This is a genomic window from Fusicatenibacter saccharivorans (genome assembly GCF_015557635.1).
GTDB classification, from domain to species: domain Bacteria; phylum Bacillota; class Clostridia; order Lachnospirales; family Lachnospiraceae; genus Fusicatenibacter; species Fusicatenibacter saccharivorans.
In genome coordinates this window covers 1-57,671 of the sequence record NZ_JADNOP010000010.1, presented here as the reverse complement: position 1 = coordinate 57,671, position 57,671 = coordinate 1, and the positions used below count along the sequence as shown (strand labels likewise).

Annotated in this window: 50 protein-coding genes, 1 tRNA gene, 1 rRNA gene and 2 pseudogenes; 35 read left to right on the top strand and 19 right to left on the bottom strand. The window is 46.2% G+C overall.

Features of this window, described 5'->3' with window-relative positions; genetic code table 11:
• Positions 1-166 precede the first annotated feature (166 nt).
• The 23 genes and pseudogenes from I2G42_RS09790 (at position 167) to udk (ending at position 22,260) form a co-directional block, all read left to right on the top strand.
• Positions 167-1,420, top strand: a complete 1,254-nt coding sequence (locus tag I2G42_RS09790) for an ATP-binding protein (RefSeq protein WP_055225908.1) — start codon at positions 167-169, stop codon at positions 1,418-1,420.
• Between the two features lie 98 nt (positions 1,421-1,518).
• Positions 1,519-1,809 (top strand): hypothetical protein, encoded by a 291-nt coding sequence (locus I2G42_RS09785; RefSeq protein WP_202031404.1) that lies wholly within the window; start codon positions 1,519-1,521, stop codon positions 1,807-1,809.
• Positions 1,791-1,904, top strand: a pseudogene (locus tag I2G42_RS17095) (GTP pyrophosphokinase); the annotation flags it as partial. The gene I2G42_RS09785 and the pseudogene I2G42_RS17095, both read left to right, overlap by 19 nt.
• 35 nt (positions 1,905-1,939) lie before the next feature.
• Positions 1,940-3,499, top strand: a complete 1,560-nt coding sequence (cls, locus tag I2G42_RS09780; protein ID WP_055225912.1) for a cardiolipin synthase — start codon at positions 1,940-1,942, stop codon at positions 3,497-3,499.
• A 197-nt stretch (positions 3,500-3,696) separates the two neighbouring features.
• Positions 3,697-5,130, top strand: a complete 1,434-nt coding sequence (locus I2G42_RS09775) for a phospholipase D family protein (protein ID WP_055225914.1) — start codon at positions 3,697-3,699, stop codon at positions 5,128-5,130.
• Positions 5,109-5,819 carry a response regulator transcription factor gene (locus I2G42_RS09770; protein WP_044024695.1) on the top strand — a complete coding sequence of 237 codons (711 nt, stop codon included), beginning with the start codon at positions 5,109-5,111 and terminating at the stop codon, positions 5,817-5,819. The genes I2G42_RS09775 and I2G42_RS09770 overlap by 22 nt, the downstream gene beginning before the upstream one ends.
• Positions 5,819-6,862, top strand: coding sequence for a sensor histidine kinase (locus tag I2G42_RS09765; protein ID WP_055225915.1), 1,044 nt, complete (start codon positions 5,819-5,821; stop codon positions 6,860-6,862). The genes I2G42_RS09770 and I2G42_RS09765 overlap by 1 nt, the downstream gene beginning before the upstream one ends.
• A gap of 31 nt (positions 6,863-6,893) precedes the next feature.
• On the top strand, positions 6,894-7,937 hold the full coding sequence (locus tag I2G42_RS09760; RefSeq protein ID WP_118700640.1) for an FUSC family protein: 1,044 nt from the start codon (positions 6,894-6,896) through the stop codon (positions 7,935-7,937).
• An 11-nt stretch (positions 7,938-7,948) separates the two neighbouring features.
• Positions 7,949-8,119, top strand: a pseudogene (locus I2G42_RS09755) (CDP-alcohol phosphatidyltransferase family protein); the annotation flags it as partial.
• A 353-nt stretch (positions 8,120-8,472) separates the two neighbouring features.
• Positions 8,473-8,652: a hypothetical protein gene (locus tag I2G42_RS09750; RefSeq protein ID WP_055225919.1), complete on the top strand. Its 180-nt coding sequence runs from the start codon at positions 8,473-8,475 to the stop codon at positions 8,650-8,652.
• Positions 8,636-9,319 (top strand): Crp/Fnr family transcriptional regulator, encoded by a 684-nt coding sequence (locus I2G42_RS09745; protein WP_055225921.1) that lies wholly within the window; start codon positions 8,636-8,638, stop codon positions 9,317-9,319. Before I2G42_RS09750 ends, I2G42_RS09745 begins: the two co-directional genes overlap by 17 nt.
• 215 nt (positions 9,320-9,534) lie before the next feature.
• A complete protein-coding gene (gene hcp / locus I2G42_RS09740) occupies positions 9,535-11,169 on the top strand; it encodes a hydroxylamine reductase (protein WP_055225922.1) in 1,635 nt (544 codons plus the stop codon).
• A gap of 215 nt (positions 11,170-11,384) precedes the next feature.
• Positions 11,385-11,714 (top strand): cupin domain-containing protein, encoded by a 330-nt coding sequence (locus I2G42_RS09735; protein WP_022462474.1) that lies wholly within the window; start codon positions 11,385-11,387, stop codon positions 11,712-11,714.
• A 233-nt stretch (positions 11,715-11,947) separates the two neighbouring features.
• Positions 11,948-12,211, top strand: coding sequence for a hypothetical protein (locus I2G42_RS09730; RefSeq protein ID WP_055225924.1), 264 nt, complete (start codon positions 11,948-11,950; stop codon positions 12,209-12,211).
• Positions 12,212-12,643: 432 nt separating this feature from the next.
• Positions 12,644-13,297 carry a YczE/YyaS/YitT family protein gene (locus tag I2G42_RS09725; RefSeq protein ID WP_055225926.1) on the top strand — a complete coding sequence of 218 codons (654 nt, stop codon included), beginning with the start codon at positions 12,644-12,646 and terminating at the stop codon, positions 13,295-13,297.
• A 174-nt stretch (positions 13,298-13,471) separates the two neighbouring features.
• Entirely contained in the window at positions 13,472-14,317 is an 846-nt protein-coding gene (locus tag I2G42_RS09720; RefSeq protein ID WP_055225928.1) for a purine-nucleoside phosphorylase, read from the top strand.
• A gap of 30 nt (positions 14,318-14,347) precedes the next feature.
• The gene (locus I2G42_RS09715) at positions 14,348-15,658 is read left to right on the top strand and encodes an amidohydrolase family protein (protein WP_055225930.1); all 1,311 of its coding nucleotides are present in this window, start codon (positions 14,348-14,350) and stop codon (positions 15,656-15,658) included.
• Positions 15,659-15,763: 105 nt separating this feature from the next.
• Positions 15,764-16,936 (top strand): BMP family lipoprotein, encoded by a 1,173-nt coding sequence (locus I2G42_RS09710; protein ID WP_055225931.1) that lies wholly within the window; start codon positions 15,764-15,766, stop codon positions 16,934-16,936.
• Between the two features lie 168 nt (positions 16,937-17,104).
• The gene (locus I2G42_RS09705) at positions 17,105-18,652 is read left to right on the top strand and encodes an ABC transporter ATP-binding protein (RefSeq protein ID WP_373141908.1); all 1,548 of its coding nucleotides are present in this window, start codon (positions 17,105-17,107) and stop codon (positions 18,650-18,652) included.
• Positions 18,653-18,670: 18 nt separating this feature from the next.
• Positions 18,671-19,792, top strand: a complete 1,122-nt coding sequence (locus I2G42_RS09700; RefSeq protein WP_022461586.1) for an ABC transporter permease — start codon at positions 18,671-18,673, stop codon at positions 19,790-19,792.
• Positions 19,792-20,727 (top strand): ABC transporter permease, encoded by a 936-nt coding sequence (locus I2G42_RS09695; protein ID WP_055225933.1) that lies wholly within the window; start codon positions 19,792-19,794, stop codon positions 20,725-20,727. Before I2G42_RS09700 ends, I2G42_RS09695 begins: the two co-directional genes overlap by 1 nt.
• 248 nt (positions 20,728-20,975) lie before the next feature.
• Positions 20,976-21,617 (top strand): deoxyribose-phosphate aldolase, encoded by a 642-nt coding sequence (gene deoC, locus I2G42_RS09690; protein ID WP_022461750.1) that lies wholly within the window; start codon positions 20,976-20,978, stop codon positions 21,615-21,617.
• A gap of 13 nt (positions 21,618-21,630) precedes the next feature.
• A complete protein-coding gene (udk, locus tag I2G42_RS09685) occupies positions 21,631-22,260 on the top strand; it encodes a uridine kinase (protein WP_022461751.1) in 630 nt (209 codons plus the stop codon).
• Positions 22,261-22,345: 85 nt separating this feature from the next.
• On the opposite strand, the gene I2G42_RS09680 is transcribed toward udk, so the two are convergent.
• The 5 genes from I2G42_RS09680 to I2G42_RS09660 form a co-directional block, all read right to left on the bottom strand.
• Positions 22,346-23,224: a DUF3881 family protein gene (locus I2G42_RS09680; protein WP_055225936.1), complete on the bottom strand. Its 879-nt coding sequence runs from the start codon at positions 23,222-23,224 to the stop codon at positions 22,346-22,348.
• Positions 23,225-23,263: 39 nt separating this feature from the next.
• Positions 23,264-24,553: a serine--tRNA ligase gene (gene serS, locus I2G42_RS09675; protein WP_022461753.1), complete on the bottom strand. Its 1,290-nt coding sequence runs from the start codon at positions 24,551-24,553 to the stop codon at positions 23,264-23,266.
• Positions 24,554-24,732: 179 nt separating this feature from the next.
• Positions 24,733-25,248, bottom strand: coding sequence for a DUF4446 family protein (locus tag I2G42_RS09670; RefSeq protein ID WP_055225938.1), 516 nt, complete (start codon positions 25,246-25,248; stop codon positions 24,733-24,735).
• 11 nt (positions 25,249-25,259) lie between these two features.
• Positions 25,260-26,192, bottom strand: a complete 933-nt coding sequence (locus tag I2G42_RS09665; RefSeq protein WP_055225940.1) for a ParB/RepB/Spo0J family partition protein — start codon at positions 26,190-26,192, stop codon at positions 25,260-25,262.
• A complete protein-coding gene (locus I2G42_RS09660) occupies positions 26,192-26,962 on the bottom strand; it encodes a ParA family protein (protein WP_055225942.1) in 771 nt (256 codons plus the stop codon). The genes I2G42_RS09665 and I2G42_RS09660 overlap by 1 nt, the downstream gene beginning before the upstream one ends.
• 483 nt (positions 26,963-27,445) lie before the next feature.
• Here I2G42_RS09660 and I2G42_RS09655 point away from each other — a divergent pair, with 483 nt between their 5' ends.
• Together I2G42_RS09655 and I2G42_RS09650 are read left to right on the top strand one after the other, a co-directional pair.
• The gene (locus tag I2G42_RS09655) at positions 27,446-27,826 is read left to right on the top strand and encodes a DUF6483 family protein (RefSeq protein WP_055225943.1); all 381 of its coding nucleotides are present in this window, start codon (positions 27,446-27,448) and stop codon (positions 27,824-27,826) included.
• Between the two features lie 1,514 nt (positions 27,827-29,340).
• Complete coding sequence (locus I2G42_RS09650) at positions 29,341-30,303, top strand: alpha/beta fold hydrolase (protein ID WP_055225945.1); 963 nt, start codon at positions 29,341-29,343, stop codon at positions 30,301-30,303.
• A 99-nt stretch (positions 30,304-30,402) separates the two neighbouring features.
• Here the strand turns inward: I2G42_RS09650 and I2G42_RS09645 are convergent, their stop codons facing one another.
• The 5 genes from I2G42_RS09645 to I2G42_RS09625 all read right to left on the bottom strand — a co-directional run bounded on the left by I2G42_RS09645 (position 30,403) and on the right by I2G42_RS09625 (position 36,444).
• The gene (locus I2G42_RS09645) at positions 30,403-31,212 is read right to left on the bottom strand and encodes a hypothetical protein (protein WP_055225948.1); all 810 of its coding nucleotides are present in this window, start codon (positions 31,210-31,212) and stop codon (positions 30,403-30,405) included.
• Positions 31,213-31,358: 146 nt separating this feature from the next.
• Positions 31,359-32,945, bottom strand: a complete 1,587-nt coding sequence (locus tag I2G42_RS09640) for a DUF4340 domain-containing protein (protein ID WP_055225950.1) — start codon at positions 32,943-32,945, stop codon at positions 31,359-31,361.
• Positions 32,945-34,462: a GldG family protein gene (locus I2G42_RS09635; protein ID WP_070103162.1), complete on the bottom strand. Its 1,518-nt coding sequence runs from the start codon at positions 34,460-34,462 to the stop codon at positions 32,945-32,947. Before I2G42_RS09635 ends, I2G42_RS09640 begins: the two co-directional genes overlap by 1 nt.
• 12 nt (positions 34,463-34,474) lie before the next feature.
• Positions 34,475-35,338 carry an ABC transporter permease subunit gene (locus I2G42_RS09630; RefSeq protein ID WP_055225952.1) on the bottom strand — a complete coding sequence of 288 codons (864 nt, stop codon included), beginning with the start codon at positions 35,336-35,338 and terminating at the stop codon, positions 34,475-34,477.
• Complete coding sequence (locus tag I2G42_RS09625; protein WP_055225953.1) at positions 35,335-36,444, bottom strand: ABC transporter ATP-binding protein; 1,110 nt, start codon at positions 36,442-36,444, stop codon at positions 35,335-35,337. The genes I2G42_RS09630 and I2G42_RS09625 overlap by 4 nt, the downstream gene beginning before the upstream one ends.
• Before the next feature lie 310 nt (positions 36,445-36,754).
• Here I2G42_RS09625 and I2G42_RS09620 point away from each other — a divergent pair, with 310 nt between their 5' ends.
• Complete coding sequence (locus tag I2G42_RS09620; RefSeq protein ID WP_055225955.1) at positions 36,755-38,095, top strand: ArnT family glycosyltransferase; 1,341 nt, start codon at positions 36,755-36,757, stop codon at positions 38,093-38,095.
• A 97-nt stretch (positions 38,096-38,192) separates the two neighbouring features.
• On the opposite strand, the gene I2G42_RS09615 is transcribed toward I2G42_RS09620, so the two are convergent.
• The 9 genes from I2G42_RS09615 to rpmH form a co-directional block, all read right to left on the bottom strand.
• Positions 38,193-39,077, bottom strand: a complete 885-nt coding sequence (locus tag I2G42_RS09615; protein WP_055225956.1) for a hypothetical protein — start codon at positions 39,075-39,077, stop codon at positions 38,193-38,195.
• A 246-nt stretch (positions 39,078-39,323) separates the two neighbouring features.
• On the bottom strand, positions 39,324-40,049 hold the full coding sequence (gene rsmG / locus I2G42_RS09610) for a 16S rRNA (guanine(527)-N(7))-methyltransferase RsmG (protein WP_055225958.1): 726 nt from the start codon (positions 40,047-40,049) through the stop codon (positions 39,324-39,326).
• 124 nt (positions 40,050-40,173) lie between these two features.
• A complete protein-coding gene (mnmG, locus tag I2G42_RS09605; protein WP_055225961.1) occupies positions 40,174-42,045 on the bottom strand; it encodes a tRNA uridine-5-carboxymethylaminomethyl(34) synthesis enzyme MnmG in 1,872 nt (623 codons plus the stop codon).
• A 128-nt stretch (positions 42,046-42,173) separates the two neighbouring features.
• Entirely contained in the window at positions 42,174-43,562 is a 1,389-nt protein-coding gene (gene mnmE / locus I2G42_RS09600) for a tRNA uridine-5-carboxymethylaminomethyl(34) synthesis GTPase MnmE (RefSeq protein WP_195530999.1), read from the bottom strand.
• A 171-nt stretch (positions 43,563-43,733) separates the two neighbouring features.
• Positions 43,734-44,558, bottom strand: a complete 825-nt coding sequence (jag, locus tag I2G42_RS09595; protein WP_022462269.1) for an RNA-binding cell elongation regulator Jag/EloR — start codon at positions 44,556-44,558, stop codon at positions 43,734-43,736.
• A gap of 13 nt (positions 44,559-44,571) precedes the next feature.
• Positions 44,572-45,867: a YidC/Oxa1 family membrane protein insertase gene (locus I2G42_RS09590; RefSeq protein WP_195530998.1), complete on the bottom strand. Its 1,296-nt coding sequence runs from the start codon at positions 45,865-45,867 to the stop codon at positions 44,572-44,574.
• A 23-nt stretch (positions 45,868-45,890) separates the two neighbouring features.
• Positions 45,891-46,100 carry a membrane protein insertion efficiency factor YidD gene (gene yidD / locus I2G42_RS09585; protein WP_022462271.1) on the bottom strand — a complete coding sequence of 70 codons (210 nt, stop codon included), beginning with the start codon at positions 46,098-46,100 and terminating at the stop codon, positions 45,891-45,893.
• On the bottom strand, positions 46,097-46,444 hold the full coding sequence (rnpA, locus tag I2G42_RS09580) for a ribonuclease P protein component (protein WP_055266700.1): 348 nt from the start codon (positions 46,442-46,444) through the stop codon (positions 46,097-46,099). Before rnpA ends, yidD begins: the two co-directional genes overlap by 4 nt.
• 98 nt (positions 46,445-46,542) lie before the next feature.
• On the bottom strand, positions 46,543-46,677 hold the full coding sequence (gene rpmH / locus I2G42_RS09575; protein ID WP_005952426.1) for a 50S ribosomal protein L34: 135 nt from the start codon (positions 46,675-46,677) through the stop codon (positions 46,543-46,545).
• Positions 46,678-47,385: 708 nt separating this feature from the next.
• Between rpmH and dnaA the strand changes: the two genes are divergently transcribed.
• From dnaA to I2G42_RS09530, 9 genes are all read left to right on the top strand, one after another.
• The gene (gene dnaA / locus I2G42_RS09570) at positions 47,386-48,726 is read left to right on the top strand and encodes a chromosomal replication initiator protein DnaA (protein WP_022462273.1); all 1,341 of its coding nucleotides are present in this window, start codon (positions 47,386-47,388) and stop codon (positions 48,724-48,726) included.
• A 342-nt stretch (positions 48,727-49,068) separates the two neighbouring features.
• Positions 49,069-50,178: a DNA polymerase III subunit beta gene (dnaN, locus tag I2G42_RS09565; protein ID WP_195530997.1), complete on the top strand. Its 1,110-nt coding sequence runs from the start codon at positions 49,069-49,071 to the stop codon at positions 50,176-50,178.
• A gap of 122 nt (positions 50,179-50,300) precedes the next feature.
• Positions 50,301-50,510: an RNA-binding S4 domain-containing protein gene (locus tag I2G42_RS09560; RefSeq protein ID WP_022462275.1), complete on the top strand. Its 210-nt coding sequence runs from the start codon at positions 50,301-50,303 to the stop codon at positions 50,508-50,510.
• Positions 50,511-50,550: 40 nt separating this feature from the next.
• On the top strand, positions 50,551-51,648 hold the full coding sequence (recF, locus tag I2G42_RS09555) for a DNA replication/repair protein RecF (RefSeq protein ID WP_118750374.1): 1,098 nt from the start codon (positions 50,551-50,553) through the stop codon (positions 51,646-51,648).
• A complete protein-coding gene (gene gyrB, locus I2G42_RS09550; RefSeq protein ID WP_022462277.1) occupies positions 51,649-53,580 on the top strand; it encodes a DNA topoisomerase (ATP-hydrolyzing) subunit B in 1,932 nt (643 codons plus the stop codon). It abuts the gene before it with no gap.
• 30 nt (positions 53,581-53,610) lie between these two features.
• A complete protein-coding gene (gene gyrA, locus I2G42_RS09545; RefSeq protein WP_195530996.1) occupies positions 53,611-56,118 on the top strand; it encodes a DNA gyrase subunit A in 2,508 nt (835 codons plus the stop codon).
• Positions 56,119-56,192: 74 nt separating this feature from the next.
• Entirely contained in the window at positions 56,193-56,897 is a 705-nt protein-coding gene (locus I2G42_RS09540; RefSeq protein ID WP_195530995.1) for a lysophospholipid acyltransferase family protein, read from the top strand.
• Positions 56,898-57,098: 201 nt separating this feature from the next.
• Positions 57,099-57,186 (top strand) — tRNA-Ser (locus I2G42_RS09535).
• Between the two features lie 410 nt (positions 57,187-57,596).
• Positions 57,597-57,671: ribosomal RNA gene (locus I2G42_RS09530) — 16S ribosomal RNA — on the top strand; the annotation flags it as partial.

The following is a 57,671-nucleotide window of genomic DNA, read 5'->3' as shown; positions in this document are numbered from 1 at the left end:
GATTATAGACACTGCAATCAAAAAAATCTGAAAATATATTTATCAACATTACATAAAAGTGTGTAGATGCACATAAAATGGGAATACATATTGAAATTCAGGTCGTTCTGCGATAGAATCTCATTACTAAAAAGTGTGTAGATGCACGGAAATGGGGAATATAACGGTGGAGATTAAAAGAGACGCTTACCTACAGCAGCTGATCGAGCGAAAAGATAATGGAATGATAAAGGTGATTACCGGCATTCGTAGATGTGGCAAATCCTTTTTGCTGTTTACCATCTTTAAGAGATACTTACTGGAGAACGGCGTTGATGTTGATCATATTATTGAAATTGCATTGGATGGTATTGAGAACGAAGAATTAAGAGATCCCAAGGTATGCTTCAAGTACATCAAGGATGCCATGAAAGACGACGGGAAGTATTATCTCCTTTTGGATGAAGTGCAGTTCATGCCACGATTTGAGGAAGTGCTGAACAGCCTGCTCCGCATGAGCAATATTGATGTGTATGTCACCGGAAGTAATTCCAAGTTCCTGTCCAGCGACATTGTGACCGAATTCCGTGGCAGAGGTGATGAGATTAGAATCTACCCTCTCTCCTTTGCAGAGTTTTATTCTGTCTATGACGGCGATTATGATGATGCCTGGGATGACTACATGATCTACGGAGGATTGCCGCAGATCGTAAGTTTCCAGAGCGAACGACAGAAAGCGGACTATCTGAAGAACATCTTTGCAAATGTCTATCTGAAGGATGTTATTGAAAAAAATAAGATTCAGAACGTGGATGAGATTGGGATTCTGGTTGATGTGCTTGCATCTGCAATCGGCGCACCGACCAACCCTTCAAAGATTGCCAATACATTTGCCAGTGAGCGCCAGATGACTTATGCTAATAAAACCATCTCCAAGCATATCGACTATTTGACAGATGCCTTTTTGATTTCCAAGGCAAGCCGATACGATATTAAGGGCAGAAAGTATATCGGTGCAAATCTGAAATACTACTTTACGGATCTGGGACTGAGAAATGCACGTCTGAATTTCAGACAGCAGGAGCCTACTCATATCATGGAGAACATTGTTTATAACGAGCTGTTGATCCGTGGCTACAATGTTGATGTGGGTGTCGTGGATATCTTCGATAAGGATAAAGAGGGCAAACGTGTTCGCAAGCAGTTGGAGGTTGACTTTGTGGTGAATCAAGGAAACCAGAGATACTATATCCAGGTTGCATATGACATGATTTCGGAAGAAAAACAGACGCAGGAGTTCAATTCTCTGCGTAATATCCCGGACTCTTTTAAGAAGATCGTCATTGTAAATGGCAGCAAAAAGCCTTGGAGAAATGATGAAGGTTTTGTCATCATGGGAATGAAGTATTTCTTGCTGAATGCGAATAGTCTGGAATTTTAAGTCGATTTGAGTTGTTGCTGTGGTGTTGTTCTATTTCAAAAAAGAGTGAAATGATATAAATAAGGCCAGCCGATGTGGTAGCATTTATGTGGGAGTACATGAAAGTACCGGAGGATTCAAGAGAAAAAGTTAAGAATCTGCTTAAAGATGCAAATGAAAATGGAGTAAAAATAAGTCATCAGGCACCAACACTGTATGATGTTGTTCCGAAAGAAGAAATTGCTGAATTTGAAGAGCTTATGCGCAAAACCATAGCTGACATTGTATCAGAAGTCAGTAGCGTTGCCTGTTGGGTGTATGTGCAGAAATATGTGAAGCACAAAACCCTAAACGAAATGCTGCAAGAATTGCCAGACGTAAGTCAATTCATCCTGGCTATGATGAGATAAGTGAAGAATTACTTCATTCTGCAAGAGCTATCATTGAAGCAGATAATGAACTGCAGAGAATAAAAGACAAAATTGGTATGTTACACGAAATTTAGGGAGAAAACTGAGCAAGTAGGAAGGTGGAATATATATGAAACAAGATACTTTAGAGGGCAAAGCAAAAACAAAAAATGGGGTAAAACGGCTGTGCTTTTCCATAATCTGCATTCTTCTGGAAGTGATTTTTATTATTACTATCGTAACACGCTTGAATGAATATGCAGAAATCATAAATTTATTTACAAGGATTTTGAGTGGGATCTTGGTTTTGGGATTGTACGCATCAAATAAGACATCCTCTATGAAAATGCCTTGGGTCATCTTAATTCTAATTTTCCCAATTATGGGTGTAGGCCTGTATTTGTTGATTGGTTTGAATGGCGGCACACATAAAATGCGTGAGCGATATGCAGAAATTGATAGCAAATTGTTACCAATGCTCCCGGACAGTCAGGAGTGTTTGAGCAGAATAAAAGAAACAATTCCGAAAGCAGGAAATATAGCAAGTTACATACAAAGAAATTCGCAGTATCCAATCTATCAGAATACGGATATTGTGTATTTTGATGAAGCAGTGAAAGGATTAGAGGCACAGCTTAAGGATTTGGGGAAAGCACAGAAGTTTATCTTTATGGAATATCATGCGATAGAAGACGCTGAAGCATGGCATAAGATTCAAGATGTTCTGGAAGAGCGAGTAAAAGCAGGTGTGAAAGTTAGAGTATTCTACGATGATATGGGTTCTATAGGCTTTATTAACACAGATTTTGTGAAAAAGATGGAGGCAATAGGAATTCATTGCCGTGTATTCAATCCGTTTATGCCAGGTTTAAATCTGTTTTTGAACAATCGTGATCATAGAAAAATAACAGTTATTGATGGAAAAGTCGGATTTACAGGTGGATATAATCTAGCAAACGAATATTTTAATTACACACACCCGTATGGACAGTGGAAAGATACAGGTATTCGTTTAGAAGGAGATGCTGTTCAGTCGCTTACGGTGACATTTTTGGAAATGTGGAATGCAGTAAGTGATAAGGATGCTAATGATTCTGATTTTAGTAAATACCTTTTCCACTATGATTATGCGGCACAGCAAACTGGGTTTGTTCAACCTTATGCAGACAGCCCTATGGATAATGAGCAAGTAGGAGAAGAAGTTTATATCAGTATGATAAATAAAGCTGAAAAATATTGTTGGTTTATGACTCCATATCTAATCATAACAGATGAAATGACGCATGCGTTATGTCTGGCTGCTAAGCGAGGGGTAGACGTAAGAATTATCACACCTGGTATCCCTGATAAAAAATTCATTTATAATATAACTCGTTCTTTTTATCATGGATTGGTTAAACATGGTGTTCGTGTTTATGAGTGGACTCCTGGTTTCTGTCATGCAAAAATGAGTGTGGCAGATGACTGTATGGCAACTTGTGGAACAATTAATCTGGATTATCGAAGTTTATATCACCATTTTGAAAACGGCTGTTTTATGGCAGATTGTCAGGCAGTTGTGGAAATAAAAAATGATCTGATAAGAACGATGGGAGAATGTCGTGATGTGACAGACCAATATCAAACCGGACGAAGTGCATATTTGCGACTGGGACAATTATTTATGAGATTATTTGCTGGATTGCTATAAGAATCTGATGAAACGACCTTTCAAAAAACAGTTGATTTAGAAGTTAACTGTTTTTGAAAGGCCGTTTTTGCTATATCTAACAGTCTGTTGTACAAAGAAGATTTTGCATTGATGAAAAAACAAACCTTGTTGAGGTTAAATTGAGATTGACTTTGTATTGTATAAGTATGAAATAAAAAGGAATCAGGTGATGTACAATGAAAAAGTATAAAATATGTAAAATCCTTCTTGTTATACTGGCAGTTTTTTTATGTGTGGCTTTTTATGAATTGCTCGGAATCCACGTTGCATATAAAAAGCAGCCGGAAGTGTCCAATACAACCAAAAAAGAAACAAAAAATGGGTCATGGAACGAATGCAGTGAAAATACAGAACGGGCAGTAATCATAGAAAAGAATCCAGAAGCGCTTTTACAAAGAGTGCGTTTGATCAAAAATGCAAAAAAGGAAATTATTCTTTCTACTTTTGCATTTCAATCCGATGAAAGTGGAAAATTGATTTTAGGAGCACTGCATGATGCGGCAGACAGGGGTGTACATATTCGTCTGTTAGTAGATGGAATGGAGAGCTGGATTGATATGGAAGGAAATCCGTATTTCTATGGATTATCTTCCCATGAGAATGTTGAAATTAAACTATATAATAAGGCCAATCCGTTGAAACCGTGGAAAATGATGGGTAGAATGCATGATAAATATTTGATTGCAGATGGAAAGAGATATATTCTTGGGGGAAGAAATACATACAATTATTTCCTGGGTGATTTTCCGGGACATAAGAACTATGACAGAGACGTGTTAGTGGTTTGCGATGAACCTGAGAAAGAAAATTCAGTTAACCAGTTGTTAGAGTATTTTGAAACGATATGGGAACAAGAAGACAGTGGTTATTTTCATGACAATAAAAAACTGGCAAATAGAAAATCTGTAAAGAACGCAGTTTTAGAACTGCAGAACGGCTATCAGAAATATTTTGAAGAGAATAAGGAAAGAATCTGCGATACCGATTACACGGACGAAACTTTTGAGACAGAAAAGATTGCATTAGTGTCAAATCCTATCCACACAGGTTCCAAGGAACCAGTAGTCTGGTATCAACTGGGAGAACTAATGAAAAATGCAAAAGAGCGCGTGAAAATTCATACACCATATATTATTTGCAATGATATGATGTATAATACATGGAAAGAGATTGCGGAGAGAGTTCCGGATTTTTCTATCATGACCAATTCGGTTGCCAACAATGGAAATCCGTTTGGTTCTGCTGATTATGCGAGAAACAGAAACAGAATTTTAAATACAGGAATTGATATCTGGGAGTATGAAGGCGGCTATTCTTACCACGGAAAAAGCATCCTGATTGATGATGATCTATCCGTAATCGGTTCCTTTAACATGGATATGAGAAGCACGTATCTGGATACGGAACTGATGCTTGTAATACGTAGCAAAGAGATTAATAAACAGTTGGAAGAAGGCATGATGGAATATGAAAGAGTGTCCCGACAGGTATTGGAAGATGGAACCTATCGTGATCCATATCATGTAGAGCCAATCGAATTAACAAAGAAACGTCAGAGAAAAATATTTTTGGTACAGCATCTGCTTGGATGGGCAAGGTATCTGTTTTAATAAGGAGGAAGGAAAACGTGTTTCAAATATTGATTGTAGAAGATGATAAAGAATTAAGCCAGCTATTCCAAAAAGTGCTTGAGAAGAATGGATATCAGGTCAAAAGTGCATCGGATGGAGCACTGGCATTAGAAATATTGGATAAAGAGTATATTGATCTGATCATTTCCGATATTATGATGCCGGTTATGGATGGTTATGAACTGGTGTCGGAACTCCGTTCAGCAGGATATCAGATACCGGTACTTATGATCACTGCGAAAGGTTCCTTTGATGATATGCGCCAGGGATTTCTTTCGGGAAGTGACGATTATATGGTAAAACCGGTAAATGTGAATGAAATGGTTTTAAGAGTTGGAGCACTGCTTCGCCGTGCACAGATACTGAATGAACACAAAATTGTGATCGGTTCAACAGAGTTTGATTATGATGCAATGACGGTTACAACTGATAAGGAAAGTCTTGTTTTGCCTAAAAAAGAATTCCTGCTTTTATATAAGCTTGCAGCTTCGCCAGGCAGAACATTTACAAAACAACAGTTGATGGATGAAGTATGGGGATACGAGACGGAGGCAGACCCACATACGATAGAGGTACATATAGGAAGAATCAGAGAGCGTTTTAAAGATAACCCTGATTTTGAAATCGTAACAATGCGTGGAATTGGATACAAGGTGGTGAAAAAATAATGGAACAAAAGAAAGAAAAAGGATTGCGGATCCGATCCTGTCTGACTGGTGCAATCTGGCTGGCACTTGTATTTTCAACAGTCATATCTGCTTTATTATTTGCTTTTTTGAATCATTTTTTTAATCTGCCGGGCAGCATATCTGTGCTTGGCTGGCTTTTGATTTTCAATACATTGATTGCCGGGCTGATCACTTCCTTTATTAATGCAAAGTTACTGGAACCAATTACCAGACTTAGTAAAGCAATGAAGGAAGTTTCTCAGGGAGATTTTGAACAGCATTTGGAAACGAACAGCCGTATAGCAGAAGTTGGAGAATCTTATCAAAGTTTTAACGTTATGACAAAAGAACTTCGTGCAACAGAGGTGCTGCAGATGGATTTTGTATCTGATGTTTCTCATGAGTTTAAGACCCCGATTAATGCCATTGAAGGATATACAATGCTGCTTCAGGGAGAAGAACTGTCTCCGGATCAAGAGGAATATGTAGAAAAAATCTTATTTAACACCCAAAGACTTTCCGGATTGGTTGGTAATATTTTGCTGTTATCCAAGTTAGAGAATCAGAATATACCAATGAAAAAAACAGAATATCGTCTGGATGAACAGATCCGCCAGGCATTTCTTTCATTGGAAACAAAATGGACAGAAAAAGAAATTGGTTTTCAGGTAGAATTGGAGGAAGTTAAATATACTGGGAATGAAGGACTTTTTATGCATATCTGGATAAATCTTTTGGATAATGCGATTAAGTTCAGCCCTTCAAAGGGGACAATTACGATGTTTCTGAAACAAGAACAGGATTCTGTTAAGTTCATTCTGGAAGATGAAGGACCAGGAATAGAGGATGATGTAAAATCCAGAATATTTGACAAGTTCTATCAGGTAGATGGATCTCATAAAGCAGAAGGAAATGGCCTAGGTCTTGCACTTGTAAAACGGATTGTAGATAGTGCCGGAGGAACAATCAAAGCAGAAAACCGTGAATATGGTGGATGCAGATTTGTTGTAGAGCTTCCAATACAGAAAGATAAGGCCATATAAGTTTAAGAAAAACAGATATAGGAGGAATTACATGACATTTTATCAGGAGTTGCAGTTAAATCAGGCAGGTTCTAAAAACCTGTTGAAAAAGAGTGAAACACTAAAAGAAAAATCATATCATATGTGGGTATATCTGGTGAAGATAGCTGCTACAATGGCATTTTGTTTTTGCTTTGTTAGTATTTTCAGTATCCTATTTGGAAATGAGAACAGCATTGTAGGTGTAGTAGTCTTATTATGTCTCATGGTGTTTAGAAATGCGGATCTGGGGATCCACACCGGACAATCTACGATGCTTTTGGCTTTGTTCTTTGTAATTATGACTGTATGTCCGCATTTAGCAAATCAGTTTTCACCGGTATTGGGAATGCTGTTAAATATTGCGGCACTGGCTGTGTTGATTCTGTTCGGATGCCATAATCCATTCATGTTTAATCAATCTACATTGGTTCTTGGGTATCTACTGCTATATGGTTATGATGTTACGGGAAAAAGCTATCAGATGCGATTAGTCGGAATGGCTTTAGGTGCAGCACTTACCTGCTTCGTATTTTATCGAAATCATAAAAACAGAACCTATAAAAGAAATCTGAAAGATCTGATACAAGAATTTGATATCACTTCTTCCAGAACAAAATGGCAGATATGTCAGATTTTATGCGTACCGATTGTCCTTTGCATTGCAGAACTTTGTAATATGCCACGTGCAATGTGGGCTGGTATTGCGGCCATGTCCACGATTTTGCCGTTTATGGAAGATATGCACTACAGAGTCCGTAAAAGGATTGTTGGAAATATTGCAGGTGTTATATGTTTTACAGTATTATATTTTCTGCTTCCTTCGTCAATCTATGCATATATAGGAATTCTTGGTGGAATCGGTGTAGGATTTTCAGCACAATATGGCTGGCAGGCAGTATTTAACACATTTGGTGCTTTAGCCATTGCTACAGAGACTTATGGACTACAAGGAGCGGTTAGTCTTAGAGTGATTCAAAATGTTTTTGGTGTTGTGTTTGCTTTAGCATTTTGTGTTATATTTTATTGGTTTATGTCTAAAAAAAAAGGAAAGTAAGGTGACCGTACATGCAGAGTGAAGTAAATCAGGAAGAAAATTTGAATAGAATTATTACGGTTCCTAATCTTCTTTCTTTTTTTCGGCTTTGTCTGATTCCGGTAATTATATGGAGTTATTGTGTAAAGAAAAATCCTCTGTTAGCTGGTGAAATCTTATTGCTGTCTGGGCTTCCCGATATGTTCTGGTAAAGACTTGGACCATGGCAGAAGCTCTGTTAGAAAATCAGTTTTTTTATCCTCCACATGTTTAGGGATTTCTCTGAGCAGATGTCGAACTTTCCTATTATATAAGAAAATTCCGCATAGCCGCTGATGATAATGAGCTACATATCTTCCCGGATTTTTCTCAGCACCGAGCAGACTTCCAGTCCAAGTTCTTCCCCCAGGATCCTACCTTCCATCCTTTCTTTTCTGTCATACCCTGCTGTAAGTATAGCATAGACTTTTGTTTCCGACATTAAAAATTCCATCGACATCCGTTTCTGCACACGGTATAATAGGTATCATGTAAAGAAAAAGGAGGTTGTTTTCTTATGTTATCCTGCACCTACGAAGTAGTCGCCATCGATGGTGATTACGCGCATTTACGCCGCAATGACATCGAACCGGAGGACAATGAAATGAAACTGGTTGCCCGCGCACTGCTGCCGCCGGAAATTATGGAGGGCAGTATTTTGAAATACGAGATGCTGCAGTATGAAATCATTGGCTGATGCTGTTTTTCCGGCCGAGGTGTTTTCTCTCCCGCTCTTTCATGGCATCTCGGAAACCGGGCGGACGGCTCTTGTTTCGAGCGGGTGGCTGCGGACGTGTTCGTTTGAGAAAAACCAGACCATTTATCACATGGGTGACCGCGTGTCCGAACTGGGGATTGTGCTGTCCGGCAGCGTTTTCGTGGAGAATACGGATCTCTGGGGCAACCGCAGTATCTTAAGCAAGATCACCCCCGGCCAGGTATTTGCCGAAACGTATGCCTTCTGTCGGGAGCCGATGATGGTGAATGTCACGGCAGCCGAAGCCTCGACGGTTCTCTTTTTCAATCTTCGAAACCTCGACCAGACCGCCGATGGTGATGATGCATGGCTGTCCCAGCTTCGCAGTAACATGCTCCGCATCTCCATGCAGAAAAATCTTACCCTCTCCAACCGCATTTTCTGCACTACACCAAAGACGATCCGCGAGCGCGTGCTGGTCTACCTCGCCGCGCAGTCTGCCAAAACCGGCGCCGACACCTTTACGATCCCCTTCGACCGCCAGGGCCTCGCCGACTACCTGAACCTCGACCGGAGCGCCCTCTCCAAAGAACTCGGAAAAATGCAGAAAGAGGGAATCCTCGAATTTCATAAAAACAAATTTACGCTGCGTCATCCGTCTCTCTAGGCGGTACCGCAGCGTAAATTTTTTACCGTTTCATCGTTTCAAACGCTTATTTTTCATAAACGAATATACACAAAAAGTATTTTCCGTGGTTATAACCACATACTTTTCCTGTTATATCCGATATTCTGTACGTGTAAATTATGAAACTCCGCGCAGATCTGTTTTTCCCTCTGCGCTTAACCCCTCGGAAATACCCTACAGGAGGAACTATTTTTATGGAACAGAATATGTTTTGCTACCAGTGTCAGGAAACTGCCGGCTGCTCCGGCTGTACAAAATCCGGTGTCTGTGGAAAGCGCCCGGAGACAGCGGCGCTGCAGGATCTGCTGATCTGGACGACGAAAGGACTTTCCGCCGTGACGACACAGCTCCGCCGCGAAGGAAAAACCGTCGATGCCAGCGTCAATCATCTCATCACCGAAAACCTGTTTACGACCATCACAAACGTGAACTTTGATGATGATACGATCCGCGCACGAATTGAGGCAACGCTTGAGACCAAAGCGCTTCTCGCTCAGCTTGCCGACTGCTCCGCTCTGCCGGAAGCCGCCCTCTGGAACGGCACAACCGATGAGTTTGCCGCAAAAGCAGTAACCGTCGGCGTACTTTCCACGGAAAATGAGGACATCCGCTCTTTACGCGAGCTCATCACCTACGGTCTGAAAGGACTTGCCGCGTACACCAGCCATGCCAATGTTCTCTTAAAAGAAAACGAGGAAATCGATGCCTTCCTGCAGCGTGCTCTCGCCGCAACGCTCGACGATTCCCTCTCCGCAGAGGAACTGACGGCTCTCGCACTCGAGACCGGCTCCTACGGCGTGCAGGGAATGGCACTGCTCGATGAGGCCAATACTTCCGCTTACGGCAATCCGGAGATCACCACCGTCGATCTCAGTGTCGGCACCCGCCCGGGTATTCTCGTCTCCGGCCATGATCTGCGCGACCTCGAGATGCTGCTCGAGCAGACCGTGAACACCGGCATCGATGTTTACACCCACTCCGAAATGCTGCCTGCACACTACTATCCGGCGTTCAAAAAATATGAACATTTTAAGGGAAATTATGGTAACGCCTGGTGGAAACAGAAAGAAGAATTTGAAGCCTTCAACGGCCCGATTCTGATGACGACGAACTGTATCGTGCCGCCGAAGGACAGCTACAAAAACCGTATTTACACAACCGGAGCGGTTCGTTATCCGGGATGCCCGCACATCGACGGCGTCATCGGTGAGACAAAAGATTTCTCTCTGCTCATCGAACAGGCAAAGCACTGCGCACCGCCGACGGAACTCGAGCAGGGAACCATTGTCGGAGGCTTCGCCCATGCACAGGTACTCGCCCTGGCAGACCAGATCGTCGATGCCGTGAAATCCGGCGCAATCAAAAAATTCGTTGTCATGGCTGGATGTGACGGCCGTGCAAAGAGCCGCAGCTATTACTCTGATTTTGCACAGGCACTGCCGAAAGACACCGTGATTCTGACCGCCGGCTGTGCAAAATACAAATACAACAAGCTGAACCTCGGCGACATCAACGGCATTCCGCGCGTCCTCGATGCCGGCCAGTGCAATGATTCCTACTCTCTTGCCGTGATTGCACTGAAATTAAAGGAGGTCTTCGGCCTCGACGATATCAACGATCTGCCGATCATCTACAATATTTCCTGGTACGAGCAGAAAGCTGTGATTGTTCTTCTGGCACTGCTGTCGCTCGGTGTCAAGAACATCCACCTCGGCCCGACACTTCCGGCATTTTTAAGCCCAAATGTTGCAGCTCTTCTCGTTGAAAACTTCGGCATCGCCGGAATCGATACCGTTGAAAACGATATGGAATTGTTTTTCGGGAAATAAAGAAAACCCCTTGCTTTCTTTCATTTTTCCACGTATACTGTATATGTTCAGACAAAAATATCTTTGAATTTGGGCATATCAGAAAACGGACCTCAGATTCCATTTCTATACACGCCCGACACTGATGAGTCATCTCATCTTAATCACACATTTTTAGAACGTGCCTGGGAATTTTTTCAGACACGTTCTCATTCTATCACGGAGATTTATGAACTATGAGCATCATGAAAAATATCAATAAAGCCAAGGTTATGGTCTTAAAAGATCAGGTTTCCTACCAGGAAGGCCAGATCGTCAGCAAAACACTGGTACAGAATGAATCCGTCAGCATCACCTTATTTGCCTTCGACAAAGGCGAAGAAATCAGCACCCACGAGTCCGGCGGCGATGCCTTCGTCACCTGCCTCGACGGAACCGGTGAAATCACCATCGACGGCGTAAAATACGAACTCCACGAAGGCGAATCCATCGTCATGCCGGCAAAACATCCGCATGCAGTGTATGGCAAAGAGCAGTATAAGATGCTTCTGGTAGTGGTATTCTAACGTATCCTTTTTGAACCAATTATTGATATGCCTGACAAAATAAGGCAGCATGCCTCAGGATTTCCTGTGATATGCTGCCTTGCCTTTTTATTCATTTACGCCTTTTCTATCAGGCATTCATTCTTTTTGGTCTTTTTATCATAATTAATTCCAACCAGTAGAATATCTCCAATATACGGTTCCAATGATGCAATGTACTTTTTCTCTTTGATCTGATCCGTCTCCACCCACAGATGGGCTATGAGCTCCTCAGCAAATGGGATTCCACAAGACCATACGCCGAGGCGGCGCTCTACCACCATCTCTGGTACGACGAAAAAGGCGGCTATCCGCGCGAGTATACCCATAAAGGCAACGACAACGCCATTCTCTACCAGATCCTCACCTGCGCCGATTGTCTCGGTGCGGCAACCGATTCCGTCGGGCGGCTGATCACCGCGGAACGCGAACAGTTATACCGCGAAGTCTTCGGTAAAAACGTGGAGCTGGTTCTATAACTTTGGTTTCTGTTTATGACATTAATTCGTATATCCGTATATTGTAGTTCTTTTCAAGGTTCTGTCCGTCTCGCGTGGACACATTGTAGAATGCACAAATTTCATTCAGCTCACATGTTTATTTTGTTAATTTATTAATGAACGTGTTTTTTTAATTTTATGTTTTATGTTAATTTATGTTCATTTATCGTTCATCATTTTGTGAACGCCAAGTTGACATCATTAAAAGAAAATAGTTTACATTTTGGGAAAAATATACTAAAATAACAGAAACGGTCAAATCTCCGCCGAAAAAAACGGCGGAGATTTTTCTGGAAAGAAGGGCGAAAAACGTGTTGGAAAGACGATCGAAAAATTTCGAAGGAAATGCGTAGAAAATCCGCCCGAAAAGGTGAAAAACCAAGCATAAATCACAGGGAGGAACTTCATACTATGAAAGAAATCATCCAGGGCTTTTTTCAGAAAAAATATTTCTGGACCCGCCTGATTCTGGTCATCGCTGCCGTCATCCTGATGGGCTTTGCGCTCTCATGGCTGCTTCTCGTCGATCTCGGCACCGATCCGTGTACCTTGTTAAACCAGACCATCTCCACCCGCCTCGGCATCAGCATCGGAAACTGGCAGGCGCTCTTCAATACCGTCCTGCTCATCTTCGTTATCATTTTCGGCGGCAGAAACTTAGGCTTCGGAACCCTCGCAAACATGTTTCTCGTGGGATATTCCATCGACTTTTTCTCCTGGATCTGGGCGAAAGTCCTTCCGGCAGACCTCTTCACCTCGATGGGTGTGCGAATCGCCGTGCTGATCCCGGCGCTGGTCCTGTTTATCCTTGCCGCATCCTTCTATATGGATGTTGATATGGGAACTGCACCGTACGACGCAGTATCCTTCATTATCTCCACCCACCTGCCGAACGTTTCGTTCCGTGTGATCCGCATCGTCTACGACTTCGTTGTCACCGCGATCGCCGTTCTGCTCGGCGGAAAACTCGGCATTGTCACCGTGCTGATGGTTATTACCCTCGGTCCGGTCATTGAATGGCTGGGAAATATCATGAAACAGCATCTGAATATTTTTGATGACTGAAATCATTGCTTTTCCGCGCTTTCTATACTACAATAGAACTACCAGATGATCTTTTTTCTAAAAGAAAAGCCTGCCTCCGGGACTCACATCTCTGTGGCAGGCTTTTCTTCCCTAAAAATAGCCGAAAAAAGACTCAAAAAGCAGAAAATCATTTATATTAAGGAGGTTTTTCCTATGAGCAACACCCCAAACCCTGTTTACGAAAAACTGATGAAATGCTACGAGAGCTTCCGCTCCCAGATCGATTTCCAGCCGGAAGTCGCACTGATTCTCGGTTCCGGCCTCGGTGATTTTGCGAATGATATCCGCGTTACCGCAACCCTCGATTACCACGATATCGAAGGCTTCCCGGTTTCCACTGTTCCGGGCCACGCGGGCCGTTTTATCTTCGGCTACGTCGGCGATGTGCCGGTTGTCTGCATGCAGGGCCGCGTTCATTATTATGAAGGCTATCCGATGACCGACGTCGTTCTCCCGCCCCGCCTCATGAAGCTGATGGGCGCAAAAGCACTGTTCTTAACCAACGCCGCCGGCGGCATCAAACAGGGCACAAAGCCAGGCTCTCTGATGCTGTTAAACGGCCAGATCGCCTGCTTCGTTCCATCTCCGCTTATCGGACCGAACATCGACGAGCTCGGCACCCGTTTCCCGGATATGAGCCAGATCTACGACCTTGAATTCCAGAAAATCGCACGGAAAGCTGCAGCCAGCCTTGATATCGACCTGATGGAAGGCGTTTATCTGCAGCTCACCGGCCCGCAGTACGAGTCCCCGCAGGAAATCGCCATGTGCCGCACCCTCGGCGCAGACGCGGTCGGCATGAGCACCGCCTGTGAAGCCATCGCTGCACGCCATATGGGCATGCGCGTCATCGGTATTTCCTGCATTACCAATCTTGCCGCCGGCATCTCCCCGCAGCCTCTGTGCCATGCGGAAGTTCAGGAGGCAGCTGACATGGTTGCACCGCAGTTCAAAAAACTCGTTGCCGCAACGATTCAGGGCATCGCAAAGACACTGTAAACAGCACGTAAAATAAAGGAGAGATCTTTTTTGAATACACGTTTTTACAACGCCAAAATTCTCGTACTCGACGCTGAAAACCATTTTTCCATCGCCGAAGACGAACTTCATGTCACCGGCGACACCATCACCTATATCGGACCTGGTAGAAAAGCAGATCCAGATGCCGCAGAGACCACTGTCTTCGACCGCGAAATTGACGCCCGCGGCAATCTTCTGATCCCGGGCTTTAAAAACGCACACACGCACACCCCGATGACCTTCCTCCGCTCCTACGCGGACGATCTCCCGCTCCACGAATGGCTCGAGCGCCAGGTCTTCCCGAACGAGGCAAAGCTCGCCGGGGACGACGTTTACTGGCTCAATATCCTCGGCATCATGGAATATCTGACGAGCGGCATCACCTCCAATTTCGACATGTACATCCAGCAGAAAAACAGCATCGCTGCCACGGTCGACACCGGATTCCGCACCGTTCTTACCAGCGGTCTCAACAACTTCGTCGACAGCCCGGAAATTCTCGAAGAGATGTATAACTATGTCAACAAACTCTCCGACCGCACCTCGTATCTGCTCGGTTTCCACGCCGAATATACGACCGGCGGCCCGCTTCTTGAATCCGTTGCCAAACTCGCCGAAAAATACCATTCCCCTGTCTGGACACACAACGCCGAAACAAAAAGCGAAGTCGAGGGCTGTAAAGAGCGCTGGGGACTCACCCCGACACAGCTGATGGAACGCTTAGGCATGTTCCAGTACGGAGGCGGCGGCTACCACTGCATCTGGATGGAGGACCGCGATTTTGAGATCTTCCGTGACCGGAAACTGACGGCCGTTACCAATCCCTCCTCAAACCTGAAGCTCGCCTCCGGCATCTGCCCGCTGAAGCGTTTTTACGATAACGGCATCAACCTCGCCATCGGCACTGACGGGCCAGCCAGCAACAACTGCCTCGACATGTTCCGCGAAATGTTCCTGACCACCGGTCTTTCCAAAGTCCGTGAGATGGACGCCGCAGGAATCCCGGCTGATGCGATACTCTACATGGCAACCGCAGGCGGCGCACACGCGATGCAGCTTACTGACTGCGACCGTCTCGCTGCCGGCAAAAAGGCCGATCTCGTCATGATTGACCTCCATCAGCCGAACATGCAGCCGGAGAATAATCTGATCAAAAACCTCGTTTACAGCGGCAGCAAACAGAACGTAAAGCTTACCATGGTAAACGGTCAAATCCTCTACGAAAACGGCGAATTCCATATCGGCTTTGACCCGGAAGAAATTTATGCAAGATCCAACGCCATTATCCGAAGAATTTCCGGCTCGCATGCAGATAATTAGTGGATTTCACGCAGTTTTTCCTTTGCTTGACATACTTTTTTCTTTTATATTATAATGTAGCCATACACGCAGAAACGCTGTACCTCTTGAAAGGAGAATACTATTATGAAAAAGAAAGTAGTTAGCTTACTGCTTGCAGCCGCCATGACAACTGCTGCACTCGCAGGATGCGGTTCCTCCAACGGCTCCTCTTCCTCCGACGCATCCACAGGCGCCGATTCCACCAGCGCAACTTCCGCTTCTGCTTCCACAGATGGAGAAAAAAAAGACGCCGCAGGTGAGAAAATTGCCATGATCACAGACTCCGGAGATATCACCGACGAATCCTTCAACCAGATCACCTGGGAAACTGTATGCGCCTACGGCGATGCAAACGGCGTAGAGTACGAGTACTACAAACCGGCAGAGGATACCGATGAAGAGCGTATCAACTCCATCGATCTTGCTGTTTCCGAGGGTGCTACCGTTGTTGTAATGCCAGGTTACCTGTTCGGACCTGCCATCGCTGAAGAGCAGGACACCTATCCGGATGTAACCTTCATCGCAGTCGATGTTACCGAAGGTGATATTGTAAAAAACGGCAAAGCTGTTGATCTCGGAAAGAACGTGTACATCTGCTCCTTCGAAGAAGAGCAGGCCGGCTACCTGGCTGGATACGCTGCAGTAAAAGACGGCTACACAAGTCTTGGTTTTCTCGGCGGTATCGCTGTTCCGGCCGTTATCCGTTTCGGTTACGGTTATGTACAGGGTATCAACGCTGCTGCTGAAGAAGACGGCGTAGATGTAAACGTAAAATATTACTATGGCGGCCAGTTCTACGGCGATGACTCCATCACCGCCCGTATGGAGGGCTGGTATGCAGACGGAACACAGGTTGTATTCGCCTGCGGCGGCGGTATCTGGACATCTGCTCTGGATGCAGCTGAGACACACGACGGAAAAGTTATTGGTGTAGACGTTGACCAGCGTTCCAAAATCGGCGAGCGCTGCCTGACTTCCGCTATGAAAGGTCTTCCAAGCGCCATCAACAACGCTCTGGATTCCTACTTCAGCGGAAACTTCTCTGAACTTGGCGGAACTGCTCAGCAGCTTGGACTGAAAGACGGAGATTACATCGGCCTTCCTACCGATTCCGAATCCTGGGGATTCACAACCTTCACACAGGATCAGTATGAAACTGTACTGGCTGGTATCCGCGATGGTTCCATCGAAATCTCCAGCGATACAGAAAATCAGCCGGAAGTAGGTTCTCACGTAACCGTTGATTACATCAGCTAATGTGCATACTGTTTCTGTAACAATATGCCTTTTGGGGAAGAGAATATTATTTCTCTTCCCCTTTTTTTCTGTCACACAAAATGCTATACTAGACATAATGAAAACCCGCAGTTCTGCCCTGTTTTCCATGCCTTCGGCAGTCCTGCAAAACCACGCTTGAAAGGGAATATGTATATGGAAAATGAGTACATTATTGAGATGTTGAACATCACCAAAGAATTCCCGGGTATCAAGGCGAACGACAACATTACGTTACAGCTCAAAAAAGGAGAAATCCATGCTCTGCTTGGAGAAAACGGTGCAGGAAAATCAACCCTGATGAGTATTCTTTTTGGTCTGTATCAGCCTACCTCCGGAATCATCAAGAAGAATGGGCAGGAAGTCCATATCAACACGCCGAACGACGCCAATGATCTCAACATCGGTATGGTGCACCAGCACTTTAAGCTGGTCGAATGTTTCTCGGTTCTCGACAACATCATCCTCGGCGTAGAGCCGACCAAAGGCCTTTTCCTCGAGAAAAAGAATGCCCGTGCAAAAGTCATGGAACTGAGCGAGAAATACGGTCTGATGGTCGATCCGGACGCTCTGATCTCGGATATCACCGTCGGCATGCAGCAGCGTACCGAAATTCTGAAAATGCTCTACCGTGACAACGAAGTCCTGATCTTCGACGAGCCGACCGCGGTTCTGACGCCGCAGGAAATCGACGAGCTGATGAAGATCATGAAGAACCTCGCAAAAGAAGGAAAATCCATCCTCTTCATCACCCATAAACTCAACGAGATCATGGAAGTTGCCGACCGCTGTACGATTCTCCGCAAAGGAAAATACATCGGAACCGTCAACATCAGCGAAACTTCCAAAGAAGAGCTCTCCCGCATGATGGTCGGAAGAAACGTCAGCTTCTCCGTCAACAAAAAGCCGTCAAAACCGGGCGACACCGTTCTGAAAGTAGAGCACATGACCGTACCGAGCAAGGTGCACGGAAACAACGCCGTCAAAGATGTTTCCTTTAATGTAAGAAAAGGCGAGATTGTCTGCATCGCAGGTATCGATGGAAACGGCCAGTCCGAGTTCGTTCAGGGCCTCACGGGACTGGAAAAAGTATCCGGCGGTAAAATTCTGTTCAACGGACAGGACATCACGAAAGCTTCCATCCGCGACCGCTCCAAGATGGGCATGAGCCACATCCCGGAGGACCGCCATAAACACGGCCTCGTACTGGATTACTCCATCGAGCAGAACATGGTGCTGCAGCGTTACTGGCAGCCGGAATTTGAATCCTTCGGCTTTATCAAATCAAAAGCCGTGCGCGAATATGCCGAGCGCCTGATCGAGCAGTACGATGTCCGCAGCGGCCAGGGTCCTGTGACCATCACCCGCAGCATGTCCGGCGGAAACCAGCAGAAAGCGATCATCGCGCGTGAGATCGACAAAGATCCTGATCTTCTCGTTGCGGTACAGCCTACCCGTGGTCTTGATGTCGGAGCCATCGAATACATTCACAGCCAGCTCGTTGCACAGCGCGACAAGGGAAAAGCCGTTCTTCTGGTTTCTCTGGAACTGGATGAGGTTATGGATGTTTCCGACCGTATTCTTGTTATGTACGAAGGAGAGCTGGTCGGCCAGCTGGATCCGAAAACCGTTTCTGTCGAAGAACTCGGTCTCTACATGGCAGGTGCAAAACGGGATCCGGTTCCCGAAGAAGTATAAAAGAGAGGTAAGAAAAGCATGAACGAAAAAACGAAAAACGCTCTTCTGTCCATTGTCGCTTCTCTTGTATGTATTGTGATCGGTCTTCTTGTGGGATTTATCATTTTATACTGCATCAACGCGGAGAACGCAGTGGATGGATTTACACGAATCATCAAAGGCGGCTTTTACTTAAAGCCGAAAGGAATCGGAAGTGAAATCGCTCAGTCCGCTCCCCTGATTATGACCGGACTTTCGGTTGCATTTGCTTTTAAAACAGGTCTGTTCAACATCGGTGCTGCCGGACAGTACACCGTCGGTGTCTTCGGCGCCCTGTATTTTGCCATCATCCTCCACATGCCATGGTATGTATGCCTTCTGGCTGCTATGGTCTGCGGAGCCATCTGGGGAGCAGTTCCTGGTATCTTCAAAGCATACTTCAACGTAAATGAAGTTATTACTTCCATCATGTTCAACTGGATTGGTCTTTATCTTGTCAATGAGCTGATGTACAACACCATCCCGGGCATGTATGATCAGAAGACCACACGTACTTACAAATTAAGCTCCGCTTCTCCGAAATCCCTGATTCCGGACTGCGGCATGAACTCCATTTTCCGTACCAGTTCCACAACGATTGCGATTTTCATTGCGATTGCCATTGCGGTCATCATCTACATCGTTCTGAACAAAACAACCTTCGGCTATGAGCTGAAAGCCTGCGGATTCAATAAGGATGCTGCCAAATACGCCGGCATCAACGAGAAGAGAAACGTTGTTCTCTCCATGACCATCGCAGGTGCGCTTGCCGGAATCGGTGCAGGCCTCTACTTCCTCTCCGGTGCATCCGAGTGGAACCCGCAGGTATCGACAGCACTCCCGGCCATCGGATTTAATGGTATCCCGGTTGCGCTTCTTGCACTTAGCAACCCGATCGGCGTTATCTTCGCTGCTCTCTTCGTTGCTCATATTTCGGTCGGCGGTGCTTACCTGCCTACGAAATATTATCAGCCGGAGATCGCGGACCTGATCGTTGCCGTTATCATTTACCTTTGCGCATTCGTTACCCTGTTCAAGGGCATCGTTGCAAACCTGTTCAAGAGCAAAAAAGAGCAGAAAGCAAATGCCAATGCAGACAACGGAAAGGAGGAGAAGAAATAATGTTCCTTTTAATTAAATTTACCTTACTGTACGCCGTTGTTCTGATGCTCGTTGCGATGGGCGGTATGTTCTCCGAGCGAAGCGGTGTCATCAACATCGCGCTGGAAGGAATCATGGCGATCGGCGGCCTTGCCGGTGTCTTCGTCCTGGTTCTGTTCCCGGACCTCCCGGCTCCTGCACTTGTGGCACTTTCCATTCTGGCGAGCGCCGTATCCGGTATGATCTACTCTCTGCTGCTTGGCTTCTCCGCCATCACACTGAAAGCAGACCAGACGATCGGCGGAACCGCGCTGAACATGCTGGCTACTGCCATTGCCATCGTCCTGGTAAAAGCATTCAACAACGGCTCGGATGCCGGAAACGGTGCAGCTTCCGCAAAGCTGAACTACACCAACGCCGCTTTCATTTACAAGATCGGACCATTTACCGTGAACATCTTCCTGTTCATCGGCATCATCCTTCTGATCTGCAGCTACGTGTTCCTCTTCAAAACGAAATGGGGACTGCGCCTGCGTGCCTGCGGTGAGCATCCACAGGCAGCCGACTCTGTTGGTATCAACGTATACCAGTGGAGATACACCGGTGTTATCATCTCCGGTGCACTCGGCGGTATCGGCGGATTTGCCTACATCGTTCCGTCCGTTACCACCTGGAACTTCGAAGTCGGCGTAGCCGGTGCCGGATTCCTTGCCCTCGCTGTTATGATCTTCGGTCAGTGGAAACCGTTCCACATTGCCGGAGCAGCCGTATTCTTTGCGGTATTCCGTTCCCTGGCAAACATTGCGGACTCCACCGTCCTCTCCCATCTGGGACTGTCCAAGAACATTTACAACATGATGCCGTTTATCGCATCCATGATTATTCTCGCCTTCACATCCAAGAATTCCCAGGCTCCGAAAGCCGAAGGTATTCCATACGATAAGGGCGCAAGATAATATGTAACTATTCAGAGCCATGTGAAATGGAAGAAAAAATTGCGAATCATGCTTGCATGAATGAGCGGTTTTTTCTGGAATTTCATATGGCGAGCAGCCACATCGAGATGCAGCGCAGCGGAATCGAGATGTGGCTCTGAATAGTTACAATTTTTAAAGGCAGAGCCGTTAAATCCGAACTGTGTTTTTTCGGCTCTGCCTTTTCTCTATCATTCTGATTTATTTTTCATCAAAGAAAGGAAAAAATTATGCTGAACACCAAATTATTTGACCACACTATCTTAAAAGCAGACGCAACCGAAGCACAGGTTGCAAAGATCTGCGACGAGGCACTTGCACATGATTTTGCTTCTGTCTGCGTCAACCAGTACTACACCAAATTCGTTGCTGAAAAGCTCAAAGGATCTGACGTCAAAGTCTGCACCGTTGTCGGCTTCCCTCTGGGCATGTCCGATACCCGTGTAAAAGCGTTTGAGACCCGTGCGGCCATCGAAGACGGTGCACAGGAGGTTGATATGGTCATCAACGTCGGAGCCCTCAAAGACGGCAAATACGACTTCGTACGCTCCGATATCCAGACCTTAAAAGAAGTATGCGGCAAGGACATCGTTCTGAAAGTCATCATCGAGACCTGCCTTTTAACCGATGAAGAGAAAGTAAAAGCGTGCGAGCTCGCAAAAGAAGCCGGCGCTGACTTCGTAAAAACCTCCACCGGATTTTCTACCGGCGGTGCAAAAGCGGCTGATGTTGCCCTGATGAGAAAGACCGTAGGCCCGGATATGGGCGTAAAAGCTTCCGGCGGAATCCACAACGCAGACGAGGCACAGGCTATGGTAGATGCCGGCGCAAGCCGTCTCGGAACAAGCGCAACACTGGCTATCATCGGATAAAAAGGAGTTTCTTATGGATACGATACTGATAGGAATTGCCGGAGGAACCGGCAGTGGAAAAACGACACTGGCAGATAAGCTGGTAGAAAGTTTTGGACGCGATGAAGTGAGCATTCTGCGCCATGACAACTATTACAAACGCCATGACGATATTCCTTTTGAGGAGCGTGCCAAATTAAATTACGATCATCCCGATGCCTTTGATACCGACCTGTTATGCCAGCACATTCTCGAGCTGAAAGCCGGAAAATCCATCGAGATGCCGGTTTACGATTATGCCATGCATAACCGCTCGGATAAAACGATTCTGGTCCATCCTGCCCCGGTTATCGTGCTCGAGGGCATTCTCCTCTTCGTTGAGAAGGATCTCTGCGATCTGATGGACATCAAAGTCTTTGTCGATACCGATGCGGACGTGCGGATTCTCCGCCGGATCCTGCGCGATGTAAAAGAGCGCGGCCGTTCCCTGGACAGCGTTGTGACGCAGTACCTGACGACCGTAAAACCGATGCACGAGCAGTTCGTAGAGCCGAGCAAGCGCCGTGCCGACGTGATCATCCCGGAGGGCGGACAGAACACCGTTGCGCTTGAAATGCTGATCGAGCGGGTGCGTAAGCATCTGAATCTGGTGCAGAACCAGTAAACATCCGTTTATCGTTATAAAAATCTGCAAAAAAGAGCGAGGACTGAATTTTCTCTTTTCAGCCCTCGCTCTTTTTATTTTTCCCTTACAGATGTTCCAGCATTCCCTGCAGCCAGATCTGGCCTTTGAAACGTCTTCCCACTTCCGGTACTCCAAATAAATCCTTTTCGTTGATACAGATGTCTATCGGCACATCGTTGCAGACGAGGCCGAGCTCATACACCTGCTCGCCCGTTACCGCGTTCTTCGTTGTATTCATCTCCGTAATTTCACCCATCACGCTGTACTGGTCACATTCGAGACCGCTCGGCATGAAAAAGCTATCTACAATAGAAAAGACATCTTCCTTCGTCAGACGCTGGGAAATCATGGCATATGTGTCAATATCATCCATGGTGAGACTTTCCATCGCATCCTCATCCCCGTTTCTGGCAGCCGAGATCAGTGAATTCTTCTGCTGCGTGCTGCGGCGCTCCTTCTCGACCTGTTCCGGGTCTTTCTGGATCGGAAGCAGAATTGTTCCTTCCGCTGCAAGACCGGAGACAGAAAGCGGGAGCGGAAGCGGCTGCAGCGCATTTTTCTGTTTCATCTCAAGATATTCCGCTGCATGCGTCAGATAAAAGATCATCGTGATGCCAAGCCGCATATCGTCGCAGGCGCCTGCAAACGATTCCTTATCGACGTGGCGCTCCACCGATACCTCCTCGTAGGAGCTGATCTGCCCGCCCTCGAAATAGGGATAATAATATTCCATCTGGAAACGGTTGTTCTCATCAATTTCCCCACAGACCGTGATACCACAGTCATATGCATATTCTTTCGAAAATTCAGCAAAAAGGTGGTGTTCTTCTGTTTCCACAATCTTTTTACGGTCGTAGTTTTCTACTACATCACGAAGAATCTCCTGGAGTTCCTTCGTCGTCTTGATCTTTGAAAATCCAATGGTTTTCAGGTAAGCGTGCATAAGAACACCTCCTCTCATTCCTTTGTATTTCTTATGCGATTAGTGTTTCGGAACCAGTTTCTCTTTTCCGCCCATGTACATACGAAGAACTTCCGGAATGCTTACGGTTCCGTCTGCATTCAGGTTGTTCTCCAGGAATGCGATCAGCATACGCGGCGGAGCAACTACGGTGTTGTTCAGGGTATGTGCCAGGTATTTCTTTCCGTCCTCGCCGTTGACACGGATTTTCAGACGTCTTGCCTGTGCATCACCAAGGTTGGAGCAGCTTCCTACCTCGAAGTATTTCTTCTGACGCGGAGACCATGCCTCAACATCGACAGATTTTACTTTCAGGTCAGCCAGGTCACCGGAGCAGCACTCCAGAGTACGAACCGGGATATCCATGGAACGGAACAGGTCTACGGTGTTCTTCCACAGTTTGTCATACCACATCATGCTGTCTTCCGGTTTGCAGACAACAACCATCTCCTGTTTTTCGAACTGATGGATACGATAAACACCACGCTCCTCGATGCCGTGTGCTCCTTTTTCTTTACGGAAGCACGGAGAGTAGCTGGTCAGGGTCAGAGGCAGTTTCTCCTCCGGGATGATGCTGTCGATGAATTTACCGATCATGGAGTGCTCGCTGGTTCCGATCAGGTACAGATCCTCGCCCTCGATTTTGTACATCATGGACTCCATCTCAGCGAAGCTCATAACACCGTTTACGACGTTGCCGTGGATCATGAAAGGCGGTACGCAGTAGGTAAATCCGCGGTCGATCATGAAATCTCTTGCATAAGAAAGGATGGCAGAGTGGAGGCGTGCAATGTCGCCCATCAGATAATAGAATCCGTTTCCTGCAACTTCTCTTGCTGCATCCAGATCGATTCCGTCGAAGGACTCCATAATGTCGGTGTGATACGGGATTTCAAAATCCGGTACAACCGGCTCGCCGAAGCGCTCTGCTTCTACGTTCTCGCTGTCATCTTTTCCGATCGGTACGGAAGGATCGATGATGTTCGGGATCACCATCATGATCTTCTTGATTTCTTCTTCTACTTCTTTTTCTCTTGCAGAAAGAGCCTCGATGCGGGAACCGTCAACAGCTACCTGTTTCTTTACTTCCTCAGCCTCTTCTCTCTTGCCCTGGCCCATCAGTGCGCCGATCTGTTTGGAGATTTTGTTTCTTTTTGCACGAAGTGCTTCTACTTCCTGTTTGATGTCACGGTTTTCTTTGTCCAGCTCGATGACTTTATCAACCAGCTCCAGTTTCTGATCCTGGAATTTATTTCGGATATTCTGTTTTACAACTTCCGGGTTTTCTCTTAAAAACTTAATGTCTAACATAATTTCCTCCTAGTAGATCTTATCCCCTCATTTTGGCGGGATTCTTTTTGTTCTTTCCAGCCCGGAACCACTGCCGTTTTTCCAGCATTTATGCGGGTTTGGCGCGTTCCAGTACCATCATATAACAGTATATACATTTTTTCAAGCGTTCTTTCATGCTGTTTTTCTGCGGTCCGCTTTTACATCAGATCGATCGAATTCATCGTAATTGCCTGGCGCAGCGCGTCGATTTCCTCGGTGCTCAGCATGATATAGGACTCGCCTTTTACGATCTCTTTCAGATATAAAAAGCAGTTGTCACGGCTGTGGATTGCATTCAGGATAAAACCTGTGTTTTCTTTGTCGAGCATTGCCAGCGCAAAACTCATCTTTCCGCCCACATCGTCAAACGCATCATATTTTACGATTCCGTATTTGTTCAGCGTCATGCCCTGGATCTTTTTCAGATCCGCAAGATTCTTTTTCGTCAGCTCATTCTGCTTGTTCAGTTTGTCAATTTCCTTGAACCGCTGATGAAACAGCTTTTCGAGTGACTGGGCGTCTTTTCCCTTCATAAAGCTTCTGTACTTCTGGTTCAGTCTGCTCAGACGCAGCGACATGCTGACCGTCATAATCATCATCACGATAATCAGTACAATCAGAAGAAGTACAACAACGCCAAGGTCAATTCCTACCTTACTAAATAAATCGCTCATTATTCTACCTCTTACTGTATTGATTCAAACAGATCCATGATTCTCTCGAGCTCTTCCTGGGAATAATACTCGATCTCGATCTTTCCTTTGTGCTTTGCCCCGCGGTGAATGGAAACCTTGGTACCGATGATACTCTTGATTTTCTCTTCCAGTCCCTCGTAGATGGCTTCCTCTTCCAGGTTGACTTTCTTTTCTTTCTTCACCTTTGGATTTAAGATCTCTTTGACCAGGCGCTCCGTTTCACGGACGCTGAGCTTTTCATCGAAGATTTTCATGGCCGTATTGTACTGGAGTTCCTTGTCCTCCAGTGCCAGCAGTGTCCGTACATGACCCGTTGTCAGCATTTCATCGACAACCATCTGCTGTACTCTGTCATCCAGCTTTAAGAGACGCATCGAGTTCGTAACCGCCGTTCTGCTCTTGGAAACCCGCTCTGCGATTTCGTCCTGGCGAAGATGGAACTCTTCCATCAGGCGTTTGTATGCGTGTGCCTCCTCAATTGGATTCAGGGATTCTCTCTGAATATTTTCAATCAAAGAAATCTCTACGACTTCCTGCTCGGTAAAGTCCTTGATAATCACCGGAACTTCTTTGACACCGGCAAGTTTTGCCGCTCTCCATCTTCTCTCTCCGGCGATGATCTCGTAGTAGTCATCCTTTTTCTGTACCAGAATCGGCTGCAGGATACCGAACTGTTTGATGGATTCCGAGAGCTCGATGAGGCCATCCTCGTCAAAAGACTTTCTCGGCTGTTCCCGGTTCGGCTCGATATCAGAGATTTTCAGTTTCATCTCGATCGGTTTTTCAACAACTTTTTCAACAACCTTCTCGACAACCTTAATTTCCGGTTTTGCCTTTTTCTCTTTTGCTTCTGCTTTAGATGGGAGTCCTGGTGAAATCAGTGAATCCAGGCCTTTCCCTAATCCTCCTCTTCTTGCCGCCATTACTCTTCATCCCCCCTGTGAATCACTTCGTCTGCCAGGAGACGGTAGCTCTCTGCACCGGTGGAACGCTTATCATAATAGTTGATCGGCATGCCATAGCTCGGTGCCTCTGCAAGACGGACATTTCTCGGAATAATGGTCTTATAGATATTCTGTTTCAGGATATCCTTTACATTTTCCACTACCTGCAGAGAAAGATTGGTTCTCGCATCATACATGGTAAAGACAACGCCCTCCATCTCCAGATCCGGATTCAGACGCTCCTGCACCAGCTCAATCGTATGCATCAGCTGTGATAATCCCTCCAGTGCGTAATATTCACACTGAATCGGCACCAGAACGGTGTCCGCGGTGGTCATCGCGTTGATCGTCAGCATATTTAAGGACGGCGGGCAGTCGATGATGATGAAGTCATACTGATCGCGGACCTGATCGATTGCTTTTTTCAGAATGAATTCTTTATCATCCACCCCGATCAGCTCAATTTCCGCTCCGGCCAGATTGACATTGGAAGGAACGAGGGAAAGATTGTCGAATTTCAGCGGAATAATACAATCCTCCAGTTTCGACTCTCCCAGAAGCAGTTCATAGATTGTATTTTCTACTTCGTTTTTCTCCACTCCCATTCCGCTGGTTGTATTTCCCTGCGGATCCATATCAATGGTCAGAACTTTTTGTCCCATTTCCCCTAAACAGGAAGAAAGGTTGATTGCGGTGGTAGATTTCCCTACGCCGCCTTTCTGGTTGGCAATTGCAATTGTTCTTCCCAAAATATGTATTGCCTCCTTTCATCTTTTTGTTTTCCTTTTTTTACTGTTTTTCCCTTTTACAGGAAATGACCTGCCGGCATTTTTTCGGGAAACAGGAAACTATGCGGCAGGTATTTCGGCGTGTTCAAGGAAATAATTTTTCTCTTCATGCGCCAGTATATCTGAGGATTTCTTCAGATTTCTATCTAAAATTGCCCCAATTTGGGACAAGAATATTCTATCATACTACGCCGGATTTTACTACTGGAAATGTTTCACGTGAAACATTTTCTGCATTTTTACATGATCGCGGGACACCAAACCGGTGAATTTTGGAGATTTTTGGCGATGTTTCACGTGAAACATTTTTAAAAAGATGCTGTTTCACAAAGGGATTTTTCTTTTTTTAACGTTTTTCAAGGCTTTTTCATGTTATACTATATCTATTCCGGCCATTATTTTTTGACCGAACTTGCTCACAACCGAAGAAAGGAGGTTTTCGCCATGTTTGAAGATGATTATCTGCTGCGTTTGATCAAAGAAATGGTTCGAACGGTTTTAAAACTGCTTTTTCATATTGATTTCAAAGAGGAGGATCCTGTATCTGTTGTTTTTGAGTCAGAGGATGCAGAAAAAACGTTATATTCGCTGATTCACCTCGCTGATCAGGGATTTATTAACGATGCAGAAAATCAGTTATATGATTTCACACAGAATCCAGAAAATATGGAATCGTTAAAGACTGCACTTCTCTTCTATTCACATTTGAATCAGCTGGACAATGACTTTCTGGAAGACCACAACTACAGCAGGGAAGAAATCGTTTCCGGGGTGAAAGATGTGTTGAACAGGTATCATTTAGATAGTATGAGTGCTCTTTTTTAGAAAATTTTGGATTATGTTTCAAAATACTTTTTACATCCAGGAATTCATGCTTTATCCAGCCGACAATCCGTTTTTCAGTACTAATATTTTTTCTGTAGGGTAAAAAAAGAGACATTACGCGTCATGTCGACTAATAAGAGCAAAATATATTGCAAAGCTGCCATACATCCGAGGGGAACTTTCCGTAACAGATCCCTTCGGATGTATGGCAGCGCATAGACTCAGAAATAATTTTTCAAACGTGCTCTAAACCATTATTTCTACAAAAAATCAGCAAAAAGAGATGTTTACAGGCCTTCCAGGATCGTAAACATCTCTTTTTTTAGCAAAGAAAAAGCTTTTGAGCGTGATTCAGATCCCATTTTTTACATTTTAGTGCTTTTTCTATGAGATTTTACTATTTTTCTGTTTTTAAGTTCCATCAGTAAGAAGCGCGAGCCGTGCAACATTTTTTTCTCCCTTTTTTACTGTTTTTTCTCTTTCTGTTCCCCTTTTTATTACCAGTAGCACATTTTTCTGTTTTTTTACCATTTCTCTTCCATTTCACGCTACATCCCAATCCCCCTCTTCGCCTATGTCTATTGTTCTTTTCAGCCAACGTCTCTATTTCTTCTTCCGCTGTTGCTGCTCCATCTTTACTTTCTACGTTTTTTCTCTTTTTGTCCGTCGTGCTGTCCTTTCCTTTCTTCTACCCTTCTTCTACTCTTTTTCTCTTTTTTTACTCATATTTTGCTTCATTTGCCTTTCTTATCCTTTTTCCTCTTTTTCCTCTTTTTTCTCCTTTTTTGCCTTTTTTCATCTTTTTCACTTTTTACTTATGTAACTCTCTCACTCCCTCTTTTTCATGTTTCACACCTCTCCCAATGTTTCACGTGAAACATCATTTTTCACATTTTCCAGTTCTCATTCTTCATGGAGAAGCAGTTTTCTTATCCTCTTCCTTCGTTCCCCAGCTGTTTTTCGTCTTTCAAACTTTTAAAACATTCGTATTTTTTCTTCCATTTTTATGTTTTTATTCTTTTCTCTTGTTTTTCCCATATTTTCGCATGTTTCACACCGTTTTATACTTTCCATTTCTTCGTTTTATTAAATTATTTAATTATGTTTTTGTATTTTTATATAAATTGAACTTTTTAATTCGTTTTTTCGTATTTTCCGAACCATTTACTAAACCCGATCTTGGCCCTCTTTTTTCGGTTTTTTCACCCGTTTGTCAGGATTTTATTTCGTTCTCGTATTTTCAGGTTTTTGTAGTCATCAGGTTTGCTTTTTTTCTCATTTTTCATAGTTATGTAAACTATTTAGTAACGCGTTTTATCTTTGGTTTACATAATCATTGTTGTCCACAATTGCCGCTACAATTTGCTCAATTATCCTCTGTTTTTTCTCTTTTTCCCATCTTTCCCTTCATTTTTGCATTGTATCTTTCTCCTTTTTCGCTTATAATGGGTAAAAAGCACCACATTTTCCCCGAATCCATCCCCTTTGGGAGAACCCTGAAAGGAGTTTTAGATATGAAACACAGCAAAAAACTGGTTACGCTCAGTGTATTAACCACGATGTCCGGTGCAGCGATTTACTTTTTAAATAAGACACTCGATACCGCTGCCATACGGAAAAACCTGCTCGCAGCGACCGAAAAAGAGATCTTCTCCTGGCAGTTCGGCGATATTTTTTACACAAAAAAAGGCACCGGAACCCCGATGCTCTTACTTCATGACTTACATTGTGCCTCCAGCGGCCGCGAATGGCAGTATATTGAGGATACTCTCGCCCAGGATCACACCGTCTACACACTCGATCTTCTCGGCTGCGGCCGTTCCGACAAGCCGGCGATCACGTACACAAACTTTTTATACGTACAGCTCATCGTCACCTTCATCAAGCAGGTCATCGGATGTCCAACCGACGTAATTGCATCCGGTTTATCCGGTTCTTTCGTCGTAACCGCCTGCAATACAGCCCCGAAATGCTTCGGCCGAATCATGATGATCAACCCGACCGACCTTGCCAAGCTCAACAAAATTCCGGATAAACGCAGCCGCTTCCTGAAACGCATGATTGAGCTCCCGCTTGTCGGCACGCTGCTGTACCACACGCTCACCGGCCGCTCCAACATCGAGCTTTTATTCACCGAGAGCTACTACCACAACCCGTTCCACCGCTCGCCGGAGGACGTAGACGCATTCTATGAGTCAGCCCACCTCCAGAGCAGTGCCGGAAAGTACCTTTTTGCAAGCCTTGCGGGCAATTACGTGAACCTCAACATCGGCCACGCCTTAAAGCACATTGACAACAGCATCTTCCTCATCGGCGGCGAGGAGGAGCCAGGCATCGCCGAAACCTTTGCGCTGTACACAGCGCTCAACACCTCCATCGAAACCCAGATCCTGCCGAAAACAAAGCACATGCCGCAGATGGAGGCCCCGCAGGCCCTCTTAGACCAGATCCAGATCTTCTTCGCACCGGTACAGTAATACCCCCTTCTGCTCCCGGCCTCGAGCGAAAAAAATGAGACAAAAAAACGGAGAATTTACTGATATTTCCATGTCAGTAAATCCTCCGTTTTTCCATTTTTAACCCGGCTCACAGTCCATTTCCAACGCATCTTCCTCTGCGCCCGGATAATCCGTTGGCGGCGCTGTATACGTTTCCATTCCCTCTTTTATTTCATCCATCGTATAAATATTAATTCTCTCCTCCGGCGCTGCATCCGGGTCAAATTCCACCGTTTCTCCCAGTGCAAGCATCATTGGCTCATCCGCATTTCTTTTCTCATCTGCAATCTCATACGCGTTTACATATTCACCCGACGCAGTCTCTACATACTGTCCAAACCCGTCGCAAAGCCGGTAATAAAGCTCCTTTTCCGCATCTTTCTCCAGAAAATACAAGGATTTCTGCCCGATCACCGGATCAAGGTCGCAGAAGCTGATCTGTATATAGTTCTCCCGCCGTTCCTCCTCCGAATACTCCGCTTTCAGCTCCTCTGCGTTCCAGTACGTAATTCCCGCATCCTCCATGGACTGCAGATACTCTTCCACCGTAACTGCTCCGCCCGGCTTTCGAACCGTAATATGTTCTCCGGCTTCCATATCACCTTTCAAAACGTCATCCACCCGCAGTGAAATATTGGTTGCAATCTCAATTCCCCCGGCAAAACAGCTATAATCCTCTACCGTTCCCAGAACAATGAGATCGCTTCCCTCTTTCTGCTCATAAAAGCTATTATAAAACCGATCCCACTCCTTCAACCCTCCGTACTGCATATTTACCTTTGCCGGATCCAGATTTTCAAACCGCATTTTCTCCTCTGTTTCCGCCGTTTCTGCATTACCGCAGCCCACCAGCAGAATACACAATACTGTCAAACAAACCTTTTTCATCCTTTCACCCCCCATCCACCGTCTTTGTTATACTCCCATTATACTTCTTCCGCTTTCATTTTCCCATAAAAAAGCGGAAGACTTACTGATTTTTTCACTCTCAGTAAATCCTCCGTTTTCAATTTTAACCAGATTTTAATGACTCTTTATTCCGCTGATTCTGACGTGCTGTCTGAAGAACTGTCATCTTCCGTCTTTGCCGCAAGCAGTTTCCCGTAATTTTCCAGCATGGTCTTCACGTTATTTTTATTCACAAGAGACGGCACTCCGTCCTCATCTACCGTGTAATAGAAGCTCGAATCATACGGGCTGTAAGCAAATGTCAGGTCGCCGTCTGTCATATGGAAGACTGCGGTAAACTCGGCATCCTTGGCCTGTACGAGGCTCTCATCCTTCGTCTGCGCCTTCTGGCCAATGAGTGAAGAATAGAATGTGGTAAACGTTGATTTATCAATCGTTTCATCGCCGCAGATGTAACTGATTTCCTGTGTTGTGGAATCGCTGTCGTCATCCTTTTTCTCTTCCACATGGCGTACATACGTCTTCGTCTCGCCGTTATACGTAATATCAAGGCTCGTCAGATCCGATACATTTTCCATGCCGATATACATGTTCCAGAAATCAGATGCCTTCTTTCCGGTGAAGGTTTCAACATTCGAAGCCGTCATCAGATGAACTTCATTCGAGCCGTCCAGCTTCACGTAATAAGAACCGCCGTCCTCATTTGCATTGCCGACATACAATACCAGATCTTTCTCCACCGTAACGGTTGTCGTTTCGGAAGAAGAGCTCGTTGCAGTGCTGTCGCTTGATGCAGAATCTGTTGTGGAATCCGAAGAAGTATCTGCCGTTGTTGTATCGTCAGCCTCAACCTCCTGCTCTTCCGTGTAATGCACGCGGATCGTCGTCTTTGGCTGATCCAGTCCGTACTGGGAAAGATCCGATGCGTTGTACGTAACAAGATCTCCAAAGCTAAGAGATGCCACTGCACTTGTCATGGTGCCGATCGAATCCGCATCACCGCCATGTGCCGCTCCATCTGCGTCCACAACCTGCCATTCATCCGTCTGAAGTGCCGAATCAGCAGCGCTTACTTCTTTTGTCAGCGTATATCCGTTCTCACCCTCCACCTGCAGCTTCGTAATGTTTTCCGCCGTCACAGATGGCATGGATTCCGTTGTCGCCCACTCCATCATATCGGACGGGAACATCGTTCCAAGCGATGTGCTTACCAGATAAACCTTACTCGTATCATCGTTCAGATAAATATAGTATCTGCTCGAGCTGTTCTTATCTCCGACATGAATCGTCGTTTTCTCGTCTCCCGCAGTCACTACAACCTCCTGAGACGGCGTCTCGAGTCCAAAATCGGCCATAGAATCGATTTCATCGCCTTCAATGACTCTTTCTGCTGTCATGCTGCTAAGAGAGCTTAAAACGCTCGTTATCTTGCCCTCATCCAATGGGAATCCATCCTCCTGGTCATATGTCCAGATATCGGTATCATCGTCTCCTGCTGTTTTCGTAAAGGACACCGTCTCTCCATCGATCTGGAACGAAAGCGCTGTTACATCATCTTTTGAAAAATCAACCACTTTTTCGGCGTCTGCACCAGAATCCGAACTGCCGCTGTCCGCATCGGCGGTGCTGTTTTTTTTCGTCAGCACCGCCAGTACGGCAAGAAGCAGTACCAAAAGGATCAGGCAGGCCGCCATCTTTCCTTTTTTCTTCATCACTGTTTTCTCCTCTTCATCCAGATCATCACGCCAATCACAACAAGTACCAGCGGAATTCCCGCAATGGTAATAATAGACCAGGTGTTAACTGCTCCCTGTGTAAATACCAGGTTTGTATAGCTTGTGCTCTTGCTTGGAATAACAACGGTCTGCTCCACATCACACATGGAGGTCAGTGCAGTCGCTGCCAGCTTCGAGTTCGCACCGCTGATTGCCTGGTCAATCTGGCTGCTCAGCATCGATGCACTCGAGAAATAAATGATCTGTGTCTCTTTATCATCTACAGTTTCTGTAATGGAAACGCCAAGGTCAAATGCGCCCGTCTCACTGTCCGCACTCTTCGACCAGGTGCTGTTCTCCGGGTCATTTTCAATATAAGCGTCCTCGGTGGTCGTCAGAAGGCTCTTGATCGTAATGGTATCACGATAAGAATCGAGCTTCTGAATTGCCTGTGCAACCGGCATCAGAATGTAATTACTCTTTACTTCGGTTGTAATGTCATCACTCTGAATGTTCGGCAGCAGATAATACGGCATCTGCGGATAATAATGCTGGGAATCGGTCTCCACAACAATTCCGCTGGAGCGTTTCACGCCGTAATTCTCCAGTATGGAATCCAGATTCGGCATATCCGTTCCGGTATAGCTGGTGAACATCAGAAGTTTTCCGCCGTTTTCCAGGTAGGTAATGACTTTATTTGCCTCATTCTCGGAGAAATCGGTGGTCGGGGACATGATCACAAGCTCCTCGGCATCCTCCGGGATATCGTCTGTCATCAGGGCAAGATCACTGATTTCCACATTGTTTTTATTAACTGCATCACTGAAGTTCGTAGAGAGATCACTCTCGGAAGCCTCGCCGTGGCCGGTTACCCAGTAAACCTTCGGGTTGTTTTCACTCGTCACATACGTGATGGCGCTGGTAATCTGACCCTCGCCGTCAAAGCCGGTTGTCTGTGTCTGATAGGTCTGATAGTTTGTGGAAGTCTCCCACATATCACTGTTGCTGACCACCTTGCTCTTATCGCCGCATACGACAATTACACTGTTTGCAGCTACCGTCTGATCGGTATACTGACTCGTAAATTTCGGATACAGATCCGGGTCTTTTGTCTCTACTTTGATATGGTCAGAAAGCTCATCGTAGTGCTCCAGCAGCTTCTCGATGGTGTCATCCTCACTGCCCTTCTGCACAATATAATACAGGGTAACGTCTTGATCGAGATCCTTTAATGCCGTTTTCGTCTCATCTGTAATGGAATACATTTTCTGCGTACTCAGGTCAATCTGTGTTTTACTGGTCGGAATCTGCGCCACAATCAGGTTAATAACCACAATCACAGCCAGAACAATCACCGTCATAATTGAAGAATAAGAGCCCTGTTTCAGGTGCTTTTTCTGCTCCTCTCCGGTAAACACTTCCTTCAGATGTTCTTTGGAGAACGTCTTTTTCAGCTTTTCTTTAATATTAAAATTCATTTTATGCTGTTTCTTTTCCTTCTTTTCGCTGCTCATCGTCTCCACCTCCTAATTCCAGCGTTTCTTCTGCAGGGACTGCATTGCAAGGAAAGTGCAGATTGCAATGACGGACAGGTAGTAAACAACACCGCCAATGTCCAGAATACCGTTCACAAAGTTATCCATATGGCCCGCCATGTTGAATATACCGAGCAGATCCTGGATTTTACCCTCGAGAAAGGTGGATTTTGTGAAGTAAACTGCCGTCAGCGCACCCTCGCCGATCACGGCAATCACACCGGTAATGATCGGGTTTTTAATCATACTGCCGATCCAGAGGCATACCAGCGCGATGATGATAAAGAAAGCAAAGAAGGAGCTTCCGGCTCCCTCCGGGAAGAAATTTGCAATACCGCTCTCCACATAGCACAGGAACAGGATCACAAAGCCGACAACGGCTGCGATGACCTGACTCTCGGTGATGGAGGAAACAAACACGCCGACCGAAATATAGGCTGCCCCCAGCAGGAAATAACCAAGGATCGAAGTGTAGGATACGGCGTAGGAAACCGTTCCGTGGGTTCCAAGAAGCAGCGGATACAGGCACATAATCAGCACCGGAATCACATAAATGGTGAGAAGCGCCAGATATTTTCCAAGGATAATATCGGAAATTTTTACCGGTGCGGTAAGGAGCAGCTGATCCGTTTTATTTTTCTGCTCCTCCGACAGGACACGCATTGTCAGAACCGGTACTGCGATCAGCAGAATAAATGCGGAATTCTGCAGCGCATATCCGATCTCCGGGTAACCCTGCTGCAGGTTGATGGCCGTAAAATACAGGCCGAACAGCGCCAGAGTAAACGCCATAAACAGATATCCGACCATGCTTGTCAGATAGCTTTTTAACTCTTTTTTATAAATCGCCGTCATTGTGCGTCTCCCTCCTCCTGTTTTGTTTCAGCGGCTGATTCCGCTGCATCTGTGCTTTTTTCTTCCGACACTTCCCCGACAGCCGTTTTGTCTGCTTCCGGTTCACATTCTTTTTCACGTTCTTTTTGCTTCAGCTGTTCTTTCTCTGCTTTTTTCAGCTTTCTTGCAGCCTTTCCGGAATCATCGGTCAGCTCCAGGAAGACGTCTTCCAGAGACATCGAGGAGGAAGTCAGCTCGAGGATCGGGCAGTTGGCCTTTGCCAGTGCATAGAACAGCTCCTCGCGGATATCCTTATCCTTTTCCGTGGTAATTTTTACCTTAATCTGCTCCTCATTCGGCGTATTTTCATATTGGATCTCTTTTGCATCGAGCGCATTAAGCGCCGGAACCAGCTGCTTTCTCGTTCCGTGAACGGTACATGTAACCGTGTTTGATCCAAGCATCAGTTTACTTAAGTTTTCCGGGGTATCACTCGCAACGAGCTGTCCCTTTGCGATAATCATGACGTAATCGCAGACGGCGCTGACCTCGGAAAGGATATGGGAACTTAAGATAACGGTATGTTTTTTGCCCAGTGATTTAATCAGATCGCGGATCTCAATGATCTGCTTCGGGTCCAGGCCTACCGTCGGCTCATCGAGGATGATGATCGGCGGATAACCGAGCACTGCCTGTGCCAGTCCGACCCTCTGTCGGTATCCTTTCGACAGGTTCTTGATCAGACGGTTCTGCATATCGGTGATCTTCACCAGATTCATGACCTCAAGAATCTGTTTCTTTCTCTGATCCTTTGGAATTTTCTTTAATTCCGCCACGAATTTCAGATATTCCAGAACGGTCATGTCCGTGTAGACCGGCGGCAGCTCCGGCAGATAGCCGATGCATTTCTTTGCCTCCTCCGGCTCCTCCAGGATGTTGTGCCCGTTGATCAGCACTTCGCCCTCCGTAGATGCCAGATAGCCGGTGATGATGTTCATGGTCGTTGATTTTCCGGCGCCGTTTGGGCCAAGGAAACCATAGATCTGGCCTTCTTCTACGGTAAAACTCAGGTTGTTGACAGCTACGTGGTCGCCATAGCGTTTCACCAGATTTTTAACCTCTATCAATGTTCCTTCCTCCTTGTTTCTTAAAGCAGTTCCGGCCTGGCCTTTCTGGCAAAAGAGCCGGAGATGCTCTCATTCTCTAAAGACACTTTATCTTATTCTGAAAATGTGATAATTTGCTGGAAAATTTGTGAAAAAACGGTGAAGCCATGGAGCAATTTGTTTGTTTTTCGACGAAAAATCAATTTCTTTTACCATAAGAATCATGTATACTATAACGTATCCGCGGACGGACGCTTTTCCATTTTTGTTCCGCCGCGAAACATTACGCCGGACTTTTTCCCGTCCGGGACTGGAGATTTTAGGAGACTCTATGAATAAAAAAGACTACTACTGGGCCAAGTATATGCTGATTTTCGGCTTTTTCTGCATCTCTTTTGGCACCTCGATTTTCCTGAAAACCGAACACGCCCCCGATGAGGCGATGCGGATGCTGATTCCGGAATACATCGTCTCACACCACACACTGCCGAACGGCATGGAAGAATCGGTGCGCCATCCGCTGTGGGGATTCTCCTATGCGCTGTATCCGTATCTGACCGCGATCATCAGCTCCGTGTTTATGGCCATTACATCGCTGTTTACGAAAAGTGCAGCGGCTCTTTTAACTGCCGCCCGCCTCACCAGCGTCCTTTCCGGCACCGGCACACTGATCGTTGTCTTTCTGATCGGAGAAGAGCTCTTTGAACGCCGCGAATCGGCACTGCTTGGCGGTATTTTCGTCGGTTTCCTGCCGCAGTTCGTGTTCCTCTCCTGCTATGTAAACAACGATTCTTTTGCTGTTTTCACGGTCGCACTGATCATCTACTTCTGGATCCGCGGCATGAAAAGCGCATTCTGCAAGAAAGACTGCATCGGCCTTGGAGCAGGCTGCGGACTCTGCGCGCTGTCGTACTACAACGCCTACGCGTACCTGCTCTGCAGCATTCTTCTGTTCTTCGCGCTAATGATACATTTCAGAAAACCGGCAAAGGAGATCTTCGCCAAAGCGTTTCTGGTTTTTGCCATTGCCTTCCTGATCGGCGGCTGGTTCTTCATCCGCAATGCCGTCATCCACGACGGAGACCTGCTCGGCATGCGCACCACAAAGGAATCCGCATCGCTGTATGCCACTGAGGAGTACAAACCGGAAAACCGGCAGACACCGGCATCCGAAGGCTGGAGCTTTAAGCAGACGTATTTACAGACCCCGGAGGGCCGCACCTCCAACTGGCTGTTCTCGACCGTCAGCAGCTTCATCGGCTCGTTCTCCTACATGACCGTCCATCTCCCGATGGTGCTTTATCTGCTGTACGGCGCCCTGATGGCATTCGGATTCCTAGTGTTTTTGTTCCTCGGCATGATCCCGCACTGGTTCCGCAAAAAGCCGCAGCGTCTCCTCTTTGTGATGCTGCTCCTCGCGTGCCTGATCACGCTGCTTATGGACATGTACAATACGTATTTCAGTGACTATCAGTCGCAGGGCCGCTACCTGATGCCGGCGCTCGTCCCGCTGATGGTCTGGATTGATGACGGCTATTCTTCACTCACTGCAAAAATTCCCGCCAAGTGGAAACGCGCCTCCTGCCATCTGACACTCCTGCCGGGAGCAGTCTGGCTTGTACTGTTTCTCATCAGCCACATCGGATTTTTGATTCCGGGCTGTTGTGTATAAATTAAACCATAAAAACAGGTGTTATCTATTTTGCTGTTGCGATAACACCTGTTTCTTAGTTATAAACTTTTAGTTTTTAGATATGTTTAATCTGGTCTTACATTTCACTGTCTTTTTTTCTTTTAATTGTCAAAATAGTTATAATAGCAATCGCCAAAATCCCAATTCCTAAAATAATTACCAACATCTTATTTTGATATTTCGTCGGCTGATTTGCAACATCAAGGACAATATTTGTTCCTCCTTGTGTATCGTCAGTTTCTATATATGACGAATCAGCAACTGCTGCAACAACCGCTGCATAATTATATGCATGAAACTCTTCTTCACCACTAAGTCCATATTCCGCTATTTCTGAACTGTCTGTAAGACACGCTGCAGCATCTTCACGTCCTGGTATCAGATACCCCACTTGTGTTTCATTCAATGCAATCCAGACTGGAAAACGAATAGGATCTACTCCTCCAACAAGTCGAAATTTATAATTGTCCCATACAATATCTGAATTTGCAGCAAGTGAAATATTTAATTGTTCTATATATGTCGGCGTATCATCTAATTCATACCCTCTGGCTCCACTTATGTGCCATTGATCGATCGGTTGTCCATCTTCGCCATTTGCCCTTACCGCACATGCTTCATACAAATGTCCATATGCTCTAATCGGGATAATCCAAATATAATCGCTTTGTTCTAACGCGTTTTCTACTTCGGACACAGAAAGAAGTTCTGAGGTTAAAAGTGGTGTATCAATATACTCTTTTAATGCATTATCAAAATCAATATCTGATACACTGATTCCCTCTTCAAACGGATCCTCAACAGGTCCTCCATTTGTAATAGAAACAATTTCATCAGCAAGTGCAACGATTTTTTCATAATCTTCAGATTCCGATAATATTTCAAGTTTAGATGCTGATACAGTAGATGCTGATATTATAATTCCAATGAAGCAAACAAATATTTTTAATATTTTCTTCATACGATTCCCTCCCCTGTCGTATTTTCTTTTACGTTTCACGATTGATCTATTTATCTTATCATACACTGATATAATTTTTTTAACAATTATCATATTTTCACAAAATATTCAGCGCAAAATGCTGCAAATAGGAGAAATAAAAAAACAGAAGAGGTTATTATGCCAACTTACTCGGCATAACAACCTCTTCTGATTTCACCTTTTACACTTTTGTTTCTTTTTTAGCTTTCTCAAAAAATCTATTCTTTACTGAATCGGCTCCTTCGCCGGTGTTCCCGCTTTTCTCGGGTACTTTTTCGGCGTTGCCTTCCCCTTCTCGATACAGACAAACGATCTCTCATCCTCTGTTCCCGTAAGCTGGAAATAAACCGGCTCTTTTGCCTCGCCGCCGAGTACATGGATCGCTTTTTGGGCCGCAGTAAGCTCCTCGCTTAATTTGCCCGATTTATACGAAACAAACCGTCCGCCCACCTTCACATACGGCAGACAATACTCCGAAAGCGAACTCAAATTCGCCACCGCGCGCGATACCACGAGATCAAACTGCTCCCGGTACTCCTTCTGGCGTGCGAAATCCTCAGCTCTTCCATGAATGGCCGTAATTTTGGAAAGTCCAAGCTGTCCGATCACTTCATTCAGGAATTTCACCCTCTTATTCAGCGAATCCAGCAGCACGACTTCCACCTCCGGAAACGCAATTTTCAGCGGGATTCCCGGGAAACCGGCTCCCGTTCCCACATCAAGAATGCGTCCTGCCTGTGCCACATCACAGACCTTCACCAGCGACAGGCTATCGAGGAAATGTTTCGTGATAACCTGATCGAACTCCGTAATCGCCGTCAGATTCATAAACGAATTCCACTCCACCAGCAGCTCGTAATACTGCAGAAACTGCGTTTTCTGCTCCTCGGAAAGTTTGATTCCAAGCTCAAAAAGGCCGCGCTCAAATCCTTCAAGATTGTATTCTTTCATGTTGTTCTCCGTTCTACTCTATTCTTCCAAGTGTCCGCTGCACTTTTTGTTACGATTCACACAGCGTGAAAGCACTTGCTGCTTCGCTGCATAAGAACGTAATTCAGGCATGCATATCTGTCCTTTATTTATGTCCCAGATACACCAGCAGAACCGAAATATCCGCCGGGGAAACGCCCGAAATACGTGACGCCTGGCCGATGTTGATCGGACGGTACAGGTTCAGCTTCTGTTTCGCCTCGATGCGCAGGCTCTGGATCTCGTCGTAATTGATGTTCTCCGGGATCTTCTTCTCTTCCATCTTTTTAAACTGCTCCACCTGCTTCATCTGGCGCTTAATGTAGCCGTCGTACTTGATGTTGATGTTGACCTGCTCCTGCACATCCTCCGGCAGCTTGGGTCTTTTCGGATCTACTTCCGCCAGCATCTTATAATTCAGCTCCGGCCGGCGGATCAGCTCTGCGAGCGAACTTCCGCCGGAAAGCAGCGTTGATCCATACTCTTCCAGAAGCTCATTGATGTTCGAGCTCGTTCCCACATACGTATTCTCCACGCGCTCAATCTCTTCCTGAATCCGCTGTTCTTTTACTTTCAGTGCCTCATACTGCTCCTCGCTGATCAGACCCACGCGGTAGCCGTATTTGCGCAGACGCAGATCCGCGTTGTCCTGACGGAGCAGCAGACGGTATTCCGCGCGGCTCGTCATCATACGGTACGGCTCATGGTTCTCTTTCGTCACAAGGTCGTCGATCAGAACGCCGATATACGACTCCGAACGGTCGAGCACCAGCTCTTCTTTTCCCTGCACGCGGAGCGCTGCATTGATGCCCGCGATCAGGCCCTGCGCCGCAGCCTCCTCGTATCCGGAACTGCCGTTGAACTGGCCGCCGGAAAACAGATTCTTGATCGCCTTGAACTCGAGGGACGGCAGAAGCTGTCTCGGGTTGATGCAGTCGTACTCGATCGCATACGCATTCCGCACGATTTTTGCATGCTCCAGACCCGGCACGGTGTGATACATCGCAATCTGCACATCCTCCGGCAGCGAGCTTGACATGCCGCCGACGTACATCTCGTTCGTGTATCGTCCCTCCGGCTCCAGGAACACCTGATGGCGGTTTTTATCGGCAAATTTTACAACTTTATCTTCAATGGATGGACAGTACCGCGGGCCTGTTCCCTCGATCATGCCGGAATACAGCGGCGACCGGTCGAGGTTTTCGCGGATAATTTTGTGCGTTTCTTCATTCGTATACGTCAGCCAGCAGGATTCCTGATCGATCTGTACGCTCTCCGGATCGGTCGAGAATGAGAACGGCACAACGCGCTCATCGCCAAACTGCTCTTCCATTTTCGAAAAGTCAATGCTCCGCTTGTCAATACGCGCCGGTGTTCCTGTTTTAAAACGCACCATCTCCACGCCGTTCGCTTTCAGGGAATCCGTCAGATGCGTCGCCGCCTGCAGGCCGTTCGGGCCGGTATACGTGCTCACATCGCCGTAAATGCACCGTGCATTCAGATAAACGCCGGTACAGAGGACGGCAGCCTTACAGTGGTAAACCGCGCCGGAAACGGCCTTTACACCCGTCAGAACACCGTCTTCCACGATCAGCTCCGCAATCTCCATCTGGCGGATCGTCAGATGATCGGTATTTTCAAGAACCTCGCGCATCGACTGGCTGTACGCCCGCTTATCCGCCTGCGCACGCAGCGAATGCACCGCCGGTCCCTTCGATTGATTCAGCATTTTCGACTGAATAAACGTTTTGTCAATATTTTTACCCATCTCGCCGCCGAGCGCATCGATCTCTTTTACGAGGTGTCCCTTCGACGTGCCTCCGATGTTCGGGTTGCACGGCATCATGGCGATGCTGTCGACACTTACCGTAAATACAACCGTTTCCAGCCCCATCCGCGCTGCCGCAAGTGCTGCCTCGCATCCCGCATGGCCTGCGCCGATGACGGCAATATCAATTGTTTCTTCTAAAACTGCCATTTTTCTTTTATCCTCTTTCTCTATCTACAGCTTCAGATTCTGTCTTAAGCTTTTTACTCTGTCAAAATCCGGCTGTCGTTCCTTGTAACTCTATTCCGGCAGATCTTCGTAATCTGCATTTGCTGCCTTTATTTACCTGTACAGAATTTGCTGAAAATCTCATTCACAAGGTCTTCTCCCACCGCTTCACCGATGATCGAACCCAGCTCCTCATACGCATTCATAAGATCAATGGAAAAGAAATCCTCCGGCATACCCATTTCGATGCTTTCTGCCGTCAGCTCCAGACTCTTTTTTGCCGCAAGGAGCGCCTGCTTGTGGCGCGCATTCGTGATGTAAACCTCATCGTTGAACGAAATTTCGCCCTGGAAAAACATCTTTTTCATCTGTTCCTCCAGCTCTTCCATACCCGTCTCTTCCCGCGCGGAAATGCTGATGACCGGAGCGCCTGTCTTTTGCTCCATCTCCTCTTTTTCGATCACCGCAGTCAGATCCGACTTATTCAGCAGCACAATCGCCTTGCGCCCTTTCAGGATTTCCATGATTTTTGCATCATTCTCATCGAGCGGTACGGATGCATCCACCACGTAGAGAATCAGATCTGCGTCCTTTGCATGCTCCAAAGCACGGTCCACACCGATTTTCTCGACCGTATCCGCCGTTTTTCGAATACCCGCCGTATCCAGAATCCGAAGGGAAATGCCCTTTAAGACCAGATTTTCCTCGAGCACGTCGCGCGTCGTTCCGGCGATATCCGTTACAATCGCCTTTTCCTCTCCGGCCAGCAGATTCAAAAGCGACGATTTTCCGGCATTCGGCTTTCCAAGAATAACCGTCTTGATGCCCTCCTGGATCATCTTACCCTCATCCGCAGATGCCAGGAGCTTTTCAACCTGTTTTTTCTGCTCCGCAACAACCACGGCCAGCCGCTCCGGGTATCCGTCCAGACTGATGTGCTCCGGGTCATCAAGCGCCGACTCGATAAACGCGATCTCATAAATCAGCTTCTCGCGAATTGCCCGGATCGCCTTTTTCACCGTTCCGCGCAGCTGGCTCTCGGAGCTTTTTAAGGCATACGCACTCTTTGCCGAGATGACATCCATAACCGCCTCGGCCTGCGTCAGATCCATTCTTCCGTTCAGAAACGCCCGTTTCGTAAACTCACCCGGATCTGCCGCCCGCGCACCGGCATTTAAGACTGCCTCGAGCACTTTTTTCACCGCCAGCACCCCGCCGTGACAGTCGATCTCGACGGTATTCTCGCCCGTATATGTTTTCGGCCCTTTCATCACCATGACAAGGACCTCATCAATCACTTCCTCCCCTTCGGTAATCCATCCATAATGAATCGTATGGGATTTGACCGCAGAAAGCTTTTTTCCTTCTTTTTTTGCACGGAATACGCGATCCGCCACTTCGAATGCATCGTTTCCGCTGATTCTTACAATACCAATTCCCGCCGGCGCCATCGCTGTGGACACTGCGGCAATTGTATCATCCAAATGAAATCCTGCCATTGTTTCCAGTCCTTTCTAAAACCTCTCTTTTGGGGGACCCCAGTATTCAGATCCACATCTTTTCTTTCCTTTCGCATGGCTCTGAATAGTTCCATTTTAGCAGAAAACCAGAAAAGACGGTACCCCGTATTTTACACAGGTACCGTCTTTTTGCATATTTTTTACGCTTTCTTATCGTTTCGGCGCTACAACAACGTGGCGATATGGCTCGCTGCCCTCGCTGTAGGTCTCCACAAATTTATTTCCCTGCAGTGCAGAGTGGATGATTCTTCTCTCGTAAGGATTCATCGGCTCTAAGGAAACCGGTCTTCTGGTCTTTTTCACTTTGTAAGCGATGTTTCTTGCCAGGTTTTCCAGTGTTTCTTTTCTGCGCTTGCGGTAATTTTCCGTATCAAGTTTGACACGAACGTAATCCTTCTGCTCTTTATTGACTACAAGGCTGGTCAGATACTGAAGGGAATCCAGCGTCTGTCCTCTTTTGCCGATCAGGATGCCCATATCCTCACCGGCAAAATCAACTTCAAGAGAACCGTTCTCGGCATTATACTCCATCTGGATCTCAACCGGGAGCTCCATGGCTTTGAATACACCGCTTAAGAACTCAAGTGCCGTTGCCTTGATCTGGGCGATTTCCTCGTCTGTTCTCTGAACTACTTCACGCTCTTCTCTTGGCTCGGAGCGTCTTGCAGTTTCTGCCTGACGCGGAGCAGATTTTCTTTCCGTTTCTTTCTTTACAGCTTCTTTTTTCGGCGCTTCCTTTACCGGTGCAGGAGCTGCCTCTTTTTTCTCTGGTTTCTGGGGTGCTTCCGGTTCTTTTTCCGGTGCGGCTTTTACAGCGGCACGGATCACAGCCGGTTTACTTCCGATTCCAAAGAATCCGGAACTGCCTTCGCTGATGACCTGGATCTCCAGTTTATCGCTGGCAGCCTGAAGCTCAATGCAGGCTTTTGTAATAGCGTCGTCCACGGTTTTTGCGGATACTTCGATAAACTCCATAAAGATTTACCCCCTATTTTTTCTTTTTGCTGTTCTTTTCATCAAACTGTTTTACCATGTTTGCTTTCGCAGCGATGCTTCCGGCGCGGTATTCCTGATTACTGTTGTAATACTCAGTCGAAGCTTTTCTTGCTGCCTCTTTTTCCTCAGCAGACGGCTCTTCGTTCTCCTGTACCTGAATATTACGCACACTCTGCGTTGCAGCCTGTGTGATTTTCTGCGGCGGAAGGCCGGCTTTTTCTCTCTTCTTTGCAGCTTTTTCCTGGTTTTTGCGGATCACCTCATCCATGTCAATGGAAGACATATGACGGTTGATCACAATCTGCTGTACGCTTCGAACAAGCGCACCTGCAATCCAGTAAATACCAATACCGATGGAGAACGATAAACACATAAATGCGGAGAAAACAGGCATTACCGTGTTCATGGTCTTCATAGAATTTTCCATGGAGTTTGCTGTCTTATTTCCGTTGTTGGAAGATGGTGCCTGCGGCATCAGCTTGTAATTCAGCCACTGGGTAAACCATGCCAGAACCGGCACCAGAATTGCTCCTGCAATCAGAAGCGCAGATCCGTTTGCCATACCCTCGCGGATGACATCCATCGGAGACTGTGTGATATTAAATCCAAGGAACATGTTGATATGCTTGGACTCCGCGGCGGTTTTTGTAATGGTATCCGCAATACCGGAGAACTCGCTGATGTCGGCCAGCTTCGTCCACTGGGACGGTTTCAGCACATAAAACATGTCCAGAAGGTTATTTTCGGTTAATGTTTCACTTACTTTACTGTACATGGTAACACGGTTATCTGTGATAAACTGTGTCAGAATTCCAGAATATCCTGATACACCCATCATCTGTGTTGTCAGTCCCTGGAATACATTGCGGACACTTCCGATATATCCCGGAATATGATAGATAACCTGGTACAGCGCAAGCAGAATCGGCATCTGAACCAGCAGTGTACTGCAGCTTCCTGTCGGGGAGACACCGTATTTCTGATAAACTGCCATGGTCTCTTCAGATTTTTTCATCTGAGAAGCCTGGTCTTTTTTGTTCTGATATTTCTTTTCAATTCTCTGCAGATCCGGCTGCATTACGCTCATCATCTTCGACATCTTCTGCTGCTTGATCTGAAGCGGCGTCAGAACGAGATAAATGATAATCGTATACAGAATAATCGCAATACCGATGTTCGGAATTCCAATTTTTTCCAGACAAAAATAAATTCCATTGATCAGCCAGCCGAGGATCTGGCATACCCACCCGATAATCGGCCACGTTGACTTACTCAGTACGATATCCAAAACGTCTTTTCCTCCTTATTTATCTACGGCACAGGGTCGTAACCTCCGTGTGAAAACGGGTTACATCTCAGTATTCTCCATAATGCCAGCAGACTTCCTTTGAAAGCACCATATTTCTGAATCGCTTCCAGCCCGTACTGCGAGCAGGTCGGCGTATAAGGGCAGTGCACCCTCTTCAGAGGAGACAGGTACTTCTGATAAAACCGGATACCTTTTATCAATACCGTCTTCATTCTTCTGTTTCCTTTAATATATGATGCAGTTTTCCCAGATGCAAAAGTGCTCCCTCTATCTCGAAATACGTACAGTTTTTTGCATTAACTCTTGCGATCACAACTACATCCATTCCACACTGAAATTCCTCTTCATGCAGACGATAACTCTCCCGGATCAGTCTCGCCAGATGGTGGCGCACAACGCTGTTTCCCACCTTTTTGCTTACTGAAATTCCAATCCGGTTCCGTCCCAGCTGATTTTTCTTCACATACATGACCAGAAATCGGTTTGCAAACGATGTTCCCTGCTTATAAACCAGCTGAAAATCTCTGTTTTTTTTCAGGCTTTCCGAATATTTCATGAATCCATTCTTTCCTTCATGATTTGTCTAAATTTTCTTTTCCTTGAATAGCTTTAGATAGAAGAAAAGACCACATAAATTTTATGCGGCCTTTGGTTTTATGCTGATAATTTTTTTCTTCCTTTTAATCTTCTTGCAGCTAAAACTTTTCTTCCACCTTTTGTGCTCATTCTTGCTCTGAATCCGTGAACTTTAGCTCTGGATCTTTTTTTCGGCTGAAATGTCATTTTCATAAGATAAGGCACCTCCTTTAAATTCTAATCAATAACTGCCTGCAAGGCAGTATTTCACTACATGTATGACAGAAAACATCATTTCAATTATATTCATAAACCCCCATTTCGTCAACCCTAAAATCAATAATTTTCGCAGTTTTTTTCGGGAAAAATGCCGCTCTAACGCGGTTTTCCGGTCTGCCGCTGCCCGTGCCTTCCGTGTGCTGATTTTCGGTTTATCCACAACTTATCCACACTGTCCGCCACACGCGTACAAATACCAGTTCGATTTTTGCGCTTTCCACACGATATCTTGTAACCGTAATCAACATTATCCACAATCTGTGGATAACCTTGTGGATAACTTTCGGTTTTGCTGTGTACAACCTGTGGGCATTTCCAATTTTTCCAGTATTTACGCCATGTATAATGTGTATATAAGTTTTCCAGACTTTACACATTTCGGTTTTTCCAGCCCTCTATCCACAATTTTATCAACATAAGATTCCCTGTTATCCACAAACTATCCTCCATTTCATCAACAGGAAAATTTTTTACACATTCTGTGGATAAAAAAATAATTATCCACATTTTTGGGTTGAATAAAACGGCATTTTATTATATCATATAGAAGTAAAAATGCGACTATTCGGGGAAAATTTCGTTTTCCAGACAGAAGTTATCCCCAAAAAGCAATGATTATAGAAGCGGAGCGACAGAAAAAGCATGGAAATCGTACAAGATAAATGGAAAGAAATACTGCAGAGAGTGCGGGACGAGCACGAATTATCTGAGATCTCCTTTACTACATGGATTGAACCACTTACGATCCATTCGGTTGAGGACAATCTGATCACAATCCTGGTTCCATCCGAAAAAATGGGTCTCGATTACGTGAGCAAAAAATATACTCTTCCTATTAAAGTGGCAATCGCGGAAATCACAGGTGTCAACTATGAGATCCGCTTTATTCTTCCGGAAGAAGTGAAACAGGAAAAAGCGCCTGCTCCCGTCCAGAAAAATCTCTATGTGCCGAACCTGAATCCAAAGTATACCTTTGATACCTTCGTGGTCGGCAGCAATAACAAATTTGCCCATGCAGCTTCTCTCGCCGTGGCCGAATCCCCGGGAGAAATCTACAATCCGCTGTTTTTATACGGTGGTGTTGGACTGGGCAAAACCCATCTGATGCACTCGATCGCACATTTTATTCTTCAGAAAAACCCGTCTTCGCGGATTCTCTACGTAACGAGTGAAGAATTTACCAATGAAGTCATCGAGGCCATCCGAAACAGCAACAACACCGCAATGACCAAATTCCGTGAGAAATACCGCAATATCGACGTACTTCTCATCGATGATGTGCAGTTTATTATAGGAAAGGAATCCACGCAGGAAGAGTTTTTCCATACCTTCAATACGCTGCACGGCGCCAACAAACAGATCATCCTTTCTTCGGATCGTCCCCCGAAAGACATGGATATCCTGGAAGACCGCATCCGTTCCCGTTTCGAATGGGGACTCCTTGCCGATATCCAGAGCCCGGATTATGAGACGCGAATCGCCATTCTCCGAAAGAAACAGGAATTAGACGGCTATTCCGTCAGCGACGATGTGATCGAATACATCGCTTCCAATATTAAATCGAACATCCGTGAGTTGGAAGGCGCTCTCAACAAAATCATTGCATACGCAAACCTTGAAAAACGTGAAATCAACATTGATCTTGCAGAGCAGGTGCTGCGCGACATCATCTCCCCGAACGAGAAGAAGGTGATCACGCCGGAATTTATCATCGACACCGTTGCAGATCACTTCGATATTACGCCGTCCGACATTGTCGGCAGCAAGCGGAGCAGCAAAATCGTATTCCCGCGCCAGATCGCAATGTATCTGTGCCGCGAAATGCTCGATGCCCCGCTGACCGGAATCGGAAAAATGATGGGCGACCGCGATCATACCACTGTCATGCACGGCATTGAAAAGATCGAAAAGGAAATGAGTGCCAAAGACAGTGTCCGCAACACGGTAGATATCTTAAAGAAGAAGATTAACCCGTCTAAATAAGCGGCAGAGCTGTAACTCTGTCAAAACAGTTCGAACCGATCTACATTTATATAAGAAGAAACGCATCGGTTTACAGGCCCTTATTTATGCACAAACCGATGTGGAAAGCCTGTGGATGAATTGTGGACAAATTTGGAGCCTGAAGTTATCAACATTTCATACACAGGTTCACGTTCGATTATTCACAGAGTTATACAGATCCATTTTTCCAGTATTTCCGCATTCTCGAAGGGGTTATCCACATATTCACAGCCCCTACGACTAAGACTACGGATTTTTACTATATTTTTTCTTTATAAGCATACTCACCCAGCTGTGAGGAAAGGAGAGTTATCCACAATTATGAAATTAGTGTTTGACAAAGCAGACCTTGTAAAAAGCGTTGCCATTGCGATGAAAGCTGTTTCCGGTAAAACTACGATGCCAATTCTGCAGTGTATCCTGATTGATGCATCTTCCAGCCAGATCAAGTTCACCTCCAACGATATGGAACTCGGAATTGAGACCCTTGTCACAGGTATGATTCTGGAACGCGGTATTGTTGCTCTGGATGCAAAGATTTTTTCTGAGATCGTAAGAAAACTTCCGGATAATCAGGTTACAATAGAAACAGATGAAAATCTGGTAACCACGATTACGTGTGAAAAAGCAAAATTCAACATTCCGGGACAGTCAGGAGAAGATTTTTCCTATCTGCCGATTCTCGAAACTTCCGATTGTGTTTCCATTTCCCAGTTCACCTTAAAAGAACTGATCCGTCAGACCATTTTCTCTATTGCAGCCAATGAGAACAACAAACTGATGACCGGTGAGCTGTTTGAAATCAAAGATAACACACTTCGCGTCGTATCTCTGGACGGACACCGTATTGCGATCCGCAAAATTGAGCTGAAAAATTCGTATCTGGACCGAAAAGTCGTTGTTCCGGGAAAAACTCTGAACGAAATCAGCAAAATTCTGTCCGGCGAGATGGATGATCAGATTGATATTTACTTCTCGGAAAACCACATTATGTTCAAGTTCGATGATACAACGGTCGTTTCCAGACTGATCGACGGTGAATATTTCCGCATCGACCAGATGCTTTCGAGTGATTACGAGACAAAAGTGACGATCAACAAAAAAGAATTCTTAAGCTGTATCGACCGTGCGACGCTTCTTGTCAAAGAAGGCGACAAAAAACCGATCATCATCGACATCCAGGATGGAGCGATGGAGCTGCAGATCAATTCTGCAATGGGTTCCATGAAGGAAGAGATCGATATCACCAAAGAAGGCAAGGATATTATGATCGGTTTTAACCCGAAATTCCTGATCGATGCACTTCGTGTTATTGACGACGAGGAAATTTCGATTTATTTGGTCAACCCGAAGGCTCCATGTTTTATCCGGAACGAAGAAGAGAGCTATATCTATCTGATTCTGCCGGTAAACTTCAATTCCGTGAGATAAGTCACATAAGTTTGAAATCTGCCGGAACCTTTTCTGAAAGAACTTTCAGCGGTTTTACAGCCACACAGGTTGAAAACTGCGAACTTACGTGAAGAAAAGGTACGGCAGTGCAGGAGGAAAAAATGGAAATTATTACGCTGCGTGAAGATTACATCAAACTGGGCCAGGCATTAAAAGCTGCGGCTCTGGTAGAAGACGGCGTGGAAGCAAAGCTCGTCATCAAGGACGGCGAAGTGACCGTAAACGGTGAAGTAGATACCCGCCGCGGCCGCAAGCTCTATGACGGAGATGTTGTCTGCTACAATGGAAATGAGATACAAATTAAAAAATAAGGCTTAAAAACTTAAGCTGATTTTTCACGGACGAGTGCTCATGTATATCAAATCTTTAGAACTGAAGAACTATCGGAATTATGAAAACTTATGCATAAATATCAGCCCCGGAACGAATATTCTCTACGGCGACAATGCCCAGGGAAAGACGAATATTCTCGAGGCTTTATATCTGGCGGGTACGACGAAATCGCACCGCGGCAGCAAGGACCGCGAAATCATCCAGTTTGACCGGGAAGAAGCCCATATCCGGATGATGGTGGAACGGAACGGCAGCACGCATAAAATCGATATGCATCTGAAAAAAAATAAATCCAAGGGAATCGCCATCGATGGAGTTCCGATCCGCAAAGCGTCGGAACTTTTTGGCATTGTAAATATTGTGTTTTTCTCTCCGGAGGACCTGAATATCATCAAAAACGGTCCTGCGGAGCGGCGGCGTTTCCTCGATAGCGAAATTTGTCAATTGTCAAGACTATACATGATCGAGCTTGCCAATTATAATAAAGTGGTGGCGCAGAGAAACAAGCTGCTTAAAGAGATTTCGTTTTCCGGCAGAATGGCGGATACGCTCGAGATTTGGGATGAGCAGATGGTCCGCTATGGAACAAGCATTATTTCCGAGCGGAAAAAATTTATCAGCCGCCTGAATGATATTTTATCCGAGATCCATCAGAATCTGACCGGAGGAAAGGAGCAGATTCTGATTACCTATGAACCGAATGTGTCCGAGGAAGGGTTTTCCGAAGAGTTAAAAGCCGGAAGAGAGCGTGATCTGCGTTTCGGACAGTCCTACACCGGGCCGCACCGGGACGATTTCTGTGTGCGGGTCAACGACATTGATATCCGTAAATACGGTTCCCAGGGGCAGCAGAGGACGGCGGCGCTTTCGCTGAAACTGGCGGAGATCCGTCTGGTCGAGGAGGAAATTCACGATACACCGGTTTTACTGCTGGATGATGTTTTGTCGGAGCTGGACGGCAGCCGGCAGAATTATCTTCTGCAGAGCATTCACAGCATACAGACACTGATTACCTGTACCGGACTGGACGAGTTTGTCGAAAATCATTTTGAGGCAAACAGCGTATTCCAGGTGGTCGAGGGATCTGTGTTTCACAAAGAAACAGGAGGAATCTAAATGAGTACAGAGAACATGGAAAAGACAGAGTATGGTGCAGACCAGATTCAGATTCTGGAGGGTCTGGAAGCCGTACGGAAGCGCCCAGGTATGTATATCGGCAGTACCTCCGCACGGGGACTTCACCATCTGGTCTATGAGATTGTCGACAACTCGGTAGACGAGGCACTGGCAGGATACTGCAAAAATATTGACGTTACGATTAACCCGGACAACTCCATCACCGTCATCGACGACGGCCGTGGTATTCCGGTCGGCATCAATCATAAGTCGGGCCTTCCGGCCGTTGAGGTTGTCTTTACGGTGCTGCACGCAGGCGGAAAGTTCGGCGGCGGAGGGTACAAGGTATCCGGCGGTCTGCACGGCGTTGGTGCATCCGTTGTAAATGCGCTGTCTAACTGGCTTGAGGTGCGCGTTTATCACGATGGAAAGGTTTACTTCCAGCGGTATGAGCGCGGAAAAACCATGAATAAGCTGGAGGTCATCGATACCTGTCCGATCGAAAAAACAGGTACCGAGGTCCGTTTCCTGCCGGATGACACGATGTTCGAGGAGACGGTTTATGATTACGACGTTTTAAAAACAAGACTCCGCGAGACCGCATTTCTGACCAAGGGACTGCGCATTGTTCTGCGCGATCTGCGCACGGATCCGGTAGTGGAAAAAGCATTCCACTACGAGGGCGGTATCAAAGAGTTTGTCAGCTACCTGAACAAGAGCAAAACGGCGCTCTACCCGGACATCATCTACTGCGAGGGAGAAAGAGACGGCGTTCTCGTTGAGGTTGCGATGCAGCACAACGATTCCTATCAGGAAAATACGTACGGTTTCGTCAACAACATTACGACGCCGGAGGGCGGTACCCATATCGTGGGCTTCCGGAATGCGCTGACGAAAACCTTTAATGAATATGCAAGAGCAAATAAACTGTTAAAAGACAGCGAACCGAACCTGACCGGAGAGGATATCCGCGAGGGTATGACGGCGATTGTCAGCATCAAAATCGAGGAGCCGCAGTTCGAGGGCCAGACAAAGCAGAAACTTGGAAACAGCGAGGCGAGAGGAGCAGTCGACAATATCGTGAGCACTCAGCTCGAGCTGTTCCTGGAGCAGAACCCGGCTGTTGCAAAAACGATCGTTGAAAAGTCCCTGCTTTCCCAGCGTGCGAGAGAGGCTGCAAGAAAAGCGCGTGACCTGACGAGAAGAAAATCCGCACTGGACGGTATGTCCCTGCCTGGAAAACTGGCAGACTGTACCGACAAGGATCCGAAAAACTGTGAGATCTTCCTGGTCGAGGGAGATTCCGCGGGCGGTTCCGCAAAATCCGCGAGAAGCCGTGCAACGCAGGCGATCCTGCCTCTGCGTGGAAAAATCCTGAATGTAGAGAAAGCACGTCTCGATAAAATTTATGCCAATGCCGAGATCAAAGCGATGATTACGGCATTCGGAACCGGAATCCACGACGATTTCGATATCACCAAACTGCGCTACGACAAGATCATCATCATGACCGATGCCGATGTCGACGGCGCGCACATCGACACACTGATGCTGACGTTCCTGTACCGCTTCATGCCGGAGCTGATCAAACAGGGCCACGTTTACCTGGCACAGCCGCCGCTGTTCAAGATTGAGAAAAACAAAAAAGTATGGTACGCATACGATGACGATCAGATGAATCAGATCCTCAATGAGATCGGACGCGGAGATAATAAGATCCAGCGTTACAAAGGACTGGGAGAGATGGATGCGGAGCAGCTCTGGGAGACCACCATGGACCCAGAACGCCGTGTTCTGCGCCGCGTTGTGTTCGATGAAGAGTATTCTTCTGAAATTGATCTTACCTTCAATACGCTCATGGGCGACAAGGTAGAACCGCGCCGTGACTTTATCGAAGAGAGAGCAAAATACGCAAACAACCTGGATATCTAAAAAGTCCTGTGAACTGAAGTGGAGGAAAAGATGGAAGATAATGTTTTTGATAAAATTCACGAGGTCGATCTGAAAGACACGATGGAGGAATCCTACATCAACTATGCGATGAGCGTAATTGCATCCCGTGCACTTCCAGACGTCCGCGATGGCTTAAAGCCGGTACAGAGACGTATTCTGTACTCCATGAGTGAACTGAACAATACGCCGGATAAGCCGCACCGTAAGTGCGCGCGTATCGTCGGTGATACGATGGGTAAATATCACCCGCACGGCGACAGCTCTATCTACGGAGCACTCGTCAACATGGCACAGGACTGGGCAACCCGTTATCCGATGGTGGACGGCCATGGAAACTTCGGTTCCGTCGACGGCGACGGCGCTGCGGCTATGCGATACACCGAGGCACGTTTAAGCAAAATCTCGATGGAGATGCTGGCGGATATCAACAAAGACACCGTAGACTTCGCCCCGAACTTTGATGAAACCGAAAAAGAGACTGTTGTTATGCCGGCCCGCTACCCGAACCTTCTGGTAAACGGTACTTCCGGTATCGCAGTCGGTATGGCAACGAACATCCCGCCGCACAATCTGCGCGAGGTGGTAAGTGCCATTGTAAAAATTATTGATAATATCATCGAGGAGGACCGTACGACAGATCTCGAGGAGATTCTCGGCATTGTAAAAGGCCCTGACTTCCCGACCGGAGCAGAAATCCTCGGCACCCGCGGCATCGACGAGGCCTACCGTACCGGCCGCGGTAAAATCCGTGTTCGTGCGGTATCAAACATCGAGACACTGCCGAACGGAAAGAGCGAGATCATCGTAACCGAGATCCCGTACATGGTAAACAAGGCGCGCCTGATCGAGAACATCGCCGCGCTGGTAAGAGATAAAAAGATCGACGGCATCACCGGCATTGCGGACCACTCCAACCGTGAGGGTATGCGCATCTGTATCGAACTGCGCCGCGACGCCAATGCAAACGTCATCTTAAACCAGCTGTACAAACATACCCAGATGCAGGATACCTTTGGTGTGATCATGCTTGCACTGGTAAACAATCAGCCGAAAGTCATGAACCTTCTGGAGATGCTGACGTATTATCTGCAGCACCAGGAAGAGGTTGTGACGAGAAGAACGAAATACGACCTGAACAAAGCGCAGGAGAGAAGCCATATTCTGGAAGGACTCTTAAAAGCGCTTGACCATATTGACGAAGTGATCCATATCATCCGTGCATCCGCGAATGCGGCAGAGGCAAAGAAGAACCTGATGGAACGCTTCGATCTGAGTGATGCCCAGGCCCAGGCAATCGTAGATATGCGTCTGCGCGCTCTGACCGGTCTGGAACGGGAGAAGCTCGAGAACGAGTACAAAGAGCTGATGGCGCGCATCGAGCAGTTAAAAGCCATCCTCGCAGACCGCAAGGTGCTTCTTGGCGTTATCCGCAGGGAGATTCTGACCGTATCCGAAAAATACGGCGATGACAGAAGAACTTCCATCGGCTTTGATGAGTACGATCTCTCCATGGAGGATCTGATTCCGCGCGAGAATACCGTCATCACCATGACGAAACTGGGCTATATCAAACGTATGACCGTTGACAACTTCCGCAGCCAGAACCGTGGCGGCAAGGGAATCAAGGGCATGCAGACCATCGAGGACGACTACATCGAGGAGCTTCTGATGACGACGACCCATCATTACCTCATGTTCTTTACGAATACGGGAAGAGTCTACCGTCTGAAAGCATACGAGATTCCGGAGGCGTCCAGAACCGCAAGAGGAACGGCGATTGTCAACCTTCTCCAGCTGCAGCCGGGAGAGAAGATTACCGCTGTTATTCCAATGCGCAAATATGAGAAGGGCCATTATCTGTTTATGGCAACGAAAAAGGGACTGGTGAAGAAGACGCCGCTCGAAGAGTACGAGAACGTCAGAAAAACGGGTCTTGCTGCCATTGCGCTCCGCGATGATGATGAACTGATTGAAGTTAAGACAACTGATAACGAGAAAGAGATTATTCTGGTAACGAAATTCGGCCAGTGTATCCGCTTCAAGGAAAACGATGTGCGTACGACAGGCCGTGTTTCCATGGGTGTACGCGGCATCAACCTTCTGGACGGCGATGAAGTAGTCGGCATGCAGATCTGCACGCAGGGAGACTATCTCCTTGTCGTATCCGAAAACGGCATGGGCAAACGGACGCCGATGGCAGAGTTTACCGTACAGCTCCGCGGCGGCAAGGGTGTCAAATGCTATAAGATTACCGAAAAGACCGGAAACCTGATCGGTTCCAAGGCAGTCAATGAGGATAATGAGATTATGATGATTACCACAGAGGGAATCATTATCCGTACACCATGCTCCGGCATTTCTGTTATGGGACGGATCACGTCCGGTGTCAAGCTGATGGATGTGGACGGTGAAATCAAGGTTGCCAGCATTGCAAAGGTAAGAGACAAAGAGGCATCCGAGGAGACTCCGGTTTCGGTGGAAGAGACCGAAAGTGCTTCTGAGGAAACGAAGGAATAATACAGCGTCGCAAAACGTGTCTGAGAGAAAAAAGCTCAGGCACGTTTTTCTCGTTTGGGGAAGGGGAGAAAAATATGAAACGAATTTTACTGATGGTGCTGCGGAATCTGTTTCTGGTTCCGTGGATGTGGTGCCGGCTCTGTTACCATGCAGCGCGTCCGGACAAGTACAGTCTGGAAGAGCACTTTAAAATGCTGCGCTTTATTGTACAGCGGGCGAACAAAGGCGGAAACGTCATTGTGGAATCCTATGGAGCAGAAAATCTTCCGGAGCAGGACGGTTTTGTGATGTATCCGAATCACCAGGGACTGTACGATGTGCTGGCGATCGCAGGAGCGTGCTCGCGTACCTTTACAGTTGTTGCCAAAAAAGAGGTAGAGCATATTCCGTTTTTAAAACAGGTCTTTGCGTGCATCCACGCGCTGTTTATGGACCGGGAGAATCTGCGGCAGTCAATGCAGGTTATCAATGAGGCGGCCGATGTCGTAAAAGAAGGCAAAAACGTCATTCTGTTTCCGGAAGGAACGAGGAGCAGAAAGGGAAACCAGCTGCTGGAGTTTAAAAGCGGCAGCTTCAAGATCGCAGTAAAAGCAAAATGCCCGATCGTGCCGGTTGCGTTAAAAAACTGTTTTGTTCCGTTTGACTCCAATACCGTCCGTCCCGTAACGGTAGAAGTCCATTTTCTCGACCCGATCCCATACGAGGAATACCAGGGAATGAAGACAACAGAGATTGCCGAGATGGTAAAGAAGAGAATTGAAGCCGTCGTAACCGCGTAGCGGTTTCAGAAAAGAGCGTGATATGCGCTCTTTTCTGCTATTCTGGGGGCTGATTTGGGTTCTGTAAGGCATATTTTTTATAATAGTAAGAAAAAAACAAAAAATTCGAAAAAACGGGTTGACAAGAACGTAAGGTTTTTGTATAATAAACCATGCGTCACGAATGAGTGACCGCACATATCATTTTATATTTAGGCATTTGGAGAAGTACTCAAGTGGCTGAAGAGGCGCCCCTGCTAAGGGTGTAGGTCGGGTAACCGGCGCGAGGGTTCAAATCCCTCCTTCTCCGTTTGAAAGCCAAAAACAAAATGATATTTTTTGTGGAAAAAGTTCTTGACAAACAGCTTCACATCTGATAAGATAGCAGAGTTGGTGATAGGTTTGAAAAAACTAATCCAAAAAATAAATTAAAAAGTTCTTGACAAAAGCGAATGAGTTTGATAAAATAAACGAGTTGCTGATCGAAAGAACGGCGAAGAAATTAAAAAAACTTCAAAAAAAGTTCTTGACAAACGAAAAGCTCTGTGGTAAAATAAACGAGCTGATCCGAGTCGGAGCGGCAAAGATCCTTGATAATTAAACAATGAAACACATCCTCGAAAGTTCTGAATAAGTAATTCAAAACGATCGAAAGATCCTTTAAAACAGTAAAAGGGATAAATTAGCTAGTATGTTGATTTTGAACTTGGAACAAACATTTTATCAGAGAGTTTGATCCTGGCTCAGGATGAACGCTGGCGGCGTGCTTAACACATGCAAGTCGAGCGAAGCGGC

What these genes read in the sequence shown, in the direction of transcription:
- I2G42_RS09630 (WP_055225952.1), bottom strand. Translation starts at nt 35,338, where the DNA reads ATGACGGCGATTTATAAAAAAGAGTTAAAAAGCTATCTGACAAGCATG.
- deoC (WP_022461750.1), top strand. Translation starts at nt 20,976, where the DNA reads ATGCTGAACACCAAATTATTTGACCACACTATCTTAAAAGCAGACGCA.
- I2G42_RS09760 (WP_118700640.1), top strand. Translation starts at nt 6,894, where the DNA reads ATGACATTTTATCAGGAGTTGCAGTTAAATCAGGCAGGTTCTAAAAAC.
- I2G42_RS09705 (WP_373141908.1), top strand. Translation starts at nt 17,105, where the DNA reads ATGTATATGGAAAATGAGTACATTATTGAGATGTTGAACATCACCAAA.
- gyrA (WP_195530996.1), top strand. Translation starts at nt 53,611, where the DNA reads ATGGAAGATAATGTTTTTGATAAAATTCACGAGGTCGATCTGAAAGAC.
- I2G42_RS09560 (WP_022462275.1), top strand. Translation starts at nt 50,301, where the DNA reads ATGGAAATTATTACGCTGCGTGAAGATTACATCAAACTGGGCCAGGCA.
- rnpA (WP_055266700.1), bottom strand. Translation starts at nt 46,444, where the DNA reads ATGAAATATTCGGAAAGCCTGAAAAAAAACAGAGATTTTCAGCTGGTT.
- dnaN (WP_195530997.1), top strand. Translation starts at nt 49,069, where the DNA reads ATGAAATTAGTGTTTGACAAAGCAGACCTTGTAAAAAGCGTTGCCATT.
- I2G42_RS09635 (WP_070103162.1), bottom strand. Translation starts at nt 34,462, where the DNA reads ATGAGCAGCGAAAAGAAGGAAAAGAAACAGCATAAAATGAATTTTAAT.
- I2G42_RS09730 (WP_055225924.1), top strand. Translation starts at nt 11,948, where the DNA reads ATGGGCTATGAGCTCCTCAGCAAATGGGATTCCACAAGACCATACGCC.
- dnaA (WP_022462273.1), top strand. Translation starts at nt 47,386, where the DNA reads ATGGAAATCGTACAAGATAAATGGAAAGAAATACTGCAGAGAGTGCGG.
- recF (WP_118750374.1), top strand. Translation starts at nt 50,551, where the DNA reads ATGTATATCAAATCTTTAGAACTGAAGAACTATCGGAATTATGAAAAC.
- mnmG (WP_055225961.1), bottom strand. Translation starts at nt 42,045, where the DNA reads ATGGCAGTTTTAGAAGAAACAATTGATATTGCCGTCATCGGCGCAGGC.
- I2G42_RS09710 (WP_055225931.1), top strand. Translation starts at nt 15,764, where the DNA reads ATGAAAAAGAAAGTAGTTAGCTTACTGCTTGCAGCCGCCATGACAACT.
- I2G42_RS09645 (WP_055225948.1), bottom strand. Translation starts at nt 31,212, where the DNA reads ATGAAAAAGGTTTGTTTGACAGTATTGTGTATTCTGCTGGTGGGCTGC.
- mnmE (WP_195530999.1), bottom strand. Translation starts at nt 43,562, where the DNA reads ATGGCAGGATTTCATTTGGATGATACAATTGCCGCAGTGTCCACAGCG.
- I2G42_RS09680 (WP_055225936.1), bottom strand. Translation starts at nt 23,224, where the DNA reads ATGCACGCTTACCTGAAAACCATTGGATTTTCAAAGATCAAGACGACG.
- I2G42_RS09670 (WP_055225938.1), bottom strand. Translation starts at nt 25,248, where the DNA reads ATGAGCGATTTATTTAGTAAGGTAGGAATTGACCTTGGCGTTGTTGTA.
- I2G42_RS09540 (WP_195530995.1), top strand. Translation starts at nt 56,193, where the DNA reads ATGAAACGAATTTTACTGATGGTGCTGCGGAATCTGTTTCTGGTTCCG.
- I2G42_RS09770 (WP_044024695.1), top strand. Translation starts at nt 5,109, where the DNA reads ATGGGCAAGGTATCTGTTTTAATAAGGAGGAAGGAAAACGTGTTTCAA.
- jag (WP_022462269.1), bottom strand. Translation starts at nt 44,558, where the DNA reads ATGGAGTTTATCGAAGTATCCGCAAAAACCGTGGACGACGCTATTACA.
- rsmG (WP_055225958.1), bottom strand. Translation starts at nt 40,049, where the DNA reads ATGAAAGAATACAATCTTGAAGGATTTGAGCGCGGCCTTTTTGAGCTT.
- I2G42_RS09720 (WP_055225928.1), top strand. Translation starts at nt 13,472, where the DNA reads ATGAGCAACACCCCAAACCCTGTTTACGAAAAACTGATGAAATGCTAC.
- gyrB (WP_022462277.1), top strand. Translation starts at nt 51,649, where the DNA reads ATGAGTACAGAGAACATGGAAAAGACAGAGTATGGTGCAGACCAGATT.
- I2G42_RS09725 (WP_055225926.1), top strand. Translation starts at nt 12,644, where the DNA reads ATGAAAGAAATCATCCAGGGCTTTTTTCAGAAAAAATATTTCTGGACC.
- cls (WP_055225912.1), top strand. Translation starts at nt 1,940, where the DNA reads ATGAAACAAGATACTTTAGAGGGCAAAGCAAAAACAAAAAATGGGGTA.
- I2G42_RS09735 (WP_022462474.1), top strand. Translation starts at nt 11,385, where the DNA reads ATGAGCATCATGAAAAATATCAATAAAGCCAAGGTTATGGTCTTAAAA.
- serS (WP_022461753.1), bottom strand. Translation starts at nt 24,553, where the DNA reads ATGTTAGACATTAAGTTTTTAAGAGAAAACCCGGAAGTTGTAAAACAG.
- I2G42_RS09775 (WP_055225914.1), top strand. Translation starts at nt 3,697, where the DNA reads ATGAAAAAGTATAAAATATGTAAAATCCTTCTTGTTATACTGGCAGTT.
- udk (WP_022461751.1), top strand. Translation starts at nt 21,631, where the DNA reads ATGGATACGATACTGATAGGAATTGCCGGAGGAACCGGCAGTGGAAAA.
- I2G42_RS09640 (WP_055225950.1), bottom strand. Translation starts at nt 32,945, where the DNA reads ATGAAGAAAAAAGGAAAGATGGCGGCCTGCCTGATCCTTTTGGTACTG.
- yidD (WP_022462271.1), bottom strand. Translation starts at nt 46,100, where the DNA reads ATGAAGACGGTATTGATAAAAGGTATCCGGTTTTATCAGAAGTACCTG.
- rpmH (WP_005952426.1), bottom strand. Translation starts at nt 46,677, where the DNA reads ATGAAAATGACATTTCAGCCGAAAAAAAGATCCAGAGCTAAAGTTCAC.
- I2G42_RS09785 (WP_202031404.1), top strand. Translation starts at nt 1,519, where the DNA reads ATGAAAGTACCGGAGGATTCAAGAGAAAAAGTTAAGAATCTGCTTAAA.
- I2G42_RS09745 (WP_055225921.1), top strand. Translation starts at nt 8,636, where the DNA reads ATGAAATCATTGGCTGATGCTGTTTTTCCGGCCGAGGTGTTTTCTCTC.
- I2G42_RS09655 (WP_055225943.1), top strand. Translation starts at nt 27,446, where the DNA reads ATGTTTGAAGATGATTATCTGCTGCGTTTGATCAAAGAAATGGTTCGA.
- I2G42_RS09650 (WP_055225945.1), top strand. Translation starts at nt 29,341, where the DNA reads ATGAAACACAGCAAAAAACTGGTTACGCTCAGTGTATTAACCACGATG.
- I2G42_RS09665 (WP_055225940.1), bottom strand. Translation starts at nt 26,192, where the DNA reads ATGGCGGCAAGAAGAGGAGGATTAGGGAAAGGCCTGGATTCACTGATT.
- I2G42_RS09765 (WP_055225915.1), top strand. Translation starts at nt 5,819, where the DNA reads ATGGAACAAAAGAAAGAAAAAGGATTGCGGATCCGATCCTGTCTGACT.
- I2G42_RS09620 (WP_055225955.1), top strand. Translation starts at nt 36,755, where the DNA reads ATGAATAAAAAAGACTACTACTGGGCCAAGTATATGCTGATTTTCGGC.
- hcp (WP_055225922.1), top strand. Translation starts at nt 9,535, where the DNA reads ATGGAACAGAATATGTTTTGCTACCAGTGTCAGGAAACTGCCGGCTGC.
- I2G42_RS09750 (WP_055225919.1), top strand. Translation starts at nt 8,473, where the DNA reads ATGTTATCCTGCACCTACGAAGTAGTCGCCATCGATGGTGATTACGCG.
- I2G42_RS09695 (WP_055225933.1), top strand. Translation starts at nt 19,792, where the DNA reads ATGTTCCTTTTAATTAAATTTACCTTACTGTACGCCGTTGTTCTGATG.
- I2G42_RS09700 (WP_022461586.1), top strand. Translation starts at nt 18,671, where the DNA reads ATGAACGAAAAAACGAAAAACGCTCTTCTGTCCATTGTCGCTTCTCTT.
- I2G42_RS09615 (WP_055225956.1), bottom strand. Translation starts at nt 39,077, where the DNA reads ATGAAGAAAATATTAAAAATATTTGTTTGCTTCATTGGAATTATAATA.